This is a genomic window from Bartonella sp. AA56HLJMS (assembly GCF_042197145.1).
GTDB lineage: Bacteria > Pseudomonadota > Alphaproteobacteria > Rhizobiales > Rhizobiaceae > Bartonella.
In genome coordinates this window covers 1-57,671 of the sequence record NZ_JBHIRL010000001.1, presented here as the reverse complement: position 1 = coordinate 57,671, position 57,671 = coordinate 1, and the positions used below count along the sequence as shown (strand labels likewise).

The window sequence follows — 57,671 nt, the reverse complement described above, 5'->3', positions numbered from 1 at the left end:
GTGGGGTGGTCGGTTTGCGGCAGGCCCTGCTGCAATTATGGAAGAAATTAATGCTTCTATTGATTTTGATCAAAAACTTTATCGACAAGATATTGAAGGTTCTCTTTCTCATGTGGCTATGTTAGCGCAAACGAAAATCATTTCACAATCAGATTATGAAAAAATTGTTCATGGTTTGAAACTTATTCGCCAAGAAATTGAAGACGGTAAATTTGTTTTTTCACGAAAGCTTGAAGATATTCATATGAATATTGAAGCGCGGCTGAGCGAATTGATAGGTCCTGTAGCTGGGCGTTTGCATACGGCGCGTTCACGCAATGATCAAGTTGCTGTTGATTTTCGCTTGTGGGTACGTGAAGCAACGCAAAAGATAGCACAAGCTTTAAAAGGATTGATAGAGCAATTACTTATTCGCGCAGAACAACATGTTGATACCTTTATGCCAGGCTTTACGCATTTACAATTGGCTCAACCCGTAACATTGAGTCATTATATGATGGCTTATGTTGAAATGTTTGGTCGAGATTTATCGCGGATGCGTGATGCTCTTGAGCGAATGAATGAATCGCCTTTAGGGGCGGCTGCTTTAGCGGGGACAGGCTTTCCAATTGACCGTTTTATGACAGCAAAAGCGCTAGGCTTTCGCGAACCTACACGCAATTCAATTGATAGTGTTTCAGATCGTGACTTTGCATTGGAATTTTTAAGCGCTGGCGCTCTTTGTGCAACACATCTTTCACGTTTAGCAGAAGAAATAATTCTTTGGTCAAGTGAACAGTTTTGTTTTATTCATTTATCAGATGCTTTTTCAACAGGGTCTTCCATTATGCCACAAAAGAGAAATCCTGATGCGGCAGAGTTAGTACGAGCGAAAGCAGGTCGATTGAATGGTGCACTTATGGGATTGTTAACGGTGATGAAAGGATTACCGCTTGCTTATTCAAAGGATATGCAAGAAGATAAGGAATATGTGTTTGATGGGGCTTTGAGTTTGGAATTATCACTAGCAGCAATGACAGGGATGATTGCTGATTTGAAAGTGAATAAAAAAGCCATGAAACAAGCAGCGGATTTAGGGTATGCAACAGCTACAGATTTTGCGGATTGGCTTGTACGCAATTTAGGGATTCCTTTTCGCAAAGCACATCACATCACAGGGTGTGCTGTGGCATTGGCAGAAAAAAAACAGTGTCGCCTTCATGATTTATCATTAGATGAACTTCAAGCAATTTGTCCTGATATCAATGCGACACTTTTTGATGTTTTGACCGTTGAAAAATCTGTTGAAAGTCGTAAAAGCTTTGGGGGAACAGCGCCTTCAGAGGTTCTTCGACAAATTGCGTATTGGAAAAAGCGTCTCGTGAGCGCTTGAGTGATTGTATTTTAAAGGTAAAAAAGAAATCGAGATGAGGAAAGAGGACAGATGAAAATTATAATAAAGGGGTTGATGATTGTCCTTTTTGGGGGCTTTGGTGTCGTTGGGTGTGGGCGTAAAGGGTCATTAGAGTTACCTCCTTCAACAGGAGTGAATTCTTCACAAGGAACTTTTGTTTCTCAAGGCAAAACAGATAAACCTTTTATTCTTGATCGGTTAATACAATAGGAATTTTTATGCGTTTTTTTTCTTATCATCAGGGTGTGCTTCACGCTGAAGGTCTTTCTCTTTTGGAACTTGCGCGGGAAGTTGGAACACCTTTTTATTGTTATTCAGCTAGCGCAATCGTTGCACATTTTAAAGATTATCAGAATGCATTTCATGATATGCCGAGTTTAATTGCTTATGCGGTTAAAGCGAATTCCAATCAAGCAGTTTTACAACTTTTAGCTAACAATGGAGCGGGAGCTGATGTGGTCTCAGAAGGGGAATTACGGCGTGCACTTGCTGTTGGTATTCCTGCGCAGAATATTGTTTATTCTGGTGTTGGTAAAACAGTGAGAGAAATAGATTTTGCTCTTGCACAAGATATTTATTGTTTTAACGTTGAATCAGAGCCAGAACTTGAACAATTATCGGCGCGGGCTGCTGCGCTTTCAAAAACAGCTCGTATTTCTTTACGCCTTAATCCTGATGTGGATGCTAAGACTCACAAGAAAATTACAACAGGTAAGTCTGAGAATAAATTTGGTATTCCACTGTCTTTGGCGGGTGATGCATATAAAAAAGCAGCTCAATTGCCCGGTCTTCATGTGTGTGGTGTTGATCTCCATATTGGCAGTCAAATTTGTGATTTAAAACCGTTTGAGGATGCATTTGTTATTGTTGCAGATTTTGTGCGTCAATTATGGAATAATGGTTATGCGATAACCCATATCGATATTGGGGGCGGGCTTGGTATTCCTTATGGTTATGAGCAGAATCCAGTACCTTCTCCTTTTGAGTATGCAGCACTGGTAAAGAAACATATTGCGCCTTTAGGGATCAATATTATCCTAGAACCTGGGCGTAGTATTGTTGGTGAAGCCGGTGTGTTGGTGACATCGGTTGTGTATTTAAAAAAGGGGGAAGGACGAAATTTTGTTATTGTTGATGCGGCGATGAATGATTTCATGCGTCCAACGCTTTATGATGCGTGGCAAAATGTAATGCCAGTGAAAAAAACACCAATAGATGCCCCTCTGATTAATGCTGATATTGTCGGTCCTATTTGTGAAACTGGTGATTATTTAGGCTTGGAACGTTCTTTGCCAGTGTTGAAAGCGGGTGATGTTTTGATGTTAACAGGAGCAGGGGCTTATGGCGCAGTGATGGCAAGCACTTATAATAGTCGACTTTTGGTGCCGGAAGTTTTGGTTCAGGATACACGTTATGCAGTCATTCGTCCACGCCTTGATTATGCACAATTGATAGGCTGTGATCATATTCCAGATTGGATTGAGCCCAAATTAGATTGAGCATTATTAAATATTTTGGGTCTTATTTTTACTAAACTTTGATGAAACAATTTATTTTCTAGAAATTGTCTTGTATGGGGTTTATGATCTTAATGCACCACGATAAAAGGGGATAAATGCTTGTTTATGAAAAATAAAAACATCAAAGGTTTTGCAATGAAGCTTTTGTGTGTGCGCATTTTGATGTGGGGGATCCTTTCATTTGAACGGATGTGGGTACGGTTGTTGCCATTTTTCCTCGTTCTTAGTCTCTTTTGTTCGTTTAGCTGGTTGGGACTTTTTGGTATTTTGGGCTATTGGTCACATTTGCTCTTACTTGGGGTTATACTATTTTGTGCTGGGGCGAGTTTATTTTTTCTTATTCGTTTTCGGTTTCCCACAATGCGGGAAGTAAATTGCCGCCTTGAACGCGTTAATGATCTTAGACACCAGCCTTTGAATATTCAGACAGATCGTTTATGTTCTGAAAATGATGAAGATTTTAGTGCTGTTATTTGGCATGAACACCAACGCCGAATGGCAAAGCAATTATACCATTTAAAAACTGGATTTATCTCTCTTAATAGTGCGGATTATGATCCTTTAGCTTTGAGGGCTTTGTGTGCTCTTCTTTTTGTGTGCGCTTTTAGTTTTTCTTTTGGTTCACAAGGGGGGCGTTTGGCTGATGCCTTTGATTTTCGTCCTATCGTTGATGAAAAACTCATGCGGATTGATGCTTGGGTAACACCACCTGCTTATACCGGTGTGGCACCGATTTATTTGACAAAAGATGAGAAAACACAACTAGAAATCCCTGAAGGGAGTAATGTTGTTGTGCGTGTTGTCAATGGGGCTGGCATTACAGTAAAAGCAAAGTCTGTAGAAGATGGGAGGGAAGTTTCGTTTTCAGAGAAAACGGAACAAACAGCTTTGAATGATCCAATTGTTCATTTTGAAACACATTTAAAGCATCCAATAAATTTATTTGTATCATCACGTCGTAAAAAACAGCAATGGCATTTGCAGATAATTAAGGACACGCTTCCAACAATTCATTGGTTGGAAAAACCAGGGAGGATTTTAACGGGATCATTGGAGTTACGATATGTGGTGGATGATGATTATGGTGTGACAAAGGCTTTTGTTGAAATAGAGCCTTTTCTTCCTCAGAATAAAAGTGCTTCTTCTCTTTATAATGCTCCGGAAATAGAACTTCTTCTTCCGCGTGGTGGAAAGGGGAAAATGCGAATGGTACAGGATATATCAGCGCATCCATGGGCGGGTTCGCAAGTCAAAATTACTTTGGTGGCAGAAGATGGTGCGGGGCAGAAAGGGCGTAGCAAAACTTTTGTTATGATATTACCACAGCGTGTTTTTTCGAATCCTGTTGCACGCGCAGTGGTTGAACTGCGTCGTTTATTAGCTCTTAATCCTTTAGCGCGAGAGCGGGTACTTGATATGCTTTCTGCTTTGCTTGTACGTCCAGAAAAGGGGTTGCAAAATGCATCGCATTTTATTGTTCTACAAAGTGCGTGGACAAGACTTTCTTTAGCACAAACAGACGAGGATTTGCGCGATGTGGTGGATTATTTATGGCAAATTGCTTTGGGTATTGAAGATAATCAGCTTGAATCCGTGCAAAAAAAGTTAAAACAAGCACAAGCTGCTTTACGTGATGCACTGCGTTATGGTGCTTCAGCGGCAGAAATTGAACGGCTTATGGCAGATTTACGTCAAGCTATGGATGAGTATATTCGTGCTTTGGCTGAAAAAGCACCGGATAGTCAAGTTTCTAAAAGCTCAAAAAGTCCTAATCTTTCTGAATCTACATTACAAGAAAAGCTAAATTTAATTGAGGAAATGGCTAAAACAGGCTCTTCTTTAGCAGCTGAACAACTCTTGGCGGAAGTTGAACAGACGCTTGATCATTTGCATGTGCAAAAAGGTAATCAAAATGAGGGAGAAAAAAGCCAATCTGCACAAATGAAAGAAAAGATGGACCAGCTTGGAGATTTAATGCGTCGTCAGCAAGAAATTCTCAATGAAACACATCAGTTAGAGATGGAACAAAAACGCGGAGAAAATGTACCGGAAACACAAAAAAAATCTTTAAAAAAACGTCAAGCTGAATTGCAATCTGAATTATCAACATTAGAAAAAGAATTATCAGAACAAGGATTTGAAACAGGGGGCGCATTGAAAAGGGCAGAAGAAAAAATGAATTCTGCGGAAAATGCGCTTGATAATGGAAATCATCAGGTATCTATACAAAATCAGTCTGATGCTTTGGAATCTTTGAGGCAAGGTGCACAAAATGTTTTGAAAAAAATGCGCGAAACACTTAAAGAAACGGGAGATGATCAAAATGCTGATTCTGGTCCTAAAGATCCGTTAGGACGTCCACTTTCTTCAAAAACAGATGAAGAACAAGAAGGCGAGGCACTACCACAAGAAAGTGATCAAATGCGTACGCGGCAGATTTTGGATGAAATTCGCAAACGTCTTGGTAAAGAGCATCTTTCAGAAGAAGAAAAAAACTATCTTGAAAGATTGCTTCATTTTAATTAACCAGTGTTGGCTTTTTTCTTAATTGATGTCAAAAACAGTATATGAAGAACCTCTATGGGGTTTATCTCCAAAAAAATGATTAAAGTGCTTGTAAGGCAATAATCATCCTGTTGTACTGATTTTTTAATCATTTAAGTTTAAAATATGCAATATTGAAATGTTCGCTATTGCGGAAAAAAAGCAGAAGTCCATATAGGTTTGGTATATGAAAATCTGTAATGTTTGAAATTTGTTTCTACATGGTATGTTGAGTTGGATATCGTTACGCTGAAAGATTTTTATGCTTCTGCACTTGGACTGCGTGTGCAAAAAACGCTGTGTGACCAATTGAATTTATGGTGGCCTGATCTTACGGATAAACGGATTATGGGATTGGGTTATGCACTTCCTTATCTTTCTACATTGCGTGAACGTGCCCAACAATGTTTTGCTTTTATGCCAGCTTCTCAGGGTGTTTCGCCTTGGCCTTGTTCTGAGCAAGTTGCTACAGCGCTTGTTTTTGAAGAAGATTTGCCACTTCCTGATGCGTCAGTTGACTGTATTTTATTGGTACATGCATTAGAATATACAGAAAATTCATTTGAAACGTTGAATGAAATATGGCGTGTTTTAGCACCCAATGGCCACTTGATCGTTATTGTACCTAATCGCTCTGGCTTTTGGGCGCGCAATATTACTACGCCCTTTGGTTATGGCGAACCCTATAGTCGGCAACAAATTACTCGTTTGTTCGAAAAAACAAATTTTGTTTCTGGACCAATACAAGAAATTGTACATTATATGCCCTCTACGGGGTATTTTTCGCGGTTGCTCTCATTTTTTTACGAGCCATTTGCTCGCTATCTTTTGCCTTATTTTGGTGGACTCTTAATGTGTCAGGCACAAAAACGTGTTTATCAGGGTTTGCTCGTACAGCGTCGTCAGTCGCGACGTATTTTTATTCCTGCTTTATCACCACAGACAAGAAATATTTTAATTTATAAAGATAATTAATCATTTTGTCATTGTCATAAGAACCGCAAGTATAGAAGAATTCTCTTATTTCAATTTTTTGCATTTACAATTAAAAAATATTCTTTTGTATATTAATATGTGGAATTGGTATGTGAATAAAAATCTCAATTATCAAGGGCTCCTCTGCAACATCGAGATCTAACATAAGTGTGTGATGGTGCTGGCTTGTTCTTTTATAAGCGTAAAGATGGTGGTGCTCAGTGGCTTTATCGTTAGGATAAACATTTAGCGTTATATCATGAATTATATAACCTCTTAAGAGGAGATAAAGTCATAAAGAATGGAGGAAAACTATAAAGATAAAAAACATCTCTCAAGTTAGGTTAGTGAATGTGAGATAAAGCAGTGCGTGGAGCGGTTTTTCTGAAAAAAATAATCATAAATAGCACTCATCTAAAGATGATAGTTATGATCAAGAATGTTGCTAAAAGATATCACGATTATTTATATGCGAAACATATTAAAAACTTTAGAAAGAACAAAAGCATGTGAAACAGAAATTACAAAGTATATCGTGAGGGTTGAAAGCATTTTTGTTTTTGGTTCTCATGTTGGAATATTTCGTTTTTTATTCATAATGTTATATATTTTGTCATAAGAGTAAGTTCTATGTAATAGCATTCGAATTATACGTGAAGTTTTTTCATCTCGTTTCTGTTTTCATTTAGGATATTAAAATTATTTTTGAAACAGAAAATCTCGAATTAAAGATTTAAACGGTAACCATTTTGATCTGTTATGAGAATTTGCGCATTGGAGGGATCGTTTTCGATTTTTTGTCGCAAACGATAGATATGGGTTTCTAAAGTATGGGTGATAATATTTTCATTATATCCCCAAACTTGTTCTAACAATGTTTCACGGCTGACAATTTTATCATTGGCATGATAGAGACATTTAAGGATCGCTGCTTCTTTTTCTGTGAGACAGATTTTATTGTTGCATTGATCAAGAAGAAGTTTTTGTCTTAGTTTAAAAGTATAGGGACCAATATGAAAGGTTGCGTCTTCATTTTGTTCATATTGGCGCAACTGTGCTCGAATTCTCGCCAATAACACCGCAAAGCGAAAGGGTTTTGTTACATAATCATTGGCGCCTGTTTCAAGATCTAAAATATTATCACAGTCTGTATCATAATTTATTATCATGATAATGGGGGCACGAAATCCTTGGGTGCGTAATTGTTTAACGGCTTTGTAGCCATAAAGATCAGGAAGTTGAAATCCCAAAATAGTGAGATCAATATTTTCTTCTTGGATTATTCTTATTCCTGCTTCTGCTGTTTTTGCTTGGAAAATTTTAAACTCTTGATGCATTTGCAATTGTTCTACTAAAATGGGGCGTAGATCATCGTCTTCAACGATTAAAAGAGTATAGTGGTTCATGTTTTTCCTTATAGGTATGTTGATGCACTGATTGATATAGTTTCATGAAAAATGAGATTTCATGCAAGAAAAATTAAAAGAGGAAAATTAAAAAAGAGCGCTTCTAAAAAATAAACTTTTATAATTTCTAATGGTTGCTTGCTGAAAAGAAGGTATTCCGTCTGCAGGGTATTTTACGTATTGGTTGGAAGCGTTTTTTATGTTCTAGAAGGTGTTTTAGCTATTGAGTGTCATCATCTTTACGCTTATGGAGAAACAAGCTGGCACTATCATTCACTTTGCCAGCTCGTGGGTGTTGCGGACAGTCCTTGGCACTTGAGACGATTCATAGGAGGAATTTTTAGTCCTTTCTTTCACGTTTTTTATCTATATGGGACTTTCTCCGCTTAGAATGTGCAAGCAAATAGCTTTTGATTGATTCAATATAAAACAGGTTGGGAATGAGAGAATCCTGCGGTATGAGGCGCACTCGTCCAACATGCAAAACAATAAACACGCAATATGATGCGTTTTTAGTGTGAAGAGAATTGTGCAACACCTAGCACATATGCACTGTTTAGGAGAATTTCACGATCATTTTTATTGTTTTTTATCCACGTTCAGTTTTGTTTTTTCGTTGCATTTGTGTGCGAAGGGGCTGTGTGTTATGTTCATGGTGTTGCTTATTATAATTGTTGAGTAAGCCTTGCTTTTAGCAATGCCGAAAAGATGCATCATAAAGAGGTTTTTTGTGTAATTTGGAAGGAGACTGTATTGAGAAAGAGTGCAGGATAAAAAATGACAAAAAAAATATCATATTTATGCATTTAGCATCAGAATACCTCAACAGAAGGAGGTGTTGTGCTTATTATTCTGCGCTATGAAGCATCTTTTTATATGAGTTAATGAATAAAAATTATTGTTTTAAGATAAAAGCATTTCCCTCTTAAGGTTGCCCATCAAACAGACTTCTTTCCATTCATCTTCTGTCACGGGTTGCACTGATAAGCGGCTGGCTTTGACCAGCGCCATATTTGCTAGTTTGGGATTGGCTTTAATTTGTTTTAATGAAACAGGTGTTGGCATGTCACAAAGTGCACGGATATCCACACATTCCCAGCGTGGATCAGAGCTTGTAGAATCAGGGTGTGCTTCAGCACATATTTCTACAATTCCTACAATTTCTAAACCTTTATTTGAATGATAAAAAAAACCTTTATCACCATATTTCATAGTGCGCATATTATTACGAGCTTGATAATTGCGTACACCATCCCATTGTTCGCCATCAGCTCCTTTTTTCTTTTGCATCTCCCATGACCATTTATGGGGTTCAGATTTAAAAAGCCAATAAGCCATGAGTTCTCCTTTTTCATAGACTGTTATGCATTCGTCATGTCCAATTTTTTATAAGTATCTTTGTAATATCATCAAGGGTGATTTTTAAAATGGAGTAAAGAACGGGCATTATCTGTTTTTTCTTATTTCAAAATAACTTGTATATAGAAAAATGCGCTCCATTGATATTTCATGTTGTATAAAGGTATTTTGCTTATCTTGTAGCAGAAAAATATATCAGTGTATCGAAGTTAATAGACTTAAAATTGCTCAGCCATGTGGAAGCTTAATCATCTTTTCAGCTGCTGTTTGAAATGTAGTTACTATAGGATCATTGGAGCATTGCGTTGGAGAGAATTTAGCAAGAAAATTGGTTCTAAAAAGCTTTAAAATTACAATGACAATGAAACGAATAAATGGTCAAAGATGATGAGGTCAACGAATGGCATTCATATCTATGCTTTGTGGGATAGAGTGCGTCTTATTATGCTGTAAAATACCGTCATTTGAAGTGTAATGATATAAGGCAGTTTTTTGAAACATGAAGTTTTTAAGAATGTGTGGTGAATATTTAGGTTTACGTGTCGATCTTTGGGTTAAGTGAATTGTGTGAGTGGGAAGCAGGTGGAATCTGCTCGATAGAGAATTCGGACTATCTATAGACCGGATTGAGTAGAAATCTTCGTTCTTTAAGATGTGTGTAGGACGTCAATTTTATTATGCTTTTGTTCCACGGCGTCCCATCCCGATCAAGGGCGGGGCTTTTTCATCTAATGGCCAGCGTGAGCGGGGTGCAATGTCAAGAGAGCTTGTTTCTCCTCGTACGAGTTTTTGTGCACCGGCAAAAGCAATCATTGCAGCATTATCGGTACACAAGGAAAGAGGAGGGGCTATAAATTCAAAACCATGTTGGCGGGCAAGTTCTTGCAACGTAGAGCGAATGGCTTGGTTTGCGGCAACACCGCCCGCAACAACTAAAGCAGGAGAATGCTTTTCTTGATCATGAGAGAGAGGATATTGGTGGGCAAAGTGTTGTAAAGCTAGGTGAACACGATCACGTACCGTATCAGTCACGGCGGCTTGAAAACTTGCGGCAATGTCAGCAATATCATTTTCTGTAAGGGGAGCTATGGCTGTTGCGGCTTGTCGAACAGCAGTTTTGAGTCCTGAAAAAGAAAAGTCTAACCGTTTTTCACCTTTTAAAGGTCGTGGAAGAGGGATGCGATTTTTATCACCAAATAAAGCTGCTTTTTCAAGTGCTGGTCCACCAGGATAAGGAAGACCTAAAAGTTTTGCTGTTTTATCAAAGGCTTCTCCTAATGCATCATCAATAGTGGTTCCTAAACGTTGATAGTTGCCTACTCCATGAACAATGATTGTTTGTGTATGACCTCCTGAAACTAAAAGTAATAAATAAGGAAAGCTGACGTTGTGCGTTAACACGGCTGTTAAAGCATGTCCCTCTAAGTGATTTACCGCAATAAATGGTTTGCCAGTGGCAAGAGAGAGTGCTTTTGCGCTCATAACGCCTACCAACAATCCTCCTATCAAACCAGGCCCACTGGTGGCTGCAATGCCATCAATATCTTTTAATTTTGTGTTTGCTTCTGTTAGTGCTTGCAGAATTAAATGATCAAGAACTTCAACATGGGCACGAGCAGCAATTTCAGGAACAACACCGCCGTAAGGTGCATGGTGATCAATTTGACTCCAAACAACATTGGAAAGAATTTGGCTGTTTGATTCGTTGTTATATTCAATGACAGCCGCTGCCGTTTCATCACAACTTGTTTCTATTCCCAGCAGACGCATTTTAAACAAAACCTTATATTGAAGCTTCTTTCCTGCGTGCGTACCATGAACAGAAAAAGATGCAAAGTATTTCTCTTAGAATTGTTTTTTCTATGAAAAATATGTGTTTTGGCATTTTCTTTGAATTTTATGATATCGTTGATTAAAAAATAAAGCTGTATTTTCGAGTATAAAATGCAAATGTTTTTTAAAAACTTGTCTATTAAAGGCGATACTTGTAAATATTATTGAGAAAAGCTGCGTTTTTAAAACTTTTTTCATTTTATTATTTTATCATTAAAAAAAGTGTGCACGAAAAGTGACAGAGATGGTCGATTCTTCAAAACCAAAAGTTAAACCACATTATGCTGGTACGCGCCGTAAGAAACCAGTTATTGAACATGAAGCTGTTCCCCATGATTCAGAGGAAAAAATCCATAATTCTGTAGAATCTCAAGCGCGAGAAGAACAGAATATGCAAGGTCAGGATAAAAGTATCTCTAGTACAACTTGGCTTTTCTTATCCCTTTCTGGGATTTTGGGGGGATTCATTGCTTTGGGAATTTTTATGGGGCTTCAATGGGCTGGTTTTTTTCCTTCTCCTTTTGTGGAAAATTCTGCTAGAGGAGAAAAAGCTTTGCAGATTGCTGAAGCCGCAAAAAGTCAAGGTGAAGACACAAAGGAACAATTGAGGCGGGTCTTTCAAGAAATTGATACGTTAAAAACAGAGTTTTCTTCTTTTTCATCACAACAGTTTAAAACAACGAAAAATGATGAACTATCGAAAGAAGAAAGCAAAAAAGCTTTTGCGATTTTAGAGGAAAAAATAAAAGCTCTTGAAGAAACTGTACAAACTTTTGTTAGAAAGTCGAAAGAGATAGAGACGGCTTTGTCTGTTGGGCAGAGCAATGCAAATGATCTTGCTGCGTTAAAACAACAGTTAGAAGCACTACAGGAAGAAACTGCTGTTAAAAATAGTGAGAAAAAAGAAATAGATACCGCGCTCTTTACTGCAATTAGTTCATTAAAAAATGCTGTAGAGCGTGGTGGATCTTATAATAATGAATTAAAGCTGTTGCGGCAATTATCGCCTTCGATTAATGGACTTGATGTGTTGCAAAAAACAGCTACTGTGGGTCTTCCAAGTTCAGCACAACTTTCAGTTGATTTTGCTCATGTTGCTGATGCAATTGTTGGTACGCAAAATCTTGTTGCGTCAGATGCTGGTTTTTTTGACCGAATTTTAGCGTGGATAAAAGGGCTCATTGTTTCGCGACCGATTGGAAATGTTGAAGGGACAACGCTGGGGGCTATTGCGGCACGCATGGAAGTTGCCATTCAAGCTGGTGATTACGAAAAGGCTTTGAGCGAATGGCAATCATTGCCCCAAAGTGCAAAAGATGTTTCAATGGATTTTGTTAAGCAGCTTGAAAGACATATTGCTATTCAACAGTTGTTGCAGCAATTGTTATTGTCTGTGCAACAAGGATCTTTTAAAGCAACAAAGATGTAAATAGGCCCAAGATGATACGTGTTTTTATTTATATTTTTGTTGTTTGTATCCTCGGTTTAGCTTTCACGTGGGTTGCTAATCACAATGGTATTTTTGTTCTCACATTTTTGCATTTCAGATTTTCTGCTTCATTTCTTACAGTGTTAAGTGTGCTTGTTTTGTTTTTTGTAACGCTGGTGCTTTTATGGTGGTTATTGTCTTTCTTTTTTTCCATACCGAATGCTCTTTGCAATTATTTTTATAAACGCCATCAAAAGCGTGGTTACGAAGCTCTTTCAAAGGGGATTCTTGCAACTTTTGCTGGTGATAGTATGGTTGCGCAAAAAATGGAAGAACGGGTTGCTAAATATCTTGCAGGAAAACAAGAGCCATTGGTAAAACTCTTACAAGCGCAAACCTTGTCTTTACAAAATGATTCTGTTCGCGCCATTGGTCTTTATGAAGAGATGAGAAAGGAAGATCCGACAAAACTGGTTGGACTTTATGGTTTGTTTCGTGAAGCAATGAAGAGTAAAGCTTATGAGGCAGCGCAACAATATGCCGAAGAGGCACTGACCTTATCGCCAGCACTTTTATGGGCGCATAAGGCGGTGCTTGATCGATTAAGTACTGAGGGTAAATGGGATAAGGCACTTACTGTTTTTGAAAGAACGCAAAAAGCTCTCCCGCGTTCTGTTCGCGCGACTCCAGAGCGGCAGCATATACAGGTTTTACTACTAAGTGGGCAGGCACTTTCTTTGTTTGATACACATCCTGTACAAGCACGTGAAGCTATTTTGAAAGCCCATAAATTGGCGCCTGATTTTGTTCCAATAATAGTTATTGCTGCTGATATTCTTTATAAGTTAAATGAAACGCGTAAAGCGGATAAAATGATTATAGCGGCTTGGCAAAAGAATCCCCATCCTGATTTGGGGACGCTTTATCTTGAAAGAGAAGAAGGAGCCATTGGGCGATTGAAAAGGGCTAAGACACTTGCTTCTTATAATAAAGATGCATTTGAGTCGGCTTTCCTTATTGCTAAAGCAGCTTTAGATGCTGGTGAAACAGCATTAGCAAGAGAGAAGGCACAAAAAGCATTACAATGTCATCCACGGGAAAGTGTTTATTTATTGTTGGCAGATATTGAAGAGGCACAGGGAAACAATCAAGGTGCTGTGCGTCAATGGCTTTCTTTAGCACTTCGTGCTGAACGTGATCCTGTATGGATGTGTGATGGGTCCATTTTTTCTTCTTGGTCAGCGGTTTCTCCAATCAGTGGACGTTTGGGCTGTTTTGAATGGAAGGCGCCTCCTTGTATGCCTTCTCTCACATTAGAGGCGGACAATATTGTGCCGAAAAAGCAAGACAAAGAGTATGTTATGGGAAAAAGTGATGATGTTGAAGATAAGAAGCTTGAAAAATTAACACCTATAGATAATTCTCTTTTGCATAATGCGCAGGTGGAGAAACAAGATATAAAAGAACAAGATGTAAAAATGTTCAGTCAAATTCATTTAAATGTTGATGATCCAGGGGTTAAAATAGAAGAAGAAACATCTTTATCGAGGAAAAAGTTTCGTTTATTTTAAATTGCACCAATGTGATAATACGAATGTTTTCTCAGAAGAAACAATTGACCTAGAAGAAAAAATATCGTTAGTCTTTTCCAATAAAATTATTCTCTTATGCTTTAAAAATAAAGTTTTGCTTGGTAGCAGAGGTGATTGGTTAAAAAATGTTTTTAAATCAGAGATGTCTTGATAAAAAACAAAAAAATAACAAACCAAGGATTGCTGTCGTTATTCATCGGCGCTCTACCTATACTGGTCGTTTGGGAAAATTTTTACAACAAAAAGGTTTTGTTCTTGATATTTATCGTCCTATTTTTGGACAAAAACTCCCTGATACATTAGAGCATTATGCCGGTGTTGTTATTTTAGGGGGGCCGATGAGTGTGAATGACAGCGAAGCCTATATTGGTGAGGAAATTGATTGGATTTCGTTATCACTAAAGGAAAATAAGCCTTTTTTGGGTATTTGTCTTGGAGCACAAATGTTAGCGCGAAATCTAGGGGGGCGCGTTGGTACAAGAAGTGATGGGACTGTTGAAGTCGGCTGGTATCCACTAGAAGCAACCCCACAAGGGAAGGAATTGATGAATTGGCCAGAGATGGTCTACCATTTCCATGATGAAGGTATTTATGATTTACCGAAAGAGGCAATACTTTTGGCAACAGGGAATACATATCCTACACAAGCTTTTCGTTATGGAAACAATGCATGGGGCTTGCAGTTCCATGCTGAATTTACACGCGCTATGATGCGGCGTTTGGTCGTGCGTTCGGCACATAAATTGACTGAAAAAGGTGCTCAACCTGCTTGTGCACATTTGAAAGGTCGTTTAATCTATGATCGAGCTTTGAGCCAATGGTTTGAAAGCGCATTACACCAGATTTTTTGTACACCGCCCGTACTTGTGTGATTGTTGACAACGAATTGATTTATATAGGTAATTCACGGTTTTGTATATTGAATGAGAACCCCGAATATAGTAAGTTTTTTTCATTCCAAACCTGTGTATGTTGACTCAATAAAAACCTCTTGTTTGCATGTCACAAGTAGGGCTGGCGTGTGGGCAAAAACTGTATAAGAAAAGACTAAAAATGCTTCTTATGAACTGTCTTAAGTGCCAAGGGCTGTCGCAACATTTGGGGGCTAGCCAAATATAATGATGGTGCTGGCTTTGGGGTCTCCATAAGCGTAAAGATGGGGGGCTCAATGGCTTTATCGTTAAGAAACACTATTCATTATCATTTTTGTTGTGCTGTAAAACAGTATGGTTTAAGCTAGAGGTAGAAAATCTATGTAAAACTTTACACATGAGGTGTTTTTTGTTAAAGGGTGTAATGGGTTTTTTTTAAGAAAATCTTGTTTATTGAGCTTATGAGATACTGTACTTTAGAACGATGTATAGGGACTTCTTGAAGTGATCAGTAGATAAAATCCGGTGGATTAAGAAGTTGGATTGTGTATAAACTGAACGTGGTTGGGAATCTTTATCCTTTTTAGGGTGGGGAGGAAGTTAAGAGATAAAGAAAGTTTGAATATTGTCTAAATCCTTTCAAATACCATCATCACAAAAAAGTTTTTCTTTGAGTTATTTAATTTGTGGGCTCTTTTGTCTTGCTCTGATATTTATTTATAGCGCACTCTGGTTTTTTTTTCGCGTAAAATAGAAGACTATGTTTCTAATATATTCACAAAAATATCTTCCCATAATATGGCGGCGGTATGTGAGAATGTGCACAGGGATGGTTATCCTTTACGTGTCGGTGTTGTTTGTGACAAGTTTCAATTTTCTTGGCCTTTACATGGGGTTTCTTTATCGACGGGGCGTTTGACAGCTGGTGCACCAATTTACGCACCTCATTTGGTCGAGTTTAATGTTCATTCTCCTGCATTAATTGTTTTTTCCGGAAAAACTCCCATAGTATCGCATTGGCGCAATTTGGTGATTGAAACAGAGCCTTATTGGAAAACGGGTAAAACATTGAAGTTTATAGCTGAAGGGCTTGAGATTTCATCTTTTTCCTCTTCCCCTGAAGATCAAAAGCTTCAAGAAGCATTAAGAGCACCAACGACAGATAAAAAAACGACACAAGAAAATATTGAAGATCCGGCATCTTTGCAAAATACGCATGACGTGATTATTCAGCCGTTAGAGCCACAAGATATGCTTCAAAAAATAACGGCAGAATTTTTGCGTTTTGATCTAAAACATGAAAAGAATAATTTATCGGGACATATAACTTTTGACGGTTTTGATGCTTCTCCCTTTTTAAAATCTTCTTTTGTTGATATTCCTAAAATTGATGGCAATTTGAAATGGATTTTAAATGACATGTCTTTTCTGTCTGAAGATGAAGAAAAAAATTGGCAACAACGACTGTATGGAAAAAGTGGACTTTTAAAGCAAGGTGAATTGACTTTTCATACAGGTGGTGCAGTGCGTATTAGTGGACCTTTTTCTTTTGATGATGAAGGATATTTGACAGCAAAATTTGAACTTGTCCTTATTCAGTCTATGAAGCTTCTTGACACTCTGCAGCGCTTATTTCCCGCGCAAGCCAATAATCTTCAAGCGTTATTTTTTATTTTGGGTGCTTTGCCTAAAAATGCGGATGGCGCTCCCGTTCTTTCCTTGCTCATTAACAATGGGTGGGTAAAATTAGGCTTTTTAAAACTTGGTCGTCTTGCTCCACTTTAGGTATTGTACCGAAGCCTTTTTTCATCTTTACTACCAAATTTCGACTTTTTCTGATTTTCACACTTTTTTGCAATTTTAGAGTGTTAAAAATTTATTTTAACAAAATGCGTATTTAATGGTAAAAAAATAGCTATAAAAATAAAAAATTACCACCTACTCCTAACTCATCCAACCTCTTTTCACTTAGTACAAAATCTTATGTCAAACTACATATAGTAACAGTGTTTGTATGGAAAAGTGGTATTTTAAAGTATGCTGAATTGCCTTTTTATACAGGTGGTGTGGTTCTTTTTAGGAACCTTTATCTTTATATATGGAATGAGCATATTGCATATATCTGTTTGGGTGTAACCTCTTAAAACAAGTAAATAGCCTAGTTGTAGGAAGATATGAAGTTGTAAAGGGGAAAATCAACATCCATCTTTACTGTCATTTTTTATTCGATTTTACGCATTTCAAAAGCAGTTACAGTTATATCTTTTAAATAATGGATTAAGCTTATCCTTTTATTTCTGATATTTTTTAATGAAGCTATATGTCTTCCACGTAAAACAGAATATATTTGTATTGCATATTTACGCATTTGTTAAAAAAATATTTCTCAGTGCTTCCTATTTCACGATGTCGCCTGTGAATGGTATAAGGATAAAGCCATTAAGCACCATCATCTTTTCGGTTACGGAGTAACAAGCTAGGGGAAAACATCATCATATTATATTTGCTTATATTTGCTAATTCTCAATCTTACTGCAGCTTTTGGCACTTGAGGCGGTTTATGAGGGGCATTTTTAGTCCTTTCTTTACTGTTTTTATCTATTCGGCTTTCCCATTTGCAATATGCAAGGGGAAATGGGGTTAATTAATTGAATATAAATAGATTTTAAATGAGATAAATTTAGAATATCGGATTATCATAAAAATGATAAAATTATGATTGTAAATCAATATATTATATTTTTATGATGAAGGATATTTGACAGTAAAATTTGAATTATTTTTTATTTTGAGTGCTCTGTCTAAAAATGCGGGATAGGGTTTCCGTTCTTCCCTTGTTGATTAGTCATGGATGGATAGAACGGAGCAAAAGCTTAGCTGTTTTGTACTGCTTTTAAGTCTGAAAGTTTATGTTTTTAGGGTGAGAAATCAATCCTGTTGTTTTTTTGAAATTGTTGCAAACAATTCTATTGTGATAAATAGCGAGATTTTTATTTTTGGTGTTATGTCTAAAATGCAAACTTCTGCTCTGTCTTAGTTGGTTTGTTGTGGTGGTGGGATAGAACGGGAGATTGAGAGGGTCGTTTTGTATTTTCTTTAGGTTTGAAAGCCAATATTTTGAAGTTGAGAAATCAATCCTGCTGCAAAAGTAAAACGAGAAATATTGAGATCATTTTCAATAAGGGCGCTAATGCGGTTTGTAATGTTGTGAATATGATCTTCTTCTGTTTTTTTCCAAGTGTCAAAAGGATCTTTTTTCTTTCCATAATTTTTGAGGATTTTCATAACGATTTGCCGAAAGCTTTCAGAAACATTTTCTTTGGCTTGGCTTAAAGCCATACTATCATAATAATCTACTACAGGAATTATACGACTTGCTTCGTTAATGCGGTTTATACGAATGATTTGCGCAAGTGAAAAGTAGATCTCTGCGGTTTTAATAAGATCACTGTTGCTTTGTTTTGCAATCAAAGAAATATCACAGATTGTTGAAGCAGCTTCCAAGAGAGCTAATTGTTTCGCTAATGCTTTTGGTGCTCCCTCTTCGCTGTAGTGTGATGCTTTTTCTTCAATCTTTTGCTTAATATCGTTGCCGTGAGAATGCATAAGCTCTTTTTCAATAACGCTACGGGCTTGTTTTATTGTTTTTACAATTTCTTCTAATGGACGTGAGAGATCTATGTTGTGCAAACCCCAATTGGTTGTTTCAAAGAGCATTGGGGTCATTGTTGCGTAGAATTTATTTTGGACAAGACCGGGTATTTTATTATCAAGCTTATCAATTTGCTCAGACAATTGAGGAATTTCGAAACCATCGCGGATGGCAATGAAAACGCGAATAATATTTTCAGTCTTTTGTTCTGTTGCATCATGTAGTCTATTAACAAAAGTGGGGCCTCCACGATTTACAATATCGTTGGCAATCAGCGTTGCGATAATATTACGACGCAATTGATGGTTAATAACTTCCTTCTTAAAATTTTCTTGAATTTGGGTTGGAAAATAGTTCAGCAAGGCTGTATTGAAATAGTGATCATCAACAATGGGGCTATTAGCAATTTCTTCTTTTAAGGTCAATTTAGCATAGGCAAAAATAACGGCGAGTTCTGGACGGAGAAGACCTTTGCCTTGGGTTGTTCTTTGTCGTAAAATTTGCTCATCAGGGAGTATTTCAACTCTGCGATCTAGAAGCTTTTTTTGTTCCAAATCGTGCATAAAGCGTATTTGATAGGGCAAATCAGCAGTGCTCTGGTTTTCCGCCAAAGAAAGCGCAAGAGGTTGTAGATAATTGTTGCGCAAGACGAGTTGCTCGACTTGAGGCGTCATTTTTTTCAAGAGCTTATTGCGTTCTTCGCGAGTTAACGTTTTGGCACGTAGTGCTGATGCAAGAACAATTTTGAGATTGACCTCAATATCAGAACAATTCACACCAGCAGAATTGTCAATGGCATCCGTATTGCATCGACCACCATTTAAGACATATTCAATCCGTCCACGTTGTGTAACACCAAGATTAGCTCCTTCACCAATAATTTTTGCACGCACTTGTTCTCCGGTAATGCGTATTGCATCATTTGCGCGATCACCTACTTGGGCATCATTTTCTGTTGCAGCACGGATATAAGTACCAATGCCACCGAACCATAAAAGATCAACAGGGGCTTTGAGAAGAGCAGAGATAATTTCAAAGGGTGTTCCTGTTTGTTTTTCGAAACCAATGGCTTGTGCTGCTTCAGGTGAGAGGGTAATGGTTTTTTCTTTTCGTGAGAAGATACCACCGCCCTTTGATAATTTGGTTTTATCGTAATCCTGCCAGCTTGAGCGAGGTAGTCTGAAGAGACGCGTACGCTCTGCATAGCTTTCGTCTATGTTCGGATCTGGATCAATAAAGATATCGCGGTGATCAAAAGCGGCAATCAATTTTGTTTGTTTGGAAAGCAGCATTCCATTGCCAAAGACATCACCAGACATATCGCCAACACCGACACAGGTGAAGGGCGTTGTTTGAATATCGTGATTAAATGACTCTCTAAAATGTCTTTTGACGGCTTCCCATGCACCTTTAGCTGTAATACCAATGTCTTTGTGGTCGTAACCTGCTGAACCTCCAGAGGCAAAAGCATCATCAAGCCAAAAGTGGTTTGCTTGGCTGATGGCGTTGGCTGTATCAGAAAAAGTTGCTGTTCCTTTGTCCGCTGCAACAACAAAATAGGGATCAGGGTCATCATGACAGATGACATTGTGGGGAGAACTTATTTTGCCGTTAATCAGATTGTCTGTAATGGAGAGCAAAGCTGTTATAAAGTCTGTATAAGCTTGTCGTGCTGCTTCTATGATGACAGCACGGTCATTTGTTTGGGGAAGCCGATGGGGATAGAATCCACCTTTTGCACCTGCAGGAACGATAACCGCATTTTTAACTTGTTGGGCTTTGACTAAGCTAAGCACTTCGGTGCGGTAATCTAATGCACGGTCAGACCAACGAATGCCGCCACGAGCGATAGGTCCAAAACGCAAATGGACCCCTTCAACTTCTGGTCCATAAACAAAAATTTCTCGGTAAGGGCGCGGTTCAGGCAAACCTTCAATCTGGCGTGGATTTAATTTGGTGGCTAAAATACGCCGTGGACTTCCATCAGGAAGAGTCGTAAAGGCATTCGTTCGTAAACTCGCCTCGATAAGGTTACAATAACGGCGTAAAATGAGATCATCGTCTAAACCAGAGACTTTCCGTAATTTTTCTTCAATGCGCTTTTGAATAACTTGTTGGTTTTTTTTTCGTTCTTTTTCTGTATGGCTTTGATGAAATTTTAAATGAAATAAAGCATAAAGATCTTGGGTAATGTCAGGATAAGCATTTAAAGTTTGGGCAACGCGATCTTGCGAATAAGGAATTCCAGCTTGTTGGAGATAGCGCCCATAATGGCGCAAAATAACAATTTCATGCCAATCAAGCTCAGCTGTTTGGGTGAGAGCATTAAAGCCGTCATTATCAGCATTTTGTGCCCAAATGGCTTCAAAGGTTTCGGCGTGTTTTTGACCGTCTTTTTCAAAATCGATACAGCGTTGGAAAGTACTTTCTAGCTGCATATCATGAAGATACACAGAGCGCCCATTGCCATCTGGTAATTCAAGGGTTTGTTCAGCAATAACGCGAAACCCCATATTTTCAAGGAGTGGTACACGTTTGGAAAGGGCAAGTGCTTCATGGCGGTGAAAAAGCCGAAGAGAAATGCACTGTTTTTCTTTGTTTTGTGCGTGATAAAAGATCACGAAAAGGGGCTTTTCATCATGAAGACTTAGAATATGTCCGGCATCGTTAATAGCGTCTTCAGCTGAAAATAAATCACGATAGCTGTTGGGGAATTCACTGGCTAGACGTGTTTGTTGCTCTGTTATTTTCTTGTTAAGAGCGATGGCTTGAACCCTGTCTTCCCAACTTCGTGCAATCGAACGTACATGTTGTTCAAGTGTGGAGCGCTCGTGAAGGGGAACAGTTTCGTTTCCTTTGCGATGGATGATATAATAGACACGTATAAGGGTGCTTTCCAAAAATAGCGGATAAGATTCAAAAAAGTCACCTTTATAAAGCTCTACAAAATGTTCGCCAACTTTTTCACGCAGGCTGCTGCTATATTGGTCACGCGGTACGTAGACAAGGATAGAAACAAAGCGTCCAAAAGAATCAGTGTGGGCAAGAACCCGTAAACGTGGGCGCTCATCTAATTGTAGAATAAGCTTAGTGTTTTCTGTCAATGTATCAACATCAGAGCGAAACATTTCATCTCTTGGATAGGTTTCTAAAGCACTGATGAGTGCTTTTCCTGAATAATCGGCGTGATTGTGTCCAAGACGTTGAATAATAGTTCGGGCTTTTTCTTTTAAGAAAGGAATTTGCAAAATAGAACGTGTATAAGCTGAGGAGGTAAAAAGCCCTACAATGCGTAATTCTCCACAGAGTTGGTTTTCTTTATCAAAGATTTTAAGACCAATATAATCGAGCCAAACAGAACGGTGAATTTTGGAGCGGCTGTTCGCTTTTGTCACGATAAACAGATTATCGCTTTCCATGAAGGATAAAACTTCTTGAGGAGGTTCTTTCATGCTTTTATCGTCAACAATATGAATAGAAGCATCCGTGAGTATACCAAGTTCAATATTACTGGCTGTAAAGGATTTTAGGGGTTTTTGGTCTTTGATGAAGTTGTAAGTGCGCATACCAAGGAAAATGAAATTATCGTCCATTAGCCAGTGAAGAAATTCAATAGCTTTTTCGCCTTCTTGTTTGTAGTGTGGGGGAAGATTTATTTGGTAGGCATGAATCTGCTTTTCAACTTCTTCAAGCATGGGTTTCCAGTCTTGTACAGCAGCATTAACCTGTTCAAGAACTAAGGTGAGTTCATTTTCAAGTTTTTGTATTTGCTGTTTGTTTAATGACTCGATGTGAATTTGCATCAGACTGATGCGTTTTCCAGAAGCACAATCAATAATGGGGTGTGCAATCAAATAGATATGGTTTTTGTGTTGATTAAAAACATTTAAAATAGAATCCAAAAGGAAGGGTTTGTTATCATTGACAAGCGTGATAACGGTTATAGGTCTGTTACTGCGGGTTAAATTTTGCTCAAAGCAGATGGTATTTTTTCCCGTCTGATGGAGATTAAAAGCTTTTACCGCGATGGCTGTGGCTTTTTGAAGTTCTTCATTTTCATAATAAGCAATATCTTCTTTATCGGTTTGGGCAAAAAGGATTTGTTCTATTTTATCTTGGGTGTTTTTTGTCTCTGTTTTTTTTTGTTGCAACACATTCACTCTCCCTTTTTGCTCTTAAGGGGTCTTTATTAAAAGCAGACCATTATATTTTTTATATACTGTAACACCTTCTTTCTAAAGAAAATAGCTCTTTATTTGGAAAGAATGAGTTTGTTTTTGCTATTTTTTAGTAATATTTTGTACTTTAAAGAAATATTTTGCTTCAAGGAAAGGGCACTTTTAGTATTTTTGTATGTTAATAGTTTGTTTTTTAAAATATACAAAATGAAAGTAAAAAAAGAAGCAAAAGTAAAGAGAGAATGGCGCATTTACCAGAAAGACTTTTAAGTGGTTACCAAAACTTTATAAACAATCATTTTTTATATAAAATAGCAGATTATCAGCAATTGGCGATTGAGGGGCAGAAACCTGAAGTTTTGGTCATTGCTTGTTGTGATTCGCGTGCAGTACCAGAAATGATTTTTGATGCTAAGCCAGGGGAAATTTTCACCCTGCGCAACGTGGCGAATGTGGTTCCTCCTTTTTCTCCTGATGACCAATATCACGCAACATCAGCAGCTCTTGAATATGCTGTGCAATTGCTTGAGGTGAGACATATTGTCGTTTTTGGTCATGCCCATTGTGGAGGCATTCGTACTGCTCTTAATGAGACATATAAATCTTTATTATCAAATGATTTTATCGGTCAATGGATAAGTCTCTTAGCACCAGCAGCAGAAATCGTTTTGAATAATAAGTCGCTGTCTTGGCCAGAAAAACAGACGGCATTAGAGCAGCTTTCTATTCGCCATTCGTTGAGAAATTTAGAGACGTTTCCGTGGATAAAGCTTCGCAAAGATCAAGGTTTTTTGACATTGCATGGTGTTTGGTTTGATATCTCTAGCGGAAAATTATGGAGCATGGAACAGGAAACAGGTTGTTTTATGCGTGTTGAAGTTGAAAGTTTTGAAGTATAGTATTTGTTGTTTTTATTTCTTCGTATAAAAAGATATTTTATGATAAAACTTGACAAAGCTGGGGTTTTATTGTTTGAAGGAGCAAGCTTTCAGTGACAAAATTAACTTGGAGCCACCGACTGAGACCCCAGTTTAAGGGTATAAAGAGATCTCAGAGGTCAACATCCGACGGCGCGATGCGTTCTCGGATGCTATTTTGGTTTGTTTGTTATGCAACAATGAGGTAAATGATGTTTGAATCCTTGCAAGAGCGACTTGGTTCTATCCTGTCTCATTTGACGGGACGTGGCGCTTTATCGGATCAGGATGTTGTAGAGGCGCTGCGTGAAATTCGTCGCGCTTTATTGGAAGCTGATGTTGCTCTTGATGTTGTGCGCTCTTTTACCGATAGAGTTCGGGAAAAAGCTGTTGGGGCCGAAATCGTTAAATCAATTAAACCAGGCCAAATGGTGGTTAAAATTGTTCATGATGAATTGGTTCATATTCTTGGAAGTGAAAGCGTTCTGAGTGATTTAAATGCACCAGCTCCAGTTGTTATCATGATGACTGGTTTGCAAGGTTCGGGAAAAACAACCACAACAGCAAAGCTTGCAAAACGTTTTACTGATAAGCACAATAAAAAAGTTCTCATGGCGTCATTAGATACACGCCGTCCCGCTGCACAGGAGCAATTGCGCCAATTGGGAGAACAGGCAAAACTTGCAAGCTTGCCTATTATTGCGGGTCAGCTGCCCGTTGATATTGCATCACGTGCCGTACAGGCTGCTAAATTGGGTGGTTATGACGTGCTTCTTCTTGACACAGCAGGACGTAATCATATTGATGAAGCTTTGATGCTCGAATTGGCTGAAATTAAAGCATGTTCCCTTCCTCATGAGATTATGTTGGTGGCTGATAGTTTGACGGGGCAAGATGCCGTTCATCTTGCTCGTTCTTTTGATGAGCGTGTCGGGATTACGGGGATTATTTTAACACGGATGGATAGTGATGGGCGTGGTGGCGCTGCTCTTTCTATGCGTGCTGTTACAGGTAAACCAATTAAAGCAATTGGAACTGGTGAAAAAATAGATGCTTTAGAAGAATTTCATCCCAGTCGTATTGCTGATCGTATTCTCGGAATGGGGGATATTGTTTCTTTGGTTGAAAAAGCTGCTGAAACAATGGATCACGAGAAAGCTGCTGCTTTTGCAAAAAAAATGCAAGCCGGAAAATTTGATCTGAATGATCTTGCAGAACAGTTGCAGAAAATGAAAAAACTGGGTGGAATGGGCGGTATTATGGGCATGTTGCCAGGAATGGGGAAGGTCAAAGAGCAGATTGCGGCTGCGGGGTTTGATGATCGTTTGTTTGATCGTCAATTGGCCATTATTTCATCTATGACACCCAAAGAGCGGGCGAATCCAGAGCTTTTAAAACATAGCCGCAAACAACGAATTGCTAAGGGGTCTGGTACGACAGCGGCTGATATTAATAAACTTTTGAAGATGTATCGCCAAATGGCTGATATGATGAAAGCCATGGGTGGTAAAGGAAAAAGTGGTTTTATGGGAAAAATGTTGGGAGGCCTTGGTTCCAAAATGGGTTTTGGTGGTATGGGAAACTTGGGAGGGGATTCTCCAGCTATACCGGATTTGTCGGGATTGGATCCAAAGCAATTCTCAATGCTTCAAAAGCAAATTGAAAATGGTAATGGAGGGAAGCTCTTGCCCGGACTTCCTAAGCGTGGACCTACATTTCCTGGTCTTTCCAATGGCATTGTCGATGGGGGAAATTTTCCTCAGCATCCTAAGAAAAAATAAGATGTAAAGAGGGAAAGGAATATAATGCAGGAAACAGTATTAAACGAATTGGCACATTTACGAGCATCCATTGATAATTTTGATGCAACCTTGATTCATATCTTAGCAGAGCGGTTTCGTTGTACGAAAGCTGTTGGGCGCTTAAAAGCCCGTTATGATTTGCCTAAAGTAGATCCTCTGCGTGAGCAATATCAGGTAGCGCGTTTGCGGCAATTGGCTATAGATAGTCATCTTGATCCTGATTTTGCTGAAAGATTTTTAAAATTTATTATTAAAGAAGTTGTGAGTCATCATGAAGTTATTGCTGAAGAGCAAAAAACAAAAAAGTCAATTTAAACGAAAGCCAGAGCTGACAATAGGAGATAAAATATGGCATTGAAAATTCGTTTGTCCCGTGGAGGTTCAAAAAAACGTCCTTACTATCATATCGTCGTTGCAGATGTTCGTAGTCCGCGCGATGGGCGGTTTCTTGAACGTGTTGGTGCATGGGATCCAATGTTGCCTAAAGATGGACCGAGGGTGAAACTTAATGAAGAACGTATCCAATATTGGCTTGGGCAAGGGGCTCAACCAACAGATCGCGTTTTACGGTTTTTAGATGCAGCTGGCTTGAAAAAGCGTCCAACTCGTAATAATCCACATAAAGGTGAACCGGGTAAAAAAGCACAAGAACGTATAGCAGCAGCAAAGCAAGCGGCAGAAGAAGCAGCTGCAGCGGCTGAAGCAGAATCTGCTACAGCATAAGAAGCATGGTTTTTTTAAATCAATGGTTTTAAAAATCAATGGCGCGGCCTTTAATTTCCCAATCTCCATAGCGGGAAGGGTCCTTGCCGCCGCGTCCACCATTTTCTAAAGGTTGTTCTTTTTTTGCTGCGTGTTTTCGTCTTTCTTCAGCTTCTTGGAGAGCGCGTTGTGCTGCGGGAGAAAGAGATTGCTGTTTAACGTCAGTTGCATTTTTTTTGCTTGTTTTCTCATCTTTTTTATTCATTTTACACCTATTCCATTGAAGAAGCAGAAAGAAAACACCATCATATAGTATTGATTGACTTTTATCATGGAGTTTTTTGAGTAATGAATATAATGCGTACAGCTATGCTTTTGGCTTTTTTAACTGCTCTCTTTATGGGAGTTGGTTATCTTGTTGGAGGGGGCGGTGGCATGGTCATTGCTCTTTTGATGGCAAGTGGTTTAAACTTTTTTTCTTATTGGAATTCAGATAAAATCGTTTTACGCATGTACGGGGCGCGTGAAGTTGATCAGCATTCAGCACCAGTTTATTATAAGATTGTAAGCGATTTAGCACAAAAGGCTTCTCTTCCTCAACCAAAGGTTTATGTTATTGAGAATGCACAGCCAAATGCTTTTGCAACGGGACGTAATCCGCAAAATGCAGCTGTTGCTGCAAGTACTGGGTTGTTAGAGCGGTTAAGCGCTGAGGAAATTGCCGGCGTTATGGCGCATGAGCTCGCACATATTGAGCATCGTGATACGTTAACAATGACTCTGACCGCAACGATTGCAGGGGCAATTTCAATGCTTGGTAATTTTGCTTTCTTTATGGGAGGACAGCGTAACTCTTCAGAAGATTCTCATGGCGCTGGGGCAATTGGAGGATTTATTGCATTGCTCGTGGCGCCTTTTGCAGCGATGCTGGTGCAAATGGCGATTAGCCGTACACGGGAATATGCTGCGGATCGGAGAGGGGCTGAAATATGTGGTAATCCTTTATGGTTGGCTTCGGCATTGCGTAAGATTGCTGATGGGGGACGTGGGGTATATAATGAAGAAGCAGAGCATAATCCAGCAACCGCGCATCTGTTTATTATTAATCCTTTGAGCGGTGAGGGAGCGGATAGTCTTTTTTCGACACATCCAGCAACTGCAAATCGTATTGCTGCTCTTTATCAGCAAGCAGAAGAGATGAAAGGGGCTCTTGCCAAAAGTGTGGGATGGAATAAAGAAGACGCTATACATGAAAAAAGCAGCGGGATGAACTATGGAGATTTTCATAGTGGTCAGGCTCATGCATTAGGTGAGAAAGAAAATAGTTCTTTTCAGCGTGTTACAAAACGTCCTTCTTGGCTTCGTTATGAAAATTCAAAAAGATCTCGTTCATAGAGTTATTGAGGGAGTTTTTAAGGAAGCAATAATATAAAGGTGGTGGTTTGAAACACAAAAAAGCGGGGCATGTGTCTGAAAAAAATGTTCCAGGATTAGCTGTTCGACAGGTGTGTGTGCGTCTTTTGGGGGCGGTAGTTGATAAGTACACGCCTCTGTCTGGTTTGACGGATAATGAACACGGACATCCACAATATTTGAAGCTTTCACAACGAGATCGTTTGTTATGTCGGGCTATTTTAACAGCTTCATTGCGTCATCGAGGGCAGATTATGGTGGCTCTCTCACGCTTTTTGGCGCGTCCTTTGCCTTCACAAGCACTTTCACTTCAGCATCTTTTGCATATCAGTGTTGCACAAATTCTTTATCTTGATATTCCCGATCATGCGGCTATTGATTTAGCTGTGCGTGTGGCGAAACTTGATCCTCGAATGCGCCGTTTTTCAGGGGTGGTGAATGCTCTTTTGCGCAATGTTGCACGTGAGGCAGAGCCTTTACGTCAACAAGTTCCTACCATTGAAGGTGTGCCAACGTGGTTTGGACAGCTTTTAATATCAGCTTATGGAACAGAAAAGGCACATCAGATTATCGCAATTCAAAGTGTGGAACCTCCTTTCGATTTGACAGTGAAATCTGATAGTGGTGGATGGGCTGAAAGGCTTGGCGGTGTGGTATTGCCCAATGGTTCTGTTCGATTGAAGCGTCTGGAGTGCTCTGTTTCTGATTTACCAGGCTATCGTGAAGGATCTTGGTGGGTCCAAGATTTTGCAGCAGCTTTGCCTGCTTGTTTACTTGGGAGTATTGAGGGTAAACGCGTTGCTGATCTTTGTGCGAGCCCTGGAGGAAAAACAGCACAATTGGCTTTGCAAGGGGCTGAGGTGACTGCAATTGAGCTTTCTGCTAACCGCATAAAGCGTTTAAAAGAAAATATGGAACGGCTTCATTTTTCAGTTCACATTTGGCAGGGCGATGTGAGAAATTTCTATCCCACACAGCTTTTTGATGCGGTTCTTCTTGATGCTCCTTGTTCTTCTACAGGAACAATCCGTCGTCATCCAGATATTTTATGGACGAAATCGAGGGAAGATATCGTCAAGTTAGCGGCGTTGCAATATGATTTGCTTGTCGCAGCAATTTCTTTGGTAAAGGATGGGGGACGGATTGTTTTTTCCAATTGTTCATTGGCAAGAGAAGAAGGTGAAGATCTTATTGAGAAAATTTTATCGATACGCAATGACATTGTTTTAGACCCTATTTATCCAGAGGAAATGGGAGCACTGGAACATTTGCTTTGTGGGGGGATGTTACGGACAACGCCTGCGGATTTTTGTCATAAAAATTTTGATGCTGAGAAAACCGTATTTTTAGGAATGGATGGTTTTTTTGCTGCGCGCTTACGAAAAATTGCTTAATTAACGCTTCATTTACAAAAATGGTCGAAATTGTATTTGATTCAGCATAAATGGAGATGAAATTTTGGCGGTTGCGGTAAAAGCTCCTCAGGTAAAAGTGGCAGCCTGTATCGATACGATACAGAATGTTATGCGGCGTTTATGGGTTGGACCATTGTTTCGTTGGCGGTTTTCAGGGTTTCGTCCTCATAAAATTTTAGCGCATCCCATGGATTTGCATGTAGCTGATCCGATGATGGCGCATGAATTTTATCATGGTCGTTTTGCTTTTGCTGGTCACATTGTTCATTCTGGTGCTGTTTCGCCGTTTTCATTGGTTCCACCAACGCTAGAATGGGAAGCGGCTCTACATGATTTTCATTGGTTGCGCCATATGGAGGCAGCAGGAAGTGATTTAGCTTCTGCACATGCACGCTCTCTTTTAGAAGATTGGTTTGACCATGCTGGCAAGAAGGTAAAAGGGCTTGCTTGGAGTAGTCCTGTTGTGGCGCGGCGCTTGATTTCATGGATTTGTCATTCGAAAATGTTGTTAGAAGGGGCAAGTGAACGGTTTGAAAAACGCTTTTTACGTGCACTTGGTTTGCAATTTCGTTATTTGCGCGTAACAATTTGTAGTATGGAGCACAATGATCAACGTTTACAAGCAGCAGTAGCTTTGACATTCGCATCTCTTGCTTTGCCTGTTTCTGCGGCAGTGAAAAAAAAGGTACAAACCACACTTATAGAGGAGCTTTCCCGTCAAATCCTAGTTGATGGTGGGCATATTTCCCGTAGTCCTGTTATTTTGCTGAATTTGTTATCGGATTTATTGTCGTTACGGCATCTTTTTATGCGTAGCAATGAAACAGCACCCCGTATTTTGATTGATTCTGTTGAGCGTATGTTGCCAGCTTTACGATTCTTTATCCATGAGGATCAAACGTTGGCTCATTTTAATGGGGTTGGTCCCCTTGTGTCGGAACGGTTATCATCGCTTTTGGAGCTTGATGAAACAGGAGGGCATCCTTTTAGTTATGCCCGTTATTCAGGATTTCAGCGCTTAAAAGCCAATCAAACAACAGTGTTTGCAGATACAGGAAAGTTTCCACCCCGCTCTGTAGCACAGCAGGCTTGTTCGGGGTGTTTGTCTTTTGAAATGTCTTCACAAGGGCACCGTTTTATTATCAATGCCGGTGTTAATCCTGATGGGCGGGAAGAGTATCGACATTTAGGGCGTGTTACTGCAGCACATTCAACAGCTACGCTTAATGATTGTTCAGTGGGTGCTTTTTATCATAAAAACAAAAATGGCGCGCCATTTTTGTTTGATGGACCAACAGACGTTCAAGTGTGCCGTATAGAGGATTCAGAGAAGACGGGTTTTATTGCGAGTCATAATGGTTATATGCGACCCTTTAATCTTATTCATGAGCGTGGTCTTATTTTGGCGACAAATGGAGATACGATCGAAGGTTTTGATCGCTTTTTTATGCCCAATAAAGGGGGAAAGAGACACAAGAGTGTGCAAAATGAACAAGATCATGTTGCTGTTCGCTTTCATCTTCATCCACAAGTTGAAGTTAACTATGATGGCAAACGTGTGTGTTTAGCCGTAAAGAATGAGAACGAGAAGAGCGAACAAGTATGGTATTTTATATCGCCTGACGCAGATATTTGTCTTGAAGATTCAATTGATTTTGCAGAATTAACAGGTCCACAACGGACACAACAGATTGTTTTATATTTTCGTCCTGCATTTCAGGAAAAAGTTCGTTGGCGTTTTATCCGTAAAGCGTTTGATAAAAATTAGAACATTGTTCCAACCCATAGTATATTGGGTTTTATCTTGCGTGTTGCAAAACATTATCGTTTATTGTGGTCATATTATCAAAATTTGAAGATTATATCAATTTTATACACGAAGCATTTTGTTGGAGTATGGGTTGAATGTTTTTAGGCAAGGTTTGCTCATAGAATCTCATGAGGTGATACTAAAAGGGATTGGCTTCAGAAAAAAGGTTTTTGAAAGATCATTGTTGACAGATGGGTACCAGTTAAGGATTTTGATCCTTTAAAAATATGGAGAGAAAATTAAGCTGTTGCTTATCTTCGATAAATTTTTAAGTGTGCTGTTGGGATCAACATTTCTCTCTGAGAGAGTTGCATTACATAGGGTTACACTCCTCACGAAAAACAGAGCGCTATTGTATTGTATATTCACGGACTTATTTTAAAGAAAAATCCCTTAACGCTTCCAAGCCTATTTTGCGACGATGCCCGTGATGGGTATAACGGTAAATCCATTAAGCACCCCCCCCATCTTTATGCTTATGAAGGAGCAGTTCGGCACTATCACACTATTGATCAGTGCCAATGTTTGTAACAGTTCTTGGCACTAGAGATGGTTCATAAGAGGCATTTTTAGCTTTTTCTTAATAGCTTTTATCCATACAGCTCCCCCGCTTGTAACGTGCAGGCGAATGGTTTTGGTTGATTCAACATACATAGATTTGAAATGGAAGAATCTTACGGTGTTCGGGGTTCTAATTTAATATGAATAACGCTAAATTATCATTACAAATCAAATGTTGTACATCATAGAAGCACTGAAAATTCGAGAAACAATACATAACAATGGCCGAGAAAAATAACTCTTCTGCTCTTTGTTATTATACTAAAAATAAAGTTATAATAACAAACCACAAAATGCGCGCTTTTTTATAGCAAAGCATTCTCTCAAATATCTCAAACAATTTTCATAAAGATTTACGCGAATAACGTCGTGCAATCGAATCAATATCACCTCGACAAATTCCAAGATCGCTGAGTTCATATGTTGAAAGACGACTTAACGCATTAACGGTTCGACGATAACGGCGCCAATTACTATAAAAACGTAGAATATTCATATCCTCTACTCAAACTTTTCATTACACTCTCTAGTTTAAGAATAGAGCATATTACTAAAAAGAGTTGTGTTATAATATCATAACAGGTATGCAATTACATAAAAAGTAATATCCCTTTAACATTTTCCTCATGTGAAAGGGCAACCATTAAAATGTTAATAAAGGCATCTTATCCCTAAACAATGGCTAAATTATGTGCATTTTCTGCGGTGATAAACTTTTTCACGTGTAGATTCTTTGGATTGAATAACTGCTTCCATTTCAACAGTTATCAATAGTTATACGATAATTATGAAAAATTCCTTGAAACATTTGTCTCATACGAAAAGAAAAGCAGCAAAATTATTAATGTCGGAAGTGTCGTGTTCCTGTAAAAACCATCGCTAATCCCTGTGCATCCGCTGCGGCGATAACTTCTTCATCACGCATGGAGCCTCCTGGTTGAATAATTGCTGTTGCCCCTGCTTCAGCTGCTGCTAATAAACCATCTGCAAAAGGAAAAAATGCATCTGATGCAACAACAGACCCTTTTGTGAGAGTTTCTGTTAAGCCTGCTCTTTGCGCACTTTCTGCTGCTTTACTTGCAGCAATTTTTGCTGAATCGATGCGGCTCATTTGTCCAGCTCCAATTCCAACTGTTGCGCTATTTTTCGCGTAAACAATAGCATTTGATTTAACGTGTTTTGCTACACGAAAAGCAAATTGAAGATCACGCATTTCATCTTGAGTTGGTGCCCGCTTTGTCACTACTTGCAATTTAAGATCATCAACCACCACATTATCACGCGATTGCACTAAAATGCCTCCTGCAAGTGTTTTCGCAAGAAGTCCTCCACAACGTGGATCAGGGACACCACCTGTAATAAGCAAACGAAGATTTTTTTTCTTGGCAATGATTTCACGTGCTGCCATTGTTGCGTCAGGCGCAATAATCACTTCCGTGAAAATTTTAACAATCTCTTCTGCACATTCTTCATCAAGGGTTTGATTTAAAGCAACAATTCCACCAAATGCCGATACATTATCACACATAAGAGCTTTCAAATAAGCTTCTTTCAAATTTTCTCCTTCCGCAACACCACAAGGATTGGCATGTTTAATAAGAGCGACAGCAGCGGTTTTTTGCGGATCAAATTCTGCCACAAGCTCAAAGGCTGCATCTGTATCATTCAGATTGTTATAAGAAAGCGCTTTGCCTTGTAAAAGTTTTGCTGTTGCAATACCAAAACGTTTTTCATTATTGCGATAAAATGCTGCCTGTTGATGTGGATTTTCCCCATAGCGCATAACACTTTCAAGATGACCGGAAAAACTCTGCCATGATGGCATTTCAATTTTTAAATCCCGTGCAAACCACGATGCTATTGCCGTATCATAAGCAGCGGTGTGTGCATAAGCGCGCATTGCTAGCTGATGACGCATGGATAAGCTTAAACATCCATTATGCTGCTTTAATTCAGCTAGAATCGAATCATAATCTTTTATCGCTGTTACAACACCGGTATAAGCATAATTTTTTGCCGCGGCGCGAATCATCGCCGGTCCACCGATATCAATATTTTCAAGAATCGTTTGTCCATCAGCTCCCGATAGGATCGTCTCTTCAAAAGGGTAAAGATTCACCACCAAAAGATCAATTCCATAAATGCTGTTCTTTTCCATAGCTTCCCTATGGCTAGGATCTTCTCTTACTCCTAACAAAGCACCATGAATCAAAGGATGGAGTGTTTTTACACGTCCATCCATTATCTCAGGAAATCCAGTAACTTCAGCAACATCTTTTACGGGTAAACCAGCCGCTATGAGGGTTTTGGCTGTTCCTCCTGTTGAAATCAATTCAACATTGTAGGTAGCATGAAGAGCTTGTGCAAAAGCAACCACACCCGTTTTATCAGACACAGAAAGAAGAACACGACGAACCTGATGAAGATCAGGTATGGGAAAATTTTTTCCAACAACACCCATAATAGAAGCCTTAAAAATGAAAGAGTTAAAATTCTAGTAAAACAAGCTTATACGTTTATAGCATAAGCCTTTAGCAAAATACACTGAAAGGATAAACTGTCTTTTTAGAATATAGAATACTCACCTTTTTCTATTATCCTGTAAAAACCTCTCATTTGAGGTGTGATGATAGGTATAAAAGTCTCATTGAGACATTAAATGTTTTTTTGTTGCTTATAACTCAATATCTCATCTTCATAGCAGTTTTGAAACAAAAAATGCATCCGTATGTTCTCTGCTATATTAGCCTTTATACTAGATGAAGGCGAAAGTATTGCGTATATCAATTGGAGTAATCTCTGAAATGGGAAATAATCTAATGAAGCAAGAATATAAAATTATAAAGGCAAAAATGAGTGCTCATCTTTCCTATTATTTTTAAATTTGACTTTATGTTTTTCAAAAGCGTTTATGACAATGTTTTTTAAGAGTGTCGCGTAAATCTTTTGTGGATGGTATAAAGTTCATTGTATGCCTATGATCTTTAATTTAACAAAGGCGCAAGTTGGTAGATTTTATTCTCTTTATCAGTTTTCAAGATTCTAAAAATTTTTGTTACTTGAGATGGAAGAGGTATTTTTTTAGTTTTTTTGCTGTAGCAGAAAAAGAAAACCTCCTAACACACCAGCAGCTAAAATAAACCACGTGATTGCATAAACGAGATGATTATTTCGAAAATGGATAATCGTAAGACCAACGACGGGAAGTTTTGCTTGTGGAGATGTTTTTCTGGCATCAATGAAATAAGGGGCAACAGTGGACAAACCAAGTTTTTGTGCCATAGCGGGGAGATCGCGCGTATACCATAAATTTTTGTCAGGATTATTTTTACGCGGGAAAAATCCATTTTTTTCACTCATGCGTAATAAACCTATAATCGTTGTTTGTTCTGTGTCCGTGGTAGAATTTTGCTGAGATAAGGCATTTGTATGCGATTGCTCTGTGTTTTGAAAATTGTTACGTTCATCCATGGGGATAAAGCCACGGTTGATAAAGATCAGTATATTATCAGCAGTTTGTAAGGGAGTCAAAACCCAATAGCCTGTAGTATTTTGAGCGGCAGCCGTGACTAAAATATTTTTATCTGTTAAAAATTTTCCTGTGATAATAACAGGTTGATATTCATATTTTTCAAAAGTAACATCTGACCATTGATTTTTTGGAGGGGCTTTTATGGGGGGTAAATGAATGCGCTGATTGGTACTGGTGATAAGATTTGTTTTCCAGTTTAACCGTTGTACTTGCCATATACCTAATGCGCTGAAGAGAAGAAAAAAACAAACACATAAAGTTCCAAACAAAAAAGAAGAAAAACGGTTAGGATTTTCTTGAAGCTTTGTCATGGGGGACTCTTGTTTACTCATGATTTATATTTCCTTTCAGGACAATAAGCTTTCATTCTAACATGGTGTATATTAAAAGAAACATTTTGTACGCTTTTTGGCAGAATTTGCACGCCTTATTGAGGAAAAAGATGAAAAATGAGCCAACAAGAGATGAAAAAGGTTTTATAAAAGACTTGACCTTTTGTTGTCGACCCCCTATTAGAAAGAAACTTCCCAATGATGCCCGTTCAAGGTTGCATTGCGCGTGTTTTGCGTTCATTGTGTCCTTTGGGTATGGGGATTTGAAAGTTTCTTAGAGTTTAAGGGTGAAGTTTATGTCTCGTGCATGTGAATTGACAGGGAAGACGGTTCTGTATGGTAATAATGTTAGCCATGCGAATAATAAGACTCGGCGTCGTTTTTTACCAAATCTTTGCAATGTGACATTGATTTCAGAGGTGTTACAGCAAAGTTATCGCTTGCGTATTTCAGCAAATGCATTGCGTTCTGTTGAGCACCGCGGTGGTCTTGATGGTTTTTTGATTAAAGCAGACGATAAAGAGTTGTCGCAACGTGCGCGTTTGCTAAAACGCCAAATCATTAAGAAAAAAGCTGAGCAAGAAGGTGAGCAAAAGGCTGAACAAGCAGCATAATTGTTAGCGCCATTCTTTTTGGTTTATTAACGCTTTGATTTCGGTTTTCTGTTCTAGAAGTTAAGTTTTTTGCAGGTTGATCGTTTCATTTTATTGGTTCCATATCCCAGGTTAAAAAAAATGTCTTCAAGCGGTCTTTTATTAGAACAGCAAAAGAAAAGGTATGTTGTTTTTTCTATTTTTGCAATGTGCCTTGCTGTCACGGCTTCTAATATTTTAGTTCAATATCCTGTCTATTGGTTTGATTTGAATGAGCTGTTGACTTATGGGGCTTTTACCTATCCATTTGCTTTTCTAATCAATGATTTGACCAATCGTTTTTATGGTCCATTTGCTGCGCGGCGTGTGGTTTATGCTGGTTTTTTTACGGGTGTCTTTGTTTCTTGGATATTGGCGACACCACGGCTTGCACTTGCTTCTAGTTTTGCATTTTTATTTGGGCAACTCCTTGATATTGTGGTTTTTACTCCTTTGCGACGTAAAACATGGTGGAAAGCACCTTTAGCAGCAGCGTTGGTTGGTTCAGCTTTGGATACAGTGCTGTTTTTTGCTCTTGCTTTTTCTAGCTCGTTTGCTGTTTTTGATAAGATAACAGGGTATGCAGATAGTTCACTGGTGGAGAGTACTGTTTTGGGAGGGATAGGCATGCCAGTTTGGCTATCGCTTGCTTTTGGTGATTTTTCGGTAAAAATTATTATGAGTCTGTTGATGTTGATTCCTTATGGGACAATTCTTAACATCGTAAAGCTTCCTCTTTATCAATGTCATTCAAAAGATGATTCCTCTTTTGTTTGTCACAAATAAGGATTTTTGTCTTTTTGTTTTCCTGAAGCCAAGAAAATTGTACGCTATGCTTGGTGTGACACGTTAGTTATAATGGATACTTTATCATTTACCAACTTAAGTAAGAACTCCAACACAAAACGCTTTTTTATTTCAAAATTCTCTTGTGAGGAAAAGATAAAGTCATTTGTTTGAGAAGGGGCTAAATATGCTTTTTACAAATGATTCAATGTGACAGAAATTGCAACTGATGTTTATTAATAGATTGATTTAAAATGATAACTTATATTTTTCATTTGAGTGAAAGAGCCCAATATCATAAAATTTTACGCGTTTTAAATACTCTTATGTTGAGTTAATAAAAATCATTTGCTTGCCTATGTTATAAGAGGAATTGGCGTGCGGACAACGTCATTTGAGAAAGAAATACTTCTTATGAAGAGCTTTAATGCAATAAAAGTGCAATATTAGGCGCTGAAAGTATATTGATTTATCTTAAAAACATTGGAAACTTGAAAGTAGGATTCTGCTTTTGGCTTGTAGCTTGTAAAGTAAAGGATGATTCTGGATTTTGCATTATGCCATATATGGGCGCTGTCGTGAAATAAGCTTGGAAGCAAGGAAGAATGTAGGAGTGCGGATAAGATATATAATGGTGTGTTCTTTTTCGTGAATGAAGTAATATTTTTTTTCGTGTTTTTCTTATATTTTATGTGAGTAAAGATTTTTTCTTTTATCCATGAGATGGGAGCTTATGTTGATAGATCACCCGTGGTGAGTACTGTTTTGGGAAGGTTAGGGGACAGGTTGGCTTTCGCTTGCTTTAGCAATTTTTGCCGAAAAATTGCTATGAATCCATTTATGCCGATTCTTTTATAAAGAAATTCTTAGTGTTTAAAATATCCTCTTTTTTTGCGTATAATAAATACAACTTTTATCTTTTTGTATTACTGAAGGTGAAAGTTTAGGTATTATATTTTCTGTGAGAGCAGCATTTTAGAGCTATGTCTAGTGGAGATATTTTTCTATATACGTGTATTTCAATATAATGAAATAACACAAGATCGAGACAAAAATGGGTGATTATTCAGTCTTTGAATTTGAATGGTACTCTGGGATATGGTCGTAAATGGAAAGTTCTAAGCAAAACTTTATCAGTCGCAATATAACCAGAAAGTAAAAACAGACTCATTACAATTTTTGAAGATGGTTGGAGCATTTCTTTTAGAGCTCATAATGCATCCAGTAAAGTAGAAGCTTCTTTAAAATTCGATATTCAATTTGTGGGATTATCTTCTCAGGTTGTTAGCCATCAAATTCCGATGGTTTAATGATAGAAATAATTTTTTAAATGTAATCGTTGCTGATTCAAGGCAGGTTTATTTCTTATGAATATGAGTCCTTTTATCACTAAAAAGTATTTCTAATTGTTTTGTTATGGCGTCGGCAAGTTCTTCAGCATTCATAATTGTTACAGCACGTTGATAATAACGTGTGACGTCATGACCAATTCCAATGGCAATGAGTTCAATAGGGGAGTGTGTTTGGATTTCTTGAATCACTGCGCGTAAGTGTTTTTCTAAATAATTGCTGGAGTTGACCGATAGTGTCGAATCGTCAACAGGAGCGCCATCAGAAATGACCATGAGGATGCGACGTTGTTCACGCCGTGATAAAAGGCGTTGATGAGCCCAAATCAAAGCTTCTCCGTCGATATTTTCTTTTAATAATCCTTCTTGCATCATCAAACCTAAATTGCGTCGTGCGCGACGCCATGGGGTATCAGCACTTTTATAGATGATATGGCATAAATCATTGAGGCGTCCAGGATTATGGAGTTTGTTTTGGGTAAGCCATTGTTCGCGCGATTTGCCCCCTTTCCAAGTTTTGGTGGTAAAACCTAAAATTTCAACTTTGACACCACAACGCTCAAGAGTTTGTGCCAAAATATCAGCACAACTTGCAGCAACGCTAATGGGGCGTCCGCGCATTGAGCCAGAATTATCAATGAGAAGTGAAACAACTGTGTCCCGAAATTGGGTGTTGCTTTCCATTTTAAAAGAAAGGGGTTGCATGGGGTCAATAATTAGACGTGGAAGCCGTGTTGTATCAAGATATCCTTCTTCAAGGTCAAAGTTCCAGTTGCGATTTTGTTGCGCCATCAAGCGGCGCTGGAGACGGTTTGCTAAACGTCCAACGATGTTTTGGAGATGATTGATTTGCTTATCAAGATAACGGCGTAAGTGATCTAACTCGTTTTCAGAACAAAAATCTGTTGCTTCCAAAATTTCATCAAATTGACGGGTGAAGATTTTATAATTGCCAAGTCTTTCCATTTGTTCCGAATCAGAAAAAAGGTGTTTGGGTTTGCTCGGCTTTTCTTGCCAAGGTCCATTTTTTTGTTCGCCGTCAGCTTGATCATTGTTGTTTGATTGTGTCGCTTGTGTTTTTCCATCATCTTGCACATCACTTTCTTGTTTAGTGCTGGTTTTTTCTTCACTTTGAGCGCGTTTTTTGTTTTTACTTTCTTCTTCTGCTTGGTCTTGAGGTTCACATTCGTTTTTTAATTTTTTATTATTTTCACTATTAGAAGCTTCATCTTGTTGCACTGTCATTTTGAGTGTAATAAGCATTTGGCAAACGATCTGCGCAAAAGCCTTTTGGTTGTAAATATGATGTGGGAGTTCATTGAGTTGTGATGCTGCTTTTTGTTCGAGTTCTTTACGCCACAATTCTAAGACAGAACCCGCTTCTCTTGGAGCTGCGCGCTTTGTTATTTTTTCACGCAATAAAAGTGCAATCGCTTCTTGGATGGGGGCTTCACTTTGGTTGCTAATTTTATGATAATGGGCTCTTTTGTATTTATCGGCGAGCATGACATCAAGATTTTTTGCAAGTCCCTCCATGGCTAAAGTACCAATTGCTTCAACACGTGTTTGTTCGAGGGCATCAAAGATAGCACGTGCTTCTGATTCTGGTGGAGAAAATTGCATGTGAATGCGGTTGTCATGCCATGCTTTGCGCAGAGCCATGGAATCACCTAGTCCGCGGGTAATAGTGATGTCTTTATTCGTTGCGTATTGAGGTAATTCTGGTAAACGCGCGCAACTTTCGCTTAAAGATGGTCGGTTATGACTAAAGGAAACTTCAAGGTTGTTTGTGCCTGCAATCGCACGCATACAGGTGGAAAGTGCTTTTTTAAAAGCTTCAGCATTAAGAGTGTTGTTGGAAGAATCTTTTGCCGGATTTTTGTTGTCGCCAATATCGGTAGCCATGAGTGACAGATTCCTTAAGGCGAAACACCATGAATGAGTGATTCGGGAAGCTCTTGTCCAAAGGCGCGTTGATAAAATTCTGCAACAGTGGCACGTTCGAGTTCATCACATTTATTGAGAAAGGTTAATCGGAAGGCAAAGCCGACATCTTGAAAAATTGTTGTATTTTCTGCCCAAGTAATGACGGTACGTGGACTCATGACAGTTGAAAGATCTCCATTGATAAAAGATTGGCGTACCATATCAGCAACATGAACCATTTGTGAAATTGTCTTTTTTCCCTCAGCCGTTTGAAAAGATTTGACCTTTGAACAAATGATATTAACCTCTTTATCATGGGGTAAATAATTGAGTATCGTAACAATAGACCAGCGGTCCATTTGAGCTTGATTGATCTGTTGGGTACCATGATAGAGACCGGTTGTATCACCAAGACCAATGGTGTTTGCCGTTGCAAAAAGACGAAATGCTGGATGGGGAGAGATGACACGGCTTTGATCAAGTAAGCTTAGTTTTCCAGAGGTTTCAAGAACGCGTTGGATAACAAACATAACATCGGGACGCCCCGCATCATATTCGTCGAAAACAAGAGCAATATTATTTTGATAAGCCCATGGCAAAATGCCCTCTTTAAATTCAGTGATTTGTAAACCATCTTTTAAAACGATAGCATCTTTTCCTACAAGATCGATACGACTTACATGACTATCGAGATTAATGCGAAGACAAGGCCAGTTAAGACGTGCAGCAACTTGTTCAATATGCGTTGATTTCCCTGTACCGTGATAGCCAGAAACCATTACACGGCGGTTAAAGGTAAAACCTGCGAGAATCGCTAAAGTTGTTTGCTGATCAAAAAGATAATCAGGATCGATATCAGGAACATGGGGACTTTTTGTGCTAAAAGCAGGGACTTTCAGATCTGTTTCAATATGAAATAGATCGCGAGCACAAAGTGTAATATCGGGCAAATTTTCAACGGTAAGATTTGTCATTATGTTTCTGGAAGGGAGAGGACGCTATTTATTCATTAGAAACGATACAAGAGTTAAAGTATTTATGCAATGCTCTATAATGAGAGCCTTAGATATTGAAGAAAGATTTTTTTACGTATTCTATAATGTTTTGCAAAAAAAGTAACATTTTGCGCAAATAATGATGGTCTAAATGAAAATAGACTCATATAAGCGCATGTTTTCAGCACAAACCAGACTTTTTTAGCAAATTGTAAGCATGTAAAACATCACGAAAGCGCTCTTCTGAAGCACGATTACCACCATTGGAATCAGGATGGTGCTTTTTTACCAACTCTTTATATTTCATTTTGATGTCTTCTGCTGAAGCGTTTGCCTGTAGTCCCAGTGTATCAAAAGCTTTTGCTTCTAAGGGCTTTAATTTTCGTGAGAACTTATTGTTTGAATGCTGCCCAGTAAAAAGCGTGAAGGGATCGCGCATGCGATTTTGATAGGCAGCTGTTCCAGAGCGAATCTTTGCATAATTCGCGGCTGTTTTTTTCGATGTACCATTGCTCAGATCTGTAGGCCATGTCGGACGATGTCCTGTGAGAGCATCCTTTTGAAATTTTGCGATATCTTTATTGCTAAGACCAGAGAAGTAATTAAAATTTTTATTGTAGGCGCGTACGTGTTCAATACAAAAATATAAATATTGTCCTTCGTGATTTCGACCTGCTGGTGCTTTATGGGACCCTGTTTTTTCACAACCTTCCCACTGACACTGTTGTGCTTCTGGCTCAGCTTTTTGTTTTTTATTTGAGCTTATGCGAATTGAATCGAATAATTTAGATGTTATTGTCATATTATTGGTTTATGCAAAATTGATTAATTTTACAAGAATTGACTTTTGAAAAATTTGTTTTCACACTTATTCTATTATGAAAAAGGTGTATTTTTGCACGTTCATTTTGTTTGAGGAATGAAAAATGTTTATAGAAACAATAATTCAGAGAAAGCTTCAGGATGCTTTTCATCCGCAAAAGCTTGAAGTGATTAACGAAAGTCATCTTCATGAGGGGCATCCTCATAATGAACATGCTTTTGATGGTAAAGGAGAAACACATTTTCGAGTGAAAATTTTATCTTCTTCTTTTTCTAATATGACACGCGTAGAAATACATCGAGCGATTTATAAAGTTTTACAAGAAGAGTTAGCTACTTGTGTTCATGCTTTGGCACTTGAGGTTGAAACACTCTAATTTTTTGATGAGACGTTTTTGGAACGGGGATGGGCCTTTTGATAGATTTTTAACAAATGGTCTGTATCGACGTGGGTATAGATTTGTGTGGTGGAAAGACTAGCGTGCCCAAGAAGTTCTTGAATCGTGCGCAAATCTCCCCCCCGTGATAAAAGATGGGTGGCAAAAGAATGGCGCAGTGTATGAGGCGTTGCAGTTTCTGGTAAACCAAGGCTTGCACGTAAATTACGGACAGCTTTTTGAATAATGGCAGGCTGTAGGGGACCACCCCGCGCACCACGAAACATGGGTTGGTTATCCAATAAAGGATATGGGCAGCATTGAAGATAATTTTGTACGGCTTCGTAAACAATTTTTATGAGGGGAACAAGGCGTGTTTTGCCTCCTTTTCCAGTTATAAATAAACTTGTTTTTTCAGGATCAGAAAATTGTTCTGGTGTGAGGCTTAAGGCTTCTGATATTCGCATTCCACAGCCATAAAGAAGCATGAGGACAGCAGCATTACGCGCGGTAATCCAAGGTTCATTTTCCAGTTGATTTTCTTGTTTGACTATGTGAAGTGCTGATTTTATCGCTAAAGGTTTTGGGAGCAATTTGGGGTGTTTAGGGCTTCGGATAAGTTGAGCCGCGGGAACATTGACGATTCCTTCACGTGATAAGTATTTGAAAAAAGAACGGATGCCTGCCACCCCTCGGCTTAAAGAGCGCGCACTTACATTGTTTGTACGCCGATAAGCAAGATAAGCACGCAAGTCACTGATGCGTAAATGAGCAAGATCTGTAAGAGTTGGTGTATGGCTTAAGTGTTGACAGAGAAAAGACAAAAATTGCCGCGTATCACGTTCATAGGCTTGCACTGTTTGTGCTGACATACGACGTGTTTGGGTAAGACACTCTAACCAATTTTTCCTTGCTTTTAAAATTGCATGGTCTGCTGGAATGAGAGGAATATTTTCATCTTTTCTCTTGTCGTTTTTGATGGGCATTATCTAGTTGAGAGTTTCTTTCTTTTTAGATTTTTCATCGTTAGAATGACCATTCTTGTTTTGGGGTTGCTCTTCACGATTGATAAGTTGCTTTTCACCTTTGAGAGAGAGTATTTTCACAAGATTGTGTGTTGACATCAAATGCGCAAAAATTAATCCTAAAAAGCCATTTTTATGAAGTTTGGCAAGTTGGCTTGCTGATAATTTATTCAATTTTTCTTCATCAACAACCCAAAAATGTTCCAATTGCGCTGAGAGACCTTTATCGTTTTTCACATTGATGGATTTTTGGCTTAGGAGATCCATTTCTACAAGAGCATCAATAAACTCAGAGGTTTTCTCCATAGCGATTTTAAAACTTTCAAGAAAGCGAATACGTTCTTCCATAAAAGGAGAAATAGAGCCATCGGAATTAAAAAGTTCTGTTCCTGCAACTTCATTAAACATACCGGACTGTTGATCAAAGCAGACAGAAAGTTCTTTTTCATTGCTAATTTGTGCCAAAACAAAAGGATAGCGACGGACAAAAGCTGGAACATAAGTATTGTTTTTCCAACTTTTATCAGAAGCGATATAGTCATTTTCGTCATTAGAAAGACCGACAAGAGCTGCGGATGTGTAGTGCCGTTTTTTTTGTTCATCTTCAGCGCACATAAATAAAATAGGATAGTCTAGTGCTGCTTGAAAATATTCAGTACTTGCTAAAGGAACCCAATGAGTATCCTTGGCAAAAGACATATCACTTGGAGGAGCAAATTTTAGATTTTTATGGGAAATTTTGTTGATTGGTGTGATATCTTTGTAAAATAGCATAATATTTGCCATAAGACTTTCTCCTTTATTAATTTGTTTTTTGTTACCAAGAAAGGTCTTTTAGAAGATTGTCTCATATGGCAACAAGATTGAATAGAAAACTATAAGATTGAAGGGTTCATTTTTGAGAGATAATATTTTTGCATGAAGTATAATAAAGAAAAGCTTAAAAATAAAGTCTATCTTGCCATTATTGGTATGCCTCATGGTATAAAAGGAGATGTTTTTGTTAAAATTCTAAGTGCTGAGCCACAGCGTTTCAAGTTTTACAGCACTCTTTATGATGATATGGGGCGTTCTTATGAAATTGTAACTCTTCGCATACAAAAAAATAAGGCGATTGTACGTTTTAAAGGGGTAGAAAATCGTAATGCGGCTGAGTCTTTAAAAGGGATTCGCCTTTATGTGACGCGTGATCAATTAATTGATGATTTGATGGAGGATGAGTTTTATCAAGTCGATTTAATAGGCTTGTGTGTCCAAGATTGTGGGGGGAAAATCTTAGGTGAAGTGTGTGGTTTTTTTAATTTCGGGGCTGGTGATTTGCTTGAAATACGTTTGAATACAGGTAAAAGAGTTCTTATTCCCTTTAGTAAGGCGGCGGTACCAGAAATTTGTATGGATTCTGGTTTTCTTGTTGTTGATCCCATGGCCGCTGGTTTAATTGATGGGGAGACAATGATAAAAAGGAAATAGCTTGAATCTAAAAATAAAGATGAAGGTAAAAAACAACAGATGAATTTCGTCAATAAAAAGTGGAATGTGTGAAAATATTAAAAATGCTCTTTTGAGCAGATATTGTAAGCACTTTATCTCGAAATAGTCCTGAATTTTTAGAGTCTTTTTTAGTGCAAGTATTTAGAAGGATCGTATTAAATATGGCGCAGATCAAGAAGACTCAGATTAACGCTATAGCGTTAAAAGTCTTGTTTGTGCTATTTTTGCTATTAAGAGTCTGTTTAAGAAAATAAGGATAAGAAATAAAATGAAATTTCAGGCGCGCGTTTTAACCCTTTATCCTGAAATGTTTCCTGGTTTTTTAGGGTATTCTTTAGCAGGGCAAGCTTTAGAGCGTGGAATTTGGTCACTGGAGACGGTACAGATTAGGGATTTTGCTTTAGACAAACACCATAGCGTTGATGATAAACCTGCTGGTGGGGGAGCTGGTATGGTAATGCGGGCGGATGTATTGGCGGCGGCTCTTGATTGCTGTCCACAGGATTCGCCAAGATTGTTGATGAGTCCACGTGGACGCCCTTTTGACCAAGCTTACGCGCATAGCTTGGCTCGTGATACGGGTGTAACGTTAGTTTGTGGACGTTTTGAAGGGGTTGATGAGCGAGTCATAGAAGCACGAGAATTAGAAGAAGTTTCTATTGGTGATTATATTCTTTCAGGGGGTGAAACAGCTGCATTGGTTATCTTAGATGCTATTATACGTCTTCTGCCTGGAGTGATGGGGAATGCAGCTTCTGCAAGGTGTGAAAGTTTTGAAAATGACTTGCTGGAACATCCGCAATATACCCGCCCTTCTCTTTTCGAAGGGCGGGGTATTCCGCCTGTATTGCTCTCAGGTCATCACAAAGCGATCGCAGATTGGCGTCAAAGCCAAGCCGAATTGTTAACACGTCAACGTCGCCCTGATCTTTATGCACGTTATAATAAAAATCATCAGAAAACTTGATTCATATGATAAGGTGGTGTATTGCATGGCTCTCTTTTTAGAGAGTTTTTTATAAAAGGTTTTCTGTAGTTCCAAAATTAAAATGAAGGAATGGTGTATTCGCTCCTGTGTAAGACATAGCCTAAAGAGCTCCTTATTCTTAATAAAGGCTTTTTTGGTAAGAGTTGAGCGCTCTGACTGTTCGATAAAGAACATGAAGGATAAAAGAAATGAATATTATCGCACAGCTTGAAGCTGAACAATGTGCAAAAATTGAAGAAAAGCGCCAATTTCCAGCATTTCAGCCAGGAGATACAGTCCGTGTTATGGTGCGTGTGACAGAAGGTACACGGACGCGTGTTCAGGCTTATGAAGGTGTCTGTATTGCGCGTTCAGGCGGTGGGTTGAATGAGACCTTTACAGTACGCAAGATTTCTTATGGTGAAGGGGTGGAGAGGGTATTTCCTGTTTATTCTCCTTTGATTGAAGGTGTTGAGCTGGTGCGCCGTGGTAAAGTGCGCCGTGCAAAACTCTATTATCTACGTGGCTTGAGAGGTAAAGCTGCACGTATCGCTGAAAAGAGAGATTATCGGAAAAAAGCTGAAAAGGTTGTTGAGAAAGTAGAAGCAGCATCTGTCAGCACAGATGTTGAAAAGCAAGTTTCTGAGTAAAGATTATATCGGCTAAACTTTATGCAAAAGCGGCTTTTATGCCGCTTATTTGTGTCTTTCTTGATTCGTTTTGCCTTTTAAAAGGCTTGGAGTGGACATAAAAATGTTCAATCTATCAATTTTTCCTCTTTTTATTCTTAATTATGGGTGCAGTTTAAGAGACTATTGCATATATCGTGAATACTCAAAAGGATAAGTTTAATCTGAAAAAATGTCTGTTTATATTTGGAAACGATTTTAGACCTTTGACGTGAAGATAAAAGTGTATTAGATTAAGGCGAGTTTTGCGGATCATATCCAGGGAGTAATCGGTTTTTTTATGCGTGACCTTTAATCCGTTATTTGAGACAACCGACCTGTAATATCGGTATCTTGAGATGCCAAACAAGTAAAAACGAGAGAGTATGTTTAGTCGTTTTGCGCGACTTTCTCGTTCATTGCGGTTGCAAAAACCAGGTCAGGATATTTTATGATAAACCAGGTCAGGATATTTTATGATAGAGACAACTAGGATAAAAGAGCGCCCTCGTTCCCCTCATATAAGTATTTATCGTTGGACAATTACTATGGCCATGTCCATTGCACACCGAATTACGGGTATGGCGCTTTATGTTGGAACGGTTTTTCTTGCTGTTTGGTTAATTGCTATTGCGTGTGGCGAGGAGACATTTAAAACAGTTTACGAAATTTATAGTTCTTGGTTTGGATTGTGTATTTTGTTTCTTTATACTTTGGCAGGGGTTCATCACATGGTTGGTGGTGTTCGCCACATTGTTTGGGATCTGAAGCCTTGCCTTTTGGCAAAAGAAAAGGCAACAGTCACTGCTTGGGCGACAGTGTTTATTTCTCTTATTGTTACTTTTGCGATTTGGATTATTGGATATACCGTTGTTTAGCTGGGGGTGAAAAGAGACATGAAAAAAGATTTTCGAACGGAACTTGGAAAAGTACGGGGGCGTGGCAGTGCTCATGAAGGAACAGAGCATTTTTGGCTAGAACGTTTGACGGGGTTTATCAATCTACCACTTTTGATATTTTTTATTGTTCTTATTCTTTCGCTTGTGGGCAAGGATTATAGTATTGTGCGTGCAAGACTTGCACATCCTATTGTTGCTATTTTGATGGGATTGATGACTTTTTCGGTCCTTTATCATATGAAACTTGGTATGCAGGTGGTGATTGAAGATTATATTCCACGTGAAGGTTTTCGGATATTCTTTTTGACGTTAAATATTTTATTTTGTTTTCTCATAGGTGGTATCATTATTTTTTCTCTTTTGAAAATTGCATTAGGGGGTTAAACAAGTATGGCGGGTACAGGATCATCTCTGGGTGCTAAAGCAGGTAACGCCCCTTATCGCACTGTGGATCATAAATTTGATGTTGTTGTTGTTGGGGCAGGTGGTGCAGGATTACGTGCGACACTGGGTATGGCAGAACAAGGATTAAAGACAGCTTGTATTACGAAGGTTTTTCCAACGCGCTCACATACGGTTGCAGCACAAGGGGGAATTGCTGCATCGCTTTCAAATATGGGTCCTGACAATTGGCAGTGGCATTTATATGATACCGTGAAAGGTTCTGATTGGTTGGGCGATACCGATGCAATGGAATATTTGGTGCGTAATGCTCCTGCTGCTGTGTATGAATTAGAACATTATGGCGTTCCTTTTTCGCGAACGCAAGAAGGCAAAATTTATCAGCGTCCTTTTGGTGGACATACGACACAATTTGGTGAAGGTCCACCTGTTCAGCGTACTTGCGCAGCAGCTGACCGTACAGGCCATGCCATTTTGCATACGCTTTATGGACAAAGCTTAAAGCATAATGCGCAATTTTTTATTGAATATTTTGCACTCGATCTCATCATGACGGATGGGGTTTGTACGGGGGTTGTGGCATGGAATCTCGATGATGGTACAATACATCGTTTTTCTGCCAAAATGGTTGTTCTTGCAACCGGTGGTTATGGACGCGCTTATTTTTCTGCGACATCGGCGCATACCTGTACGGGTGATGGTGGTGGAATGATCGCACGTGCTGGATTGCCACTTCAGGATATGGAGTTTGTGCAATTCCATCCGACAGGGATTTACGGTTCTGGCTGCTTAATTACAGAAGGAGCTCGTGGTGAAGGAGGCTATTTAATCAATTCTGAAGGTGAACGCTTTATGGAGCGCTATGCACCTTCCTTTAAGGATTTGGCTTCACGTGATTTGGTTTCACGTTGTATCACACTTGAAATTCGTGAAGGACGTGGCGTTGGACCTAAGAAGGACCATATTCATTTGGTTCTCAATCATATTGATCCTGCAATCTTGCATGAGCGGTTACCAGGGATTTCAGAATCAGCACGGATATTTGCAGGGGTGGATGTAACAAAAGAGCCTATCCCCATCTTGCCAACGGTTCATTATAATATGGGTGGGATTCCTACCAATTACTACGGGGAAGTTCTCAATCCAACGGCTGATTCGCCTGATCGTATTCAACTAGGGCTGATGGCGGTAGGAGAAGCAGGATGTGCTTCTGTTCATGGTGCTAACCGCTTGGGGTCAAATTCATTAATTGATCTTGTGGTGTTTGGTCGTGCTGCTGCCATTCGCGCGGGTGAAGTTATTGATCGGAATGCAGAAATTCCACCCATCAATGAAGAAGCTGTTGACGAAATTATAGCTCGTTTTGATCGTTTACGTTTTGCACAAGGGGCAATACCAACAGCTGTATTGCGTGAAAAAATGCAACGCACGATGCAAGAAGACGCAGCAGTCTTCCGTACAGAAGATTCTTTGAAACAGGGATGTCAACGGATGAATAAAATCTGGGGGGAATTGTCGGATCTCAAAGTCACAGATCGTTCTCTGATATGGAATTCTGATTTGGTTGAAACATTAGAGCTTGAAAATCTTATGGCGAATGCAATCATGACTGTTCATTCTGCCGAAGCACGTTCAGAAAGCCGTGGCGCTCACGCTCGTGAAGATTACCCAGAGCGTGATGATAAAAACTGGCGTAAACATACGATTTCACATTTGTCAAAAGAAGGTAAGGTGACATTATCATATCGACCTGTCCATGTGGACCCGTTAACATCTGAAGCTGATGGTGGGATCGATTTAAAGCGCATTGCACCTAAAAAACGGGTTTATTAAGGGGAGAATAAAATATGGTACAAATTAAGCTTCCCAAAAATTCTCAAGTAAAACCGGGAAAGGTTTGGCCTAAACCTGAAGGTGCTACAAAGCTGACGGAATTTCACGTGTATCGTTGGTCGCCTGATGATGAGGAAAATCCTCATTTAGATACTTATTATGTGGATCGTTCTGCTTGTGGTCCTATGATTCTTGATGGGCTTTTGTTTATTAAAAACCATATTGATCCAACTTTGACACTTCGTCGATCATGCCGTGAAGGCATCTGTGGTTCATGTGCGATGAATATTGATGGAACCAATACATTAGCTTGTACCAAAGGGATGGATGATGTAAAACATCCCATTAAGGTCTATCCGTTGCCTTCCATGCCGGTTGTTAAAGATTTGGTTCCTGATTTAAAGCGTTTTTATGCACAACACCGAGTCATTGAGCCTTGGTTGCAAACAGTTTCTCCTGAACCTGCAAAAGAATGGTTACAAAGTCACTCCGATCGCCAAAAAATCGATGGCCTTTATGAATGTATTTTGTGTGCGTGTTGTCAGACTTCATGTCCAAGTTATTGGTGGAACGGTGATCGTTATTTGGGGCCCGCTGTTTTGCTTCAAGCTTATCGCTGGATTGCGGATTCACGTGATGAGATGTGTGGTGAACGTCTTGATAATTTAGAAGATCCTTTCCGCCTTTATCGTTGCCATACGATTATGAATTGTGCGCAAACTTGTCCAAAGGGATTAAATCCAGCGAAAGCAATTGCTGAAATTAAAAAACTCATGGTTGAACGCCGCCTCTGAAAATTTACTGATTGATCAAAATAAAGCGCAAGGTGGAAAATTGTATCTCCTTTTAGCAATTAAATCTCTAAAAGAAGATCGGCTGCTTATGGGGGCGCAGTAGCTATAATCATTCTAAAAGTGAAGTAATCCCTAAAAATTTAAGCAATCCTTGTAGAAGCAATCCTTGCAATGGCTGAGCAGAAAACTCATAGTTGAATATTATCTTTGAAAATTGACCGATTAACGAACAGTAAAAAGAAAAATAGAAAATTGTGCGTGTTTTTGTGCCTCTTTGAGGCTTAATATCTAAAAATTTATTGGCTTCTATGAGGCGGTTAGTATAGTTATTATTGCCTTTAAAAGGCATTAGTCTTTCGAGTAAACTATACTTTAAATAGCGTTCTATGTAAAAACAATAAAATCAATATGCCATGTGTTTTTATTTTTATTAAATTCGCATCATAATTTATAATTTGATGCAGATTCAAGTAATCATTTTTTATAAAAAATGATTACTCTGTATAAATAGAGCACAAAAAATAAATGCTGATACAAATATTATAACGCATGTAAATTATCTAAATGAAATACAAAGGAGTGATCATTATGACAATTCGTCATTTTACGACACATTTATTGTAATATCGAAAACATTGCTAATATTCAAGGATTAGGAATTTTTGATAATATCATTATATATATATAAAGGTCATATTTTTTGTTTTAAAGATTGGATTGTTAATCGCATTAAAAAGCAAAATTTATAGTTCTTAAAAAATGGAGAACGTAAAATCCCTCTCTATTGTAGAGATAGATATATAGTTAAGGGGGTAGTAATTTAAAAATATTGTAACATCATAGATTTAAATTCACTAAAGAGCAAATAAGACGTTTTTAAAAAATATCAAATTTATAGTTTTTTCTAAAAATTTAGAAAACACTAGTGAGAATTCTAAGAACACGTGTTGCGAATGTGGAATAGGGATGTTTATAGGTTCGTTTGAGTTGAATGAATTCAATCATCAAAGAAAACATGTTGTATTTTTATGAGTTTCGTGGGTTTTTATTTTATATGTTTTTATCTATAAAAAATAGAGATTTCTAGGTTTAGGTCTTATTTATAATGTTAGGGGATTTCATTTTTTCTTGTATATATGCTGAAGAAAGTTATTTAAGCGGTAAAAGTGTTTTTTATTTTATTTTTTAGCATAAAGATATTTCTTAACATGAAAGAGAGGTGTCCAAGTATTAACGGTATAATCAGCCATTGTTTTGGTATTTATTCTGTTGTGCTGTAAAACACTATCTTATTTAGGATGTGGTAATTAGAGTGGTTAGAAGGTGAAATCTGCTAGGTGAGGGGGCGGATTGTTTGCAGATCAGTGGCGTGTTAAGAGGCTTCGTCCTTTGAGGTGTGATAGGTGGAGTCTGTTAACCAATTACGTAAACTAGAGCGAAATCTACGTGGACAGGTTTTTAACCTAACCTCTCTTATATATTGTGATAGGAAATTCACCTTAATAAGGACTACGACCGGTTACAGAAAACAGAAATCATTGCGAAAAAACAAGCGTGCTTGTTTTAAAATTTTTAATATTTGTGATCATAGTGACATGCGAAATCTCCTGTAGTATCACGCAGACCGTTCGTATTTTCGAGCCAAGAGTTGTCCATATATCCTCTTCAATCTGATCTTCACGAATTGATGCAAGAGATGGGTACGAACACCTGTAAGAATAAGCAGACGCAAAGCCAGTTGTATCATTATTGTTGCTTTGCAGAGTGTTTGATAAAAATCTGGAACATTTCTCCAATTCATTGCCGGTTTATTAATGACTTTATGGCGTTGTTTTTCTAAAAGAGCTTTTGCTGTTGCAGCTTTTACTTATCAAATGGGAGTTAAGAGTATTATGTATCTCTGTTGGCGTAATCTTTGAAAGTTGCTATACAGCCGCCTAATTTGAGGAGAATATGAAGCTGTAAAGGTGCAAACCAGTTTCCATTTTTAGCATCATTTTTTAATTCTGCTTTACGACTTTCAAAAGTATCTAGAGTAATGTCTTTTAAATAATAGAGATTACGCATTGCTTCACGCTTTTGTTTCTCTCGTTCTTTAATAAGATCAAAACCCTTATGTAAAACAGAACGCCCCGAGCCAAATACACTTTGCTTGTCAATTTGCAAGCTTGTTTTTAAGAAACCTTTCTTTAAGGTGCCTAAGCTTATTTCACTACAGAGCTCGTGGATGGTATAATGGTAAAGCCCCGATGAATAATATAAAATTTATAGAGCATCTCCATTTTTACACTTCATAAAAGAGCAAGTTGGGCGCCATTAGACACTTTGCAAACTCCCAATGTTGTGATAATTTTTGGCATTTTGGATGGTTTATAAAAGGCATTTTTAGTGCTTTTTTGTACAGTTTCATTCTATACGGCTTTATTTACTTATAATGTGCAAGAGACATGGTTTTGGTTAATAAACAGCTTTGAAATGAGAGAATCCTACGGTACTAAGATCTCTTATCCAACACGCAAAATAATGAACACTCTTTATAAGTCAATGTGACGTGGCTTAAGAAGAGTGATTGTAGGTCTGTTCTTTTAGGAATTTTTGCTTTTTGTGGTGCAGAGAAGAGAGCAGGAATATTCAGAGTAGAGCTTACCTTATGGAATCTATGGATATCGTCTTTAGGAGAGGGACATAAGCCACGTGATATGGTTAGCAAAGCTTGCCTAAGAGAAATTTGGTTGTTTACGAACAATTGGAGGTTAAGAATCTTTCTTCGTCCGAAGAAGACGTCTATATACCACTATACTTTTTATTACCAAATAGAACGTGGTTTATGGATGCTAAATCGAAATGATAATTTATTTCGTATGAGGTTTTCCGTATTTGGAGATTGTTTGGTTAAAAAACATATTTATTAATCACTTGAAAATAGTGCTTAGAATTTTTAAACGATAAGTTTTGGTCTTGATGACGATAATTATTTGTGATGATCGAAAGTACCTATTTTACGAAGCTTTCATTGATAAGCGAATCAAAATTTATTCTTTTCTTTTGTTTAAATATTTATTTTGCAGCTATTTTTTCTTTTTTGCATCAAAGATACTTTTTCAAAAGGTAAATGGAAAGAATGATCAAAGGCAAGAGAATAAAGAGAGCCTTATGTATAATTTGGTTTTCTCGTAGAGTTGTTGTCTATTAACTTTTTTCTTCATGAAGAGTGTAGAAAATCCATCGGAGAAGCAAAGAGAATAGGAAAAGTTAAATAAATAGCCGTAACAATTAGTTACGGCTATTTTTGTTTGCTTCATATTACCGAGAGAGGAAGCTCCCCTTAAGCGATTTTTGATTTAGCAAAAATCGGGTCGTAAAAGACTTCAGAGAGTTTTCTATCTTTAAAGAACAACACTACGTCAACTGTTGTATAGAGAACGATTTTTATCATTTCTAACTCGAGTTGCCGGCCAATTTCTGATCTTTTAATCAAGGTGGCACATCGCTCAAATGTCTGCAAAGCGCTGTTAGCATGCGTTGTTGTAATCGATCCGGGATGACCAGTGTTGAGCGAATTGAGATATTCCCATGCTTCATTGCCTCGCAATTCAGCGAGAAAAATTCTGTCAGGCGACTGACGCATACACGCATCTAGGCATTCTTCAGCTGAAACACGACCTACATTGTTACCATAAATCATATGTACATGATTGGGATGATTGGGTAGAAAAAGCTCATGAACATCTTCAATTGTGATAATACGCTCCTCTACAGGGACCTTTTCAATTAAAGAGCGAGCAAATGTTGTTTTACCAGATCCTGTTTTGCCTGCAATAATAATGTTGCGTTTGTGAAGGACGCATTCTTCCAAAAATTCAAGAATTTTTCCCTCACGTTTACTTTGTAAGAGTTGAACTTCAAATGGTTCCAACCGTGTGAAGTCTTGCCTCGATAACAAGTTATTGGCTTCTTTTGCTGAAGGCTTATTAAAACTTACATCAGAAAAATCGTCAAATGCCCCTTCTTCTTTGAGTTCTTCTAACGTTTTAACTATGAGAGAATGTTTACGAATTACAAAGGAAAGAGCACCATCAACAACAGCTGGTGTTTGTATAATTGTACCACGTTGTCCACCAGGCAAGAGCACATAATTAATACTTCTGGGAGCCATACCGTTATAAACGATAATAGCTGTAATAAGCGTTTGCAAAAAAGTGGTTGTTAACTCTGGTACGCTATGTACTTGCCAACCCTTAAAGCTTTTCGTCCATACTTCACAGGGGCGGCAAATCGATAATTCAGTGATCGTGGGATCTTCTAAAAAACAATCAAGCGGTTGCAGAAGCTGAAAAACTGCTTGATCTTTTTGTATCGGGTTAACGTGTGACGAGACTGTAGACATCGCTGAAATCCAGATCACGAGCAACAAAAATATTTACTCGTTCGCCTTGGTTTTTGTAAAGTGTTGGTGTGATATTGATGGAATTTTGAAGAACATCGATTGCTATAGATTCAGCATTCTGAGCTCCTTTATTTTGTGAGTTATCTTTATTTTCTTTGCTGCTTTTACCAACTTTTCCTCTTACCCATTCTCCTAAATCACCGATAATGCTTACCATAATTGCACTACCAAATCGTTCCCAAAAATGTCTGTCAACCCAGCCACCAATACCCGCTTCACCCAGAGGACCTGTGCCTGGTGAGTCAAGATTGACAACAACACCAGAAGGCGTTTCAATGCGTAACCATTGCACAAACACGCGCGTTTGTCCTTGTTGTATGCCACTTTGGTAAAAACCAACGACTTTAGAACCACGGTCAAGCAAAACAACACGTCCACTCGTGGAATAAATATCGCGTGTTAAATGACACGTCGTCATTCCGGGTTGTGATGTAATGATTTTTGTTTCTAATGTACAATCTATTTGCGTTCCTTGTGTAATCAAAAAGTCACGGTTACGAAGTTGCATCGCATGTGATTGACCTAAACGCACAGGCTGAAGGTTATCAAATAATACGCCATTACCTCTATCATTATTCGATGCTTTATTATTTGTATCTGTAGATCCTTCGCTACCACCGTTGTTAAGGCTAGAACTGAGCATACGTTTGCGTGCTAATTCTTCAGAATCTTGGAGCATATGTGGAGGAATGGCTGTTTGAAGAAGCTTACTCAAGGCCGGTGGAATATCCAAGTTTGAATCTTCTGTTTGTGTTGATTTTTCTGCTTCTTCTACAATCTTTGGCTCTTCTATAATCCGAGGGACATAGTTTGGTATAATTTGCTGTACTATTTGTTGTGGTTTTTCTTCCTCAACCTCCACGGTATTACGCATTTTAAAAGCTTTCCAAGTCAAGGCAATCGGTATCGCTACTATGACAATAAGTCCTACCATTAACAATGCACGGGTACCTGGAATTGTCGGACGACGTTCAGAACCTAGTTCGGACCCTCCATAGGTACCTTCAATATGTTTTTGTTCGACGTTGTCCAGTTTTGTACCTTTTCCCTCTCCTTCCTTATTGTCAAACATCATTTTCCTCCTTTATTGATACGATAAACCACCGAAGATACTGTCCCTGTTGTGTTTGGTACGCCATTGGGGTCATAGGCTTCATTAAAAACAGCTAGAGCGCGTTTACCAAGCCGTATAAGCCATTTAGGATTGACCTTATGAACGGCGATAATATCATTAGAACTGCCGATAACGGTGCGTGGTATTAAGCTTTCATTACCTTCAGCATCTACGACATAAATCGATGGCATATCCATGTTAGCGGGAAATTTAAAGTAAGTAATACGCCCATTGTCCCAAGCATTTATCGGAGCAATATCTTGGTGACCACTCATGGTATAACTGAGATTATAGCCGTTGACGCTTTGGTGAAAACCACGTTCAATCGCAAGGCGTCGATTGTTTTCTTCTGACTTTTCATCGTTTGAATCGGGATAATGGAAAGCCAATTCATATGTTGATCCCGCACGGTCATTCCGAAATTGTAGTCGGAATTTATAACTCCGTTTGTCGGTTACAACGATGAGATTGGTATTGGCAAGTTCTGCTTTTGGTTTAATAAAAATATGCCGCCCTTTATGAGCAAAGGCATAGGCTTCAGAATCACCAAAGGCATGAGTTATGTACTGTTCACCTTCTTCAAGAATAATATGTGTTGCCACACCAAGAACTGTTTCAATTTGAACCACATCGGCTTCGTTATATGTTATATAGCGAATGCGGTGATCATATTGTGAATTTGATGGACTTTTGAGCGCCTGCACAGGTACCGTATAAAGAGAAGAAAACGAAGACAATAGAACAACGAACGCAAGTTTTTTCATAACAATCAATTCCTTAATCATTCAACAGTATTTCTGGGTCAGAACGGTAACTTGTTACTTGAAAACCAAGGGGGTTAAGCAATCGATCAGATGATTTCATGGGTGCACCAACATAGGTGTAACCAATTGTTGCAATTTGGTGCTGTTTTGGTCCAGTAGCAGCACCGTTGCTGTCAAGTTGCTGAGTCGTAAAACGTACAGTTGCTTGACCGAGTCCATTAGGCTGGATTGATCGTACTTTAACTGTAATACGTGCTTTGTTGGAAAGCACTTTGTCCCGTGCATTTTCTCCATCATAGATTTTATAATATTCTTGTTGAACAGATGCCGCACTTAAAAGTGCTGTTGTGTCATAGTTCAGTTGAATAGTATCGTAGTCGTAAGTTTCGCGGTTAAGTACATATTGGTTTAGCCAATATCTATCTACAACTTCACCATAGCTTTCTTCGTGTTCACGCATGATTGAGATAACATCAACTGCACCCGTCGTATTATCAACGCGCAATACTAAGGGAGTTGGAGCTGGTTGAGAAAATCCAACAACTCCACATATCATACCGAATAAGCCAAAAAGACCCACAGTACTCGCAACACGCCATGCCGTTCTGCGCGACCTTATAAATTCATTGATAAGATCACGTTCTAAGCCACGGCTTTCTTCATAATAACTTCTAAGTTGTTCGGCTTTCACTGGTTTTGCTTGTTTTGTTTTCATCTGTCTCCTCGCTTAATTTCGGCAGGGATTGTTTTATTAATAGGCACACGGTTCCTATCATTGGGCTGTTTTAGCTTTGGTGCTAATGCACAAGCCGATAAAAGGTTTGCAATCAAAATTACAAGTATGATTAACTTCATTTTGACATGACTCTTTTTTACTGTTATACACATTCTGATATTTGTTGTCATTATTATAATTTCGACACCAAAGTAAAGTGTATAGTTTACGATAATTTATCTTTTCTTAATTTCATTTTTTAATTTATGAAAATAGCTCAATTTCAGTGCAAATATTTTTTACTTTAGGATTGGATATCCTCGTTATTTTGTCATATGGATATTAAGGGCATCTGTTACGGGAACCATTGCTTTTTATCTCAGCTAGTTTTTATGTCTCCATAGATGTCCGAATGTAATGCCTTTTGC

The 57,671-nt window shown here is 38.5% G+C and carries 44 protein-coding genes and 2 pseudogenes (1 of these 46 running past the window's edge); 27 read left to right on the top strand and 19 right to left on the bottom strand.

Translation table 11 applies throughout. The annotated features are described in order from the left end of the window. The 5 genes from argH to ACFINI_RS00210 form a co-directional block, all read left to right on the top strand. Positions 1-1,372: the 3' portion of an argininosuccinate lyase gene (gene argH / locus ACFINI_RS00230; protein ID WP_375645309.1), read on the top strand. 29 nt of this gene lie to the left of the window's left edge; the window shows 1,372 of its 1,401 coding nt (coding positions 30-1,401); its start codon lies beyond the left edge, outside the window; the stop codon is at positions 1,370-1,372. Between the two features lie 51 nt (positions 1,373-1,423). Beyond that, positions 1,424-1,603: an LPS translocon maturation chaperone LptM gene (locus tag ACFINI_RS00225; protein WP_375645305.1), complete on the top strand. Its 180-nt coding sequence runs from the start codon at positions 1,424-1,426 to the stop codon at positions 1,601-1,603. 8 nt (positions 1,604-1,611) lie between these two features. Next, positions 1,612-2,892, top strand: coding sequence for a diaminopimelate decarboxylase (gene lysA / locus ACFINI_RS00220; protein WP_375629071.1), 1,281 nt, complete (start codon positions 1,612-1,614; stop codon positions 2,890-2,892). A gap of 126 nt (positions 2,893-3,018) precedes the next feature. Further along, a complete protein-coding gene (locus ACFINI_RS00215) occupies positions 3,019-5,439 on the top strand; it encodes a TIGR02302 family protein (protein WP_375645302.1) in 2,421 nt (806 codons plus the stop codon). A gap of 222 nt (positions 5,440-5,661) precedes the next feature. Then, entirely contained in the window at positions 5,662-6,432 is a 771-nt protein-coding gene (locus ACFINI_RS00210) for a class I SAM-dependent methyltransferase (RefSeq protein WP_375612730.1), read from the top strand. A gap of 725 nt (positions 6,433-7,157) precedes the next feature. On the opposite strand, the gene ACFINI_RS00205 is transcribed toward ACFINI_RS00210, so the two are convergent. From ACFINI_RS00205 to tsaD, 3 genes are all read right to left on the bottom strand, one after another. After that, positions 7,158-7,838: a response regulator transcription factor gene (locus tag ACFINI_RS00205; protein WP_375645300.1), complete on the bottom strand. Its 681-nt coding sequence runs from the start codon at positions 7,836-7,838 to the stop codon at positions 7,158-7,160. Positions 7,839-8,741: 903 nt separating this feature from the next. Then, entirely contained in the window at positions 8,742-9,176 is a 435-nt protein-coding gene (locus ACFINI_RS00200) for an EVE domain-containing protein (RefSeq protein ID WP_375612728.1), read from the bottom strand. A 696-nt stretch (positions 9,177-9,872) separates the two neighbouring features. Beyond that, positions 9,873-10,967: a tRNA (adenosine(37)-N6)-threonylcarbamoyltransferase complex transferase subunit TsaD gene (tsaD, locus tag ACFINI_RS00195; RefSeq protein ID WP_375645297.1), complete on the bottom strand. Its 1,095-nt coding sequence runs from the start codon at positions 10,965-10,967 to the stop codon at positions 9,873-9,875. Positions 10,968-11,274: 307 nt separating this feature from the next. Here tsaD and ACFINI_RS00190 point away from each other — a divergent pair, with 307 nt between their 5' ends. From ACFINI_RS00190 to ACFINI_RS00175, 4 genes are all read left to right on the top strand, one after another. After that, positions 11,275-12,459: a mitofilin family membrane protein gene (locus tag ACFINI_RS00190; protein ID WP_375645295.1), complete on the top strand. Its 1,185-nt coding sequence runs from the start codon at positions 11,275-11,277 to the stop codon at positions 12,457-12,459. Positions 12,460-12,470: 11 nt separating this feature from the next. Continuing rightward, a complete protein-coding gene (locus tag ACFINI_RS00185; RefSeq protein WP_375645293.1) occupies positions 12,471-14,030 on the top strand; it encodes a heme biosynthesis protein HemY in 1,560 nt (519 codons plus the stop codon). Between the two features lie 146 nt (positions 14,031-14,176). Then, on the top strand, positions 14,177-14,923 hold the full coding sequence (locus ACFINI_RS00180) for a glutamine amidotransferase (RefSeq protein WP_375645292.1): 747 nt from the start codon (positions 14,177-14,179) through the stop codon (positions 14,921-14,923). Between the two features lie 729 nt (positions 14,924-15,652). Continuing rightward, positions 15,653-16,708, top strand: a complete 1,056-nt coding sequence (locus ACFINI_RS00175; protein WP_375645448.1) for a DUF2125 domain-containing protein — start codon at positions 15,653-15,655, stop codon at positions 16,706-16,708. A gap of 1,311 nt (positions 16,709-18,019) precedes the next feature. Here the strand turns inward: ACFINI_RS00175 and ACFINI_RS00170 are convergent. Further along, positions 18,020-22,729 (bottom strand): NAD-glutamate dehydrogenase, encoded by a 4,710-nt coding sequence (locus ACFINI_RS00170; protein ID WP_375645291.1) that lies wholly within the window; start codon positions 22,727-22,729, stop codon positions 18,020-18,022. A 266-nt stretch (positions 22,730-22,995) separates the two neighbouring features. On the opposite strand from ACFINI_RS00170, the gene ACFINI_RS00165 reads away from it, so the two are divergent. From ACFINI_RS00165 to rpsP, 4 genes and pseudogenes are all read left to right on the top strand, one after another. After that, positions 22,996-23,652 carry a carbonic anhydrase gene (locus ACFINI_RS00165; protein ID WP_375612226.1) on the top strand — a complete coding sequence of 219 codons (657 nt, stop codon included), beginning with the start codon at positions 22,996-22,998 and terminating at the stop codon, positions 23,650-23,652. 230 nt (positions 23,653-23,882) lie between these two features. Further along, a complete protein-coding gene (ffh, locus tag ACFINI_RS00160) occupies positions 23,883-25,451 on the top strand; it encodes a signal recognition particle protein (protein WP_375612251.1) in 1,569 nt (522 codons plus the stop codon). Positions 25,452-25,475: 24 nt separating this feature from the next. Continuing rightward, positions 25,476-25,804 (top strand): annotated as a pseudogene (locus tag ACFINI_RS00155) (chorismate mutase). 16 nt (positions 25,805-25,820) lie between these two features. Beyond that, a complete protein-coding gene (gene rpsP / locus ACFINI_RS00150) occupies positions 25,821-26,195 on the top strand; it encodes a 30S ribosomal protein S16 (protein ID WP_375612227.1) in 375 nt (124 codons plus the stop codon). 28 nt (positions 26,196-26,223) lie between these two features. On the opposite strand, the gene ACFINI_RS00145 is transcribed toward rpsP, so the two are convergent. Continuing rightward, on the bottom strand, positions 26,224-26,439 hold the full coding sequence (locus ACFINI_RS00145) for a DUF1674 domain-containing protein (protein ID WP_375612228.1): 216 nt from the start codon (positions 26,437-26,439) through the stop codon (positions 26,224-26,226). 83 nt (positions 26,440-26,522) lie between these two features. Between ACFINI_RS00145 and htpX the strand changes: the two genes are divergently transcribed. From htpX to ACFINI_RS00130, 3 genes are all read left to right on the top strand, one after another. Then, positions 26,523-27,569, top strand: a complete 1,047-nt coding sequence (gene htpX, locus ACFINI_RS00140) for a zinc metalloprotease HtpX (RefSeq protein WP_375630696.1) — start codon at positions 26,523-26,525, stop codon at positions 27,567-27,569. Between the two features lie 47 nt (positions 27,570-27,616). After that, positions 27,617-28,981: an RsmB/NOP family class I SAM-dependent RNA methyltransferase gene (locus tag ACFINI_RS00135; protein WP_375645290.1), complete on the top strand. Its 1,365-nt coding sequence runs from the start codon at positions 27,617-27,619 to the stop codon at positions 28,979-28,981. Between the two features lie 64 nt (positions 28,982-29,045). Continuing rightward, the gene (locus tag ACFINI_RS00130) at positions 29,046-30,770 is read left to right on the top strand and encodes a heparinase II/III family protein (RefSeq protein WP_375645289.1); all 1,725 of its coding nucleotides are present in this window, start codon (positions 29,046-29,048) and stop codon (positions 30,768-30,770) included. Between the two features lie 946 nt (positions 30,771-31,716). Here the strand turns inward: ACFINI_RS00130 and ACFINI_RS00125 are convergent. The 3 genes from ACFINI_RS00125 to ACFINI_RS00115 form a co-directional block, all read right to left on the bottom strand. After that, complete coding sequence (locus tag ACFINI_RS00125) at positions 31,717-31,869, bottom strand: DUF1127 domain-containing protein (RefSeq protein WP_273790070.1); 153 nt, start codon at positions 31,867-31,869, stop codon at positions 31,717-31,719. A 345-nt stretch (positions 31,870-32,214) separates the two neighbouring features. Then, complete coding sequence (purH, locus tag ACFINI_RS00120) at positions 32,215-33,834, bottom strand: bifunctional phosphoribosylaminoimidazolecarboxamide formyltransferase/IMP cyclohydrolase (RefSeq protein WP_375622113.1); 1,620 nt, start codon at positions 33,832-33,834, stop codon at positions 32,215-32,217. 620 nt (positions 33,835-34,454) lie between these two features. Continuing rightward, the gene (locus ACFINI_RS00115; RefSeq protein ID WP_375645288.1) at positions 34,455-35,237 is read right to left on the bottom strand and encodes an SURF1 family protein; all 783 of its coding nucleotides are present in this window, start codon (positions 35,235-35,237) and stop codon (positions 34,455-34,457) included. Positions 35,238-35,533: 296 nt separating this feature from the next. On the opposite strand from ACFINI_RS00115, the gene rpmB reads away from it, so the two are divergent. The 3 genes and pseudogenes from rpmB to ACFINI_RS00100 all read left to right on the top strand — a co-directional run. Beyond that, entirely contained in the window at positions 35,534-35,851 is a 318-nt protein-coding gene (rpmB, locus tag ACFINI_RS00110) for a 50S ribosomal protein L28 (protein ID WP_375612235.1), read from the top strand. 120 nt (positions 35,852-35,971) lie between these two features. Beyond that, positions 35,972-36,655, top strand: coding sequence for a VUT family protein (locus tag ACFINI_RS00105; protein ID WP_375645287.1), 684 nt, complete (start codon positions 35,972-35,974; stop codon positions 36,653-36,655). 1,163 nt (positions 36,656-37,818) lie between these two features. Continuing rightward, a pseudogene (locus tag ACFINI_RS00100) lies at positions 37,819-37,965 on the top strand (HaeIII family restriction endonuclease); the annotation flags it as partial. A gap of 48 nt (positions 37,966-38,013) precedes the next feature. Here ACFINI_RS00100 and cobT read toward each other — a convergent pair. From cobT to ACFINI_RS00085, 3 genes are all read right to left on the bottom strand, one after another. After that, positions 38,014-39,909 carry a cobaltochelatase subunit CobT gene (cobT, locus tag ACFINI_RS00095; protein WP_375645286.1) on the bottom strand — a complete coding sequence of 632 codons (1,896 nt, stop codon included), beginning with the start codon at positions 39,907-39,909 and terminating at the stop codon, positions 38,014-38,016. Between the two features lie 14 nt (positions 39,910-39,923). Beyond that, positions 39,924-40,904, bottom strand: coding sequence for a cobaltochelatase subunit CobS (gene cobS / locus ACFINI_RS00090; protein ID WP_375612717.1), 981 nt, complete (start codon positions 40,902-40,904; stop codon positions 39,924-39,926). A 202-nt stretch (positions 40,905-41,106) separates the two neighbouring features. Next, positions 41,107-41,727 carry a J domain-containing protein gene (locus ACFINI_RS00085; protein ID WP_375612239.1) on the bottom strand — a complete coding sequence of 207 codons (621 nt, stop codon included), beginning with the start codon at positions 41,725-41,727 and terminating at the stop codon, positions 41,107-41,109. A 124-nt stretch (positions 41,728-41,851) separates the two neighbouring features. Between ACFINI_RS00085 and ACFINI_RS00080 the strand changes: the two genes are divergently transcribed. Next, positions 41,852-42,124 (top strand): BolA family protein, encoded by a 273-nt coding sequence (locus tag ACFINI_RS00080; RefSeq protein ID WP_375612716.1) that lies wholly within the window; start codon positions 41,852-41,854, stop codon positions 42,122-42,124. On the opposite strand, the gene ACFINI_RS00075 is transcribed toward ACFINI_RS00080, so the two are convergent. Continuing rightward, positions 42,121-43,110, bottom strand: coding sequence for a tyrosine recombinase XerC (locus ACFINI_RS00075; protein WP_375645285.1), 990 nt, complete (start codon positions 43,108-43,110; stop codon positions 42,121-42,123). The two genes, ACFINI_RS00080 and ACFINI_RS00075, sit on opposite strands and share 4 nt — an antisense overlap. A 3-nt stretch (positions 43,111-43,113) precedes the next feature. Further along, positions 43,114-43,935 (bottom strand): SapC family protein, encoded by an 822-nt coding sequence (locus ACFINI_RS00070; protein ID WP_375620953.1) that lies wholly within the window; start codon positions 43,933-43,935, stop codon positions 43,114-43,116. A 132-nt stretch (positions 43,936-44,067) separates the two neighbouring features. On the opposite strand from ACFINI_RS00070, the gene rimM reads away from it, so the two are divergent. The 7 genes from rimM (at position 44,068) to ACFINI_RS00035 (ending at position 50,203) form a co-directional block, all read left to right on the top strand. Then, positions 44,068-44,619 carry a ribosome maturation factor RimM gene (gene rimM / locus ACFINI_RS00065; protein WP_375645284.1) on the top strand — a complete coding sequence of 184 codons (552 nt, stop codon included), beginning with the start codon at positions 44,068-44,070 and terminating at the stop codon, positions 44,617-44,619. A gap of 289 nt (positions 44,620-44,908) precedes the next feature. Continuing rightward, the gene (trmD, locus tag ACFINI_RS00060; RefSeq protein ID WP_375612244.1) at positions 44,909-45,607 is read left to right on the top strand and encodes a tRNA (guanosine(37)-N1)-methyltransferase TrmD; all 699 of its coding nucleotides are present in this window, start codon (positions 44,909-44,911) and stop codon (positions 45,605-45,607) included. A 209-nt stretch (positions 45,608-45,816) separates the two neighbouring features. Then, positions 45,817-46,257, top strand: coding sequence for a 50S ribosomal protein L19 (rplS, locus tag ACFINI_RS00055; protein ID WP_375612245.1), 441 nt, complete (start codon positions 45,817-45,819; stop codon positions 46,255-46,257). Between the two features lie 494 nt (positions 46,258-46,751). Next, positions 46,752-47,153 (top strand): succinate dehydrogenase, cytochrome b556 subunit, encoded by a 402-nt coding sequence (sdhC, locus tag ACFINI_RS00050; protein ID WP_375620954.1) that lies wholly within the window; start codon positions 46,752-46,754, stop codon positions 47,151-47,153. An 18-nt stretch (positions 47,154-47,171) separates the two neighbouring features. Continuing rightward, complete coding sequence (gene sdhD / locus ACFINI_RS00045; RefSeq protein ID WP_375612246.1) at positions 47,172-47,558, top strand: succinate dehydrogenase, hydrophobic membrane anchor protein; 387 nt, start codon at positions 47,172-47,174, stop codon at positions 47,556-47,558. Between the two features lie 6 nt (positions 47,559-47,564). Further along, a complete protein-coding gene (gene sdhA, locus ACFINI_RS00040) occupies positions 47,565-49,409 on the top strand; it encodes a succinate dehydrogenase flavoprotein subunit (RefSeq protein ID WP_375645283.1) in 1,845 nt (614 codons plus the stop codon). 14 nt (positions 49,410-49,423) lie between these two features. Further along, entirely contained in the window at positions 49,424-50,203 is a 780-nt protein-coding gene (locus ACFINI_RS00035) for a succinate dehydrogenase iron-sulfur subunit (protein WP_005774220.1), read from the top strand. A 1,890-nt stretch (positions 50,204-52,093) separates the two neighbouring features. Here ACFINI_RS00035 and ACFINI_RS00030 read toward each other — a convergent pair. From ACFINI_RS00030 to ACFINI_RS00005, 6 genes are all read right to left on the bottom strand, one after another. Continuing rightward, a complete protein-coding gene (locus ACFINI_RS00030; protein WP_375645282.1) occupies positions 52,094-52,369 on the bottom strand; it encodes a hypothetical protein in 276 nt (91 codons plus the stop codon). Positions 52,370-53,528: 1,159 nt separating this feature from the next. Continuing rightward, complete coding sequence (virB11, locus tag ACFINI_RS00025; RefSeq protein ID WP_375618302.1) at positions 53,529-54,590, bottom strand: P-type DNA transfer ATPase VirB11; 1,062 nt, start codon at positions 54,588-54,590, stop codon at positions 53,529-53,531. Further along, positions 54,565-55,722, bottom strand: a complete 1,158-nt coding sequence (virB10, locus tag ACFINI_RS00020; RefSeq protein ID WP_375606219.1) for a type IV secretion system protein VirB10 — start codon at positions 55,720-55,722, stop codon at positions 54,565-54,567. Before virB10 ends, virB11 begins: the two co-directional genes overlap by 26 nt. Continuing rightward, positions 55,722-56,528, bottom strand: coding sequence for a P-type conjugative transfer protein VirB9 (gene virB9 / locus ACFINI_RS00015; RefSeq protein ID WP_375606008.1), 807 nt, complete (start codon positions 56,526-56,528; stop codon positions 55,722-55,724). The genes virB10 and virB9 overlap by 1 nt, the downstream gene beginning before the upstream one ends. 13 nt (positions 56,529-56,541) lie before the next feature. Continuing rightward, positions 56,542-57,243, bottom strand: a complete 702-nt coding sequence (locus ACFINI_RS00010) for a virB8 family protein (RefSeq protein WP_375606007.1) — start codon at positions 57,241-57,243, stop codon at positions 56,542-56,544. After that, positions 57,240-57,383 carry a TrwH protein gene (locus tag ACFINI_RS00005; protein ID WP_375645281.1) on the bottom strand — a complete coding sequence of 48 codons (144 nt, stop codon included), beginning with the start codon at positions 57,381-57,383 and terminating at the stop codon, positions 57,240-57,242. The genes ACFINI_RS00010 and ACFINI_RS00005 overlap by 4 nt, the downstream gene beginning before the upstream one ends. Between the last annotated feature and the right edge of the window lie 288 nt (positions 57,384-57,671).

Coding starts and splice junctions, on each gene's coding strand:
- ACFINI_RS00190 (WP_375645295.1), top strand. CDS start 11,275: ATGGTCGATTCTTCAAAACCAAAAGTTAAACCACATTATGCTGGTACG.
- ACFINI_RS00085 (WP_375612239.1), bottom strand. CDS start 41,727: ATGACAATAACATCTAAATTATTCGATTCAATTCGCATAAGCTCAAAT.
- ACFINI_RS00075 (WP_375645285.1), bottom strand. CDS start 43,110: ATGCCCATCAAAAACGACAAGAGAAAAGATGAAAATATTCCTCTCATT.
- ffh (WP_375612251.1), top strand. CDS start 23,883: ATGTTTGAATCCTTGCAAGAGCGACTTGGTTCTATCCTGTCTCATTTG.
- ACFINI_RS00200 (WP_375612728.1), bottom strand. CDS start 9,176: ATGGCTTATTGGCTTTTTAAATCTGAACCCCATAAATGGTCATGGGAG.
- virB9 (WP_375606008.1), bottom strand. CDS start 56,528: ATGAAAAAACTTGCGTTCGTTGTTCTATTGTCTTCGTTTTCTTCTCTT.
- htpX (WP_375630696.1), top strand. CDS start 26,523: ATGAATATAATGCGTACAGCTATGCTTTTGGCTTTTTTAACTGCTCTC.
- rpmB (WP_375612235.1), top strand. CDS start 35,534: ATGTCTCGTGCATGTGAATTGACAGGGAAGACGGTTCTGTATGGTAAT.
- sdhA (WP_375645283.1), top strand. CDS start 47,565: ATGGCGGGTACAGGATCATCTCTGGGTGCTAAAGCAGGTAACGCCCCT.
- purH (WP_375622113.1), bottom strand. CDS start 33,834: ATGGGTGTTGTTGGAAAAAATTTTCCCATACCTGATCTTCATCAGGTT.
- cobT (WP_375645286.1), bottom strand. CDS start 39,909: ATGGCTACCGATATTGGCGACAACAAAAATCCGGCAAAAGATTCTTCC.
- sdhD (WP_375612246.1), top strand. CDS start 47,172: ATGAAAAAAGATTTTCGAACGGAACTTGGAAAAGTACGGGGGCGTGGC.
- sdhC (WP_375620954.1), top strand. CDS start 46,752: ATGATAGAGACAACTAGGATAAAAGAGCGCCCTCGTTCCCCTCATATA.
- ACFINI_RS00225 (WP_375645305.1), top strand. CDS start 1,424: ATGAAAATTATAATAAAGGGGTTGATGATTGTCCTTTTTGGGGGCTTT.
- ACFINI_RS00180 (WP_375645292.1), top strand. CDS start 14,177: ATGTTTTTAAATCAGAGATGTCTTGATAAAAAACAAAAAAATAACAAA.
- ACFINI_RS00125 (WP_273790070.1), bottom strand. CDS start 31,869: ATGAATATTCTACGTTTTTATAGTAATTGGCGCCGTTATCGTCGAACC.
- ACFINI_RS00070 (WP_375620953.1), bottom strand. CDS start 43,935: ATGGCAAATATTATGCTATTTTACAAAGATATCACACCAATCAACAAA.
- ACFINI_RS00105 (WP_375645287.1), top strand. CDS start 35,972: ATGTCTTCAAGCGGTCTTTTATTAGAACAGCAAAAGAAAAGGTATGTT.
- ACFINI_RS00145 (WP_375612228.1), bottom strand. CDS start 26,439: ATGAATAAAAAAGATGAGAAAACAAGCAAAAAAAATGCAACTGACGTT.
- rplS (WP_375612245.1), top strand. CDS start 45,817: ATGAATATTATCGCACAGCTTGAAGCTGAACAATGTGCAAAAATTGAA.
- virB10 (WP_375606219.1), bottom strand. CDS start 55,722: ATGTTTGACAATAAGGAAGGAGAGGGAAAAGGTACAAAACTGGACAAC.
- ACFINI_RS00035 (WP_005774220.1), top strand. CDS start 49,424: ATGGTACAAATTAAGCTTCCCAAAAATTCTCAAGTAAAACCGGGAAAG.
- cobS (WP_375612717.1), bottom strand. CDS start 40,904: ATGACAAATCTTACCGTTGAAAATTTGCCCGATATTACACTTTGTGCT.
- ACFINI_RS00115 (WP_375645288.1), bottom strand. CDS start 35,237: ATGAGTAAACAAGAGTCCCCCATGACAAAGCTTCAAGAAAATCCTAAC.
- ACFINI_RS00005 (WP_375645281.1), bottom strand. CDS start 57,383: ATGAAGTTAATCATACTTGTAATTTTGATTGCAAACCTTTTATCGGCT.
- rimM (WP_375645284.1), top strand. CDS start 44,068: ATGAAGTATAATAAAGAAAAGCTTAAAAATAAAGTCTATCTTGCCATT.
- ACFINI_RS00205 (WP_375645300.1), bottom strand. CDS start 7,838: ATGAACCACTATACTCTTTTAATCGTTGAAGACGATGATCTACGCCCC.
- ACFINI_RS00185 (WP_375645293.1), top strand. CDS start 12,471: ATGATACGTGTTTTTATTTATATTTTTGTTGTTTGTATCCTCGGTTTA.
- ACFINI_RS00080 (WP_375612716.1), top strand. CDS start 41,852: ATGTTTATAGAAACAATAATTCAGAGAAAGCTTCAGGATGCTTTTCAT.
- lysA (WP_375629071.1), top strand. CDS start 1,612: ATGCGTTTTTTTTCTTATCATCAGGGTGTGCTTCACGCTGAAGGTCTT.
- rpsP (WP_375612227.1), top strand. CDS start 25,821: ATGGCATTGAAAATTCGTTTGTCCCGTGGAGGTTCAAAAAAACGTCCT.
- ACFINI_RS00010 (WP_375606007.1), bottom strand. CDS start 57,243: ATGAAAACAAAACAAGCAAAACCAGTGAAAGCCGAACAACTTAGAAGT.
- virB11 (WP_375618302.1), bottom strand. CDS start 54,590: ATGTCTACAGTCTCGTCACACGTTAACCCGATACAAAAAGATCAAGCA.
- ACFINI_RS00215 (WP_375645302.1), top strand. CDS start 3,019: ATGAAAAATAAAAACATCAAAGGTTTTGCAATGAAGCTTTTGTGTGTG.
- trmD (WP_375612244.1), top strand. CDS start 44,909: ATGAAATTTCAGGCGCGCGTTTTAACCCTTTATCCTGAAATGTTTCCT.
- ACFINI_RS00165 (WP_375612226.1), top strand. CDS start 22,996: ATGGCGCATTTACCAGAAAGACTTTTAAGTGGTTACCAAAACTTTATA.
- tsaD (WP_375645297.1), bottom strand. CDS start 10,967: ATGCGTCTGCTGGGAATAGAAACAAGTTGTGATGAAACGGCAGCGGCT.